The organism is Enterocloster alcoholdehydrogenati, from assembly GCF_013282095.1.
GTDB lineage: Bacteria > Bacillota > Clostridia > Lachnospirales > Lachnospiraceae > Enterocloster > Enterocloster alcoholdehydrogenati.
Genome location: NZ_BLTJ01000015.1, coordinates 57,672 through 103,697, shown reverse-complemented (window position 1 = coordinate 103,697; position 46,026 = coordinate 57,672). Strand labels below are relative to the sequence as shown.

Sequence of the window (46,026 nt, the reverse complement as noted above, 5' to 3'; positions counted from 1 at the left end):
ACTTTTTCACATCATGCTTCCTCACAGCCGTTACCAGCTGCTTTGGTGATGTCAGGCTACTGCTAATGGAATAGCAGGTTCGGTCAATAGCCGAACAATTAAATTATGCGACTTCGTGTCGCACCCACAGATAGGCGTCAAAGGTTCTTTCGGTCACATAGCGGTACACATGGACAAGGGGATTCTGGTTGCCCTGGCGCTCGATACGGCCTTTGCGCTGGGCGAGGTCTCCCGGTCTCCACGGACAGTCCAGATCATGAAGTGCCACCAGACGGTCCTGTACATTGGTGCCTGCGCCCATCTTGGCGGTGCTGCCCATAAGTACACGCACCTGACCGGTACGGACTTTGGAGAACAGCTCCTTTTTACGCACCTCGGTATTGGCTTCATGGATAAAAGCGATCTGGTCGGCAGGCATCCCCTGGGCAATGAGTTTCTGACGAATATCGTCATATACCGTAAAGACCGGTTCCTGCTCCGGCAGGGGTACAGCGCTTTCCAATGCATGAAGCAGTGGATTATCCAGCGTTTTCGCCGCCTTACTTGCAGGGGCTTTTGCCTGCGGGGTAGAAATGTCGCAGAATACCAGCTGGGTCAGCTTGTCAGCTTCTCCATCCCGCCAGATCTGCATGATGTTTTCCACGCACTGATTGACCTTTGTGCCGGGTTCATCCGGCAGCATCTGGTTGACGATCCTCTGGTCCAGCCCCAGCTTGCGGCCATCCGAGGTAATCTTGAGCATATTGTCCTGAGACGGGTCAACGGTTCCACTGTGTACCAGCGATGCGCGCTCCGAAAGAGCCTTGACCATTTCCTGCTGATGTTCGGTAGGCTGTGCCACAATGTTGTGGTATTCCACTTCCGGGGTAGGCAGATTCAGCTGGTCGGCAGTCTTAATGTCGGCCACTTCTTTGAACAGGTTCATCAGCTCCGGCAAATTAAAGAACTTGCTGAATCTCGTTCTTGCCCGGTAGCCGGTTCCCTCGGGGTCGAGTTTGTCAAGATACTTTTTGTGGATTTTCTAAATTAAACGATTTGTCCGTAAAGAAATCGCCCAAAACCTCGTGCTTGCAGATGTCTTGAAACACCGTATTCAAAGGCTTTTTGGCACTTTCAGACTGCTTTACATTTACGATGAATGTTGTCTTTCCAATGCATTGTGAATAAGAATGTTTCTGTTCTTTCATATAGTCCGTTCCTCTCTTTCATAAAATTTTGATTGATGGGTATTCACATTAGAACACCCATCAACCGCAGATTTTCAATATATCAACAAGTCATTAAGTCGTGAGTATAATGGAAAAGGTTATCTTTCCATACCACGCTTGTTTCTTCGAGCCTTGATACGCTCCTGTCGTTCTTTTTCCCTTGCTTCTTTTTCGGCTCGTTCCTGCGCTTCCTTAAAAGAAAAAAGTTGCTTCACTTTCTCGGTAAAAAGTTTAGCAACTTCGGGGAAATGCTCCAACGCTTGAAGAAAAGGTCTGCACTTTTCTTTCAGTTCGTCGTATTTGGTTTTCATTCTTTCAAGTGCGTTTGCACTGTCAAAATATTTCTGTCGGTAATAGTTTGCACTCTGTTCTAATTCGCTGATTTCCGCACGACTGGTAATGCCCTCTTTAGCAAGGGCAGTAAGCTCAGAATAATCCTCTTTGGAGATTGCCATTTTACCCGTGATTGTTTTCTGCCCCATACGGTCAATCTCGTTATAGGTTTTGGAAACATTACGGGCAGGCTCATACTTTATCTGTTCACGCTGAATACGCTTCTGCAACTTCTCTAATCGTTCCTTGTCCTGCTTGATTTGATATTGTAGGGAAGTAAGATGTTCCGCTGTACTTCCATATTCGCCACGCTGAAAGCCTTTGAAGCCTTGCTCCGTCATATGGTTAAACAATTCATCTTGCAGAATACTGTATGAAGCTCGGAACATCGGTTTTCCGTTCTTTCTGAGAAGCGGATTGCCTTTTTCGTCGGTCAGCGGAATATCCGATTTCCATTTCTTTGAATGGCTGATTTGATGAACAACTTCCTTAACCGTTCCTCGCAGTTTTTCATCTTTGCAACGCTTGCTCCATAGGATTTCTTTCTCCACCACAGGCAAAACCATAGCGTGAAGATGATAGTGGTAAACCTCTTTTCCAAGTTCCTCGGTTGCCGCTACATTGATTTCATCAGCGTGCATAACAGCCGATATGACATTATCAGCACCGAATTTTTCCTCGATAAAATGGAATGCTTCTTCGTAAAACTGCTTTGCATATTCGTAGCCGCCGTTACGCTCGAAGTACATTGTGTTCACATCAATCACAATCTCATTGAACAGCGTTGCGTCTTTCCTCAGCCCTCGAAGCGACACCATACCGTCAGTTTCCATCTGCTTTAATTGTTCCATATAGGTCGGGGCAAAAGGCTTTTTGAAATGCACATTATAGGGTATGCGTTCCTCAATCACATTCATATTTTCATAGGTTTCATTCTTGCGTTCGTTGTGCCTTTCTGCCTTGCTCACATCAGAAGCGGTGTACTTTTTAACCCTTGCACAACTCATATCCGCCTTGTTGTTTTTCGCCATTTTTGCTCTCCTTTCTCGGCAGGGCGAAGCCATTACACAACATTCTTTGAATGTGTGTAACCCACTATGACACTTTCAGACTTCGTCTGCAAAGATGTCGTGGGCAAGGGTGTTCCCCCTTGACCTCCTTTGATACCTCAATCACAAAAACAGACTGTCCCACCGACAGGCATTCTGTTTTTATTCTCTCGGTATATCGCTCATCGGCAAAGACCAATACCAAAGAAAACCTTTCTTCTTGGAGATAACTCCTGCGTTTTTCTTTGCCTTTTTGATGGTCGATTTCTTGAACCCTGCGGCTTCAAGTTTTTCTTCACAATCCGAAGAAAGCATTTCTCCGCCCTGCAACATTTCAATGAGAAATGATTTTGCTTTCATCTCTTTTTCATTCGGTCTGCCTATTTGTGGGGCAAGAGATAAAAACGCTTCTTCGGCTGTCATTTCCATTTCGGAAATGAAGTTCACACCTTTCTCGGCAACCTCAAAAAGAATTGCCGAACCTGTCGGAGCAAGATTTGATTTCACTTGCACCAAATATCTTTCCGCAGGTGCTTCCTTGTTCGGTGTGCGTGTGATTGCAAGAATGCTTCTTGCAGCACCCGCAATGTCAATCGAGCCGTTGGTGCGGTAGAGTGGATTATTATCTTTCATCTTGTTCATATGAGCGATAATGACAATCGCACAACCCGTATCTTTTGCAACCGCTATCAGATGGTTAAACTCCGCTCGTGTTTCGTTGGCATTATTCATAGAGCAATTCTCTCCGATATACGAACTCAACGGGTCAAGAATTAGAAGCTTTGCATTGTACTTTTCAATCGCTTCACGAATGCGGTTATCTCCGAAAGATAAAGTCTTTTCATCTTCCTTGATGAAGATAAGATTTTCTCCGTCTCCGCCGGCAGAATTGAAGCGGGGTACTACGGTATCGTCTGCGTCATCTTCCGTTGTCTGATAGATGATAGTCATAGGCTCATTTTCTTCCGTTTCGGTAAAGGGGATAGGTTCGCCCTTTGAGAGCAGGGCGGCGATGGAAAGCATTAACTTGCTTTTCCCATCGCCCGGATCTCCCTGCAATAGCGTAACTTTGCCAAACGGAATATACGGATACCACAGCCACTTTACTTCTTTCGGCTCGATTTCACTTGCCTTGATGATTTCAAGAGGTACGCTGAAATTCATTTCGTTTTCATTTAGTTTCATTTTTTCTTGTTCTCCTTTTCTCTGAAAATATAAAAACCACAGATTGATACTAAAACCTTGGTTGTGTTGCTTTTCGGGGCTTAAATCAAGGAAAAATCCTTGTTTTAAGCCTTTCAAAAAGAAACACAAGGTCTTTGTACTAACCTGTGGTTATGTATAAAATTGTAGATTTTAGGGTAACAAAAAACACCGTATTTCTACGATGTTTTTGCTTAAATACTTGTTTTTAGTTACAGACAAACCTGAAGTTAACTATTTATCAATTCCTGCAATTCGTTTACAAAACGGCAAATGTGAAATCCGTCACATACTGCGTGATGAACTTGAATTGCCAAAGGAAGTATAATTTTGTTATCTTCTTTATAATATTTCCCCATAGTAAAAATAGGAATCAAATAATCATATCCTTTCTGCAAATTCAGATTAAAGCCATCGAAGGTTGACCACGGTATCATAGATACATTAAAAATGTTTTCCGGAGCATTTGGCTTTCCTTCCATTCTATGATTGTTTCCATACCGTTGCGTATCACTTTCATAATCTGCTAAAAATGATTTAAAGTCAGACTTACACTCAGTCCAAAGGCTGGAAAATGTTTCAGTATCATTGTGAAATATTGTATAGCTTGGTATCATCTCATCATATATCCCCAATTCACCATCTTGATTGATTGCCGTCCTAAACTCTGAATGGCGGTTTACAATCATTGCAATATAATAAAGCATTGCAGGATATAGTTTCATTCCCTTTTCCTTTATTTGTGTGATATCCACTTTAACGGTCATGCTGTATGTACAAGGTACACTTGCAAAGTAGTGGTCAAAATACTCTTTTCTGTTCCAACTATTTTTATCAATTTTTTCAAATACCATCTAAGTTCCCTCTCAAATTCAAGTTTATCGCTCTAATGAACAAAGATATTATACCACATTTTTGTGAATTTTTCAACTTGCCCACTTCGACTGCACTCCCGACTTAATAACTTCTTGAACACTTGCCGAAAAAGAAAAACTGCCATCACTTGACAGCAGTTCTCTTTCGGATAGTATTCCGTTATGAATACACAATATCGTTTAATACGATTTCATCTACGCAAGCTCTGATATTGTTCATCAATCCTATCCATCTCATCATATCCACAGCCTTTAATTGCTCGGTAACGCCTTGCTTTCTTGCCATTTCCTTTATGAGATATTCAGCCATATCACAAGCCGAAGTGTCAATCTCGGCAAGGTGTTCATATAACTTTCCACTTGTCATCAGAGTGTAATATAAAACTCGCTTGTGTTCTTTCAAATATCGCTCTCGCATTCTTCCGTACCTTGAAAGCAAAGGTTTTTCTTCTGCGGTTAAGCAGGGGTAGTAATAGTCCCCGATAAGTTCATATCGGATACCCGTTCTTTCGTCTGTGATAAATCTTTGCATTGCAGCTTCTCCTTTTCTTTTTTATGGTGGTAAAATTCCAATGTTTTCTTATTGTGATTTACCCTTTGACATTCTTCGGAGCAGAATTTCTGTTGGCTGTGTGTAGGCCAATAGGAATTGCCGCACACAGCACATACACGCTGTCGGTAATAGTGATTTCCTCGTTCTGCTTCTCGGTCTGTTTTCTTTTTGTCTTGCCTTGCTTGATAGCAGCACTCTTTGGAACAGAACACCTGTCGGTTGCTTGTCGGGATAAACTCTTTGTTGCAATGAGGGCAAACCTTTGTCTTAACGATTTCGCCACCGTTTTCAGCGATTTTCTGTGCCTTTCGCTTTTCTCGGTAGGCTTTTTCACGCTTGCGCTGTCTTGCCAAGCGTTGCTGTTCCTCCTGCTCTTTCTGTGTTTCTATCTCGGCAAGTTCTTCTTCGGTATAGGCAATATCCACTTGACCGACATAGTTAAAATAAATATCGACCTTTTGTGTTCGTGCTTTTCCCACACCCTCTGCTTCATAAACCACTATCTTATCAACAAGTTCATTAAACATTGTATCGGAGATTTCCGTAGGATTTTTACACTTGCGTATCAGCGAAATGAAATGCTTAATATCAACGGAACTTACTTTTTCTTCGGCAAGTTCTGTTTTCATCGTTTCCATTTTCGTTTCCAACTCTGCCTGCTCGTCATCATACTGTTTCATCAGTTGCTTATACTGTCTTTCGGGCAGTAATCCCGACATAAGATTTTCATACAAGCCACGAACAAGGGTAGAGAGTTCGTCATAGCGTTTCTGACAGCGTTGCAGTTCCGATTGATTGTGTTTCGGCTTTTCCTCCTGTTTTTCATTCCAAAGAGATTGCAGTTCCAAAGCAAATGCTTGTTCATCATTCAGAACAAACCTTGAAAAGCGTTTGACAGATGATAATATCAAGGCTTCAACATTATCGGTACTAATCGAATGACTGGTACAACTGTTCACTCTGCTTGCATACCCACCGCAACGGTAAGAATACTGCACAGAACCGTCTTTTTTGCTGTAATGTGTCTGCAAAGTCATTCTTCTTCCGCAATCGGCACAGTACAAATATCCGCTTAAACGGTTGCTGTGCGTTCCCCAAGCCGAGGCACGATTTACTCTGCTTCTGCGTTTTTGAACGCTGTCCCAAAGTTCCTGCGATATGATAGGCTCGTGTGTATTCGGAAATACATACTGTTCTTCTTCGTCTGTGCTTTTTCTCTTGTGAAGTTTGAAATTTGTGCTTACCGACTTTCGCAAAACGGTGTGACCGAGATATTCCTGCCTGCCTAAAATATTTCTTATCGTTGACATTGCCCAAAGATAAGGGTTTGTGAACTTGTTGCCGTTGTACTGTTCGGGGTGGTATTCCTTTGCGTATGCCGCAGGGGTTAAAACTTTTTCTTCGGTCAGTATTTCTGCGATTGCCCTTGTACTTTTGCCATCATTGGCAAGAGTAAAGATACGCTTTACCACTTCCGAAGCCACAGGGTCAACCACAAGCGTTTGTTTGTCGCTCGGCAGTCGGTTATACCCATAAGGGATAGAACCGCTACAACGCTTTCCGTCTTTCATACGGGCATCGAATATAGCCTTGATTTTGTTGCTTGTGTCTTTGGCATACCATTCGTTCATAATATTCAAAAACGGAGCAAAGTCATTATCCGAAGCGTTGTTACTGTCAATACTGTTGTTAATTGCAAGGAAACGGACATTTTTCTGTGGAAACAGAACTTCCGTATAAAAACCTACTTGCAGATAATTTCGCCCCAATCGGCTCATATCCTTAACAATCAAGGTTTCTACATTTCCTGCTTCAACTTCTTTTATCAGAGATTGAAAGCCAGGGCGATTGAAATTTACACCCGAAAATCCGTCATCGGTAAAATGGCGAATGTTCTCAAAACCATTCCTACGGGCATAATCTTCGAGGTATTTCTTTTGATTGGTAATAGAATTACTCTCGCCAGTAAGGTCATCATCTCTTGACAAACGCTCGTAAAGTGCTGTAATTCTTGAAGTCCTTGACATTTTCTTATCCTCCTTTCCGTATGTATTTTTTCAATTTAGGACAGTTAATTTTTTTGTCCTATTAAAGTATAGCCCTCCGGTGCCAGCTCCAATGCTGTGACAGTCTCCCCAAATCGGGAAGCCCAGCAGTCGAAGTGGGTCATGTTCAGTTCTTGCAGGCGTTCATACTGAAGGTAGCGCTGCATGGTGTAAAGCTCGGTCATGGAGTTGCTGACCGGTGTGCCGGTGGCAAAGATCACGCCACGGTTTCCGGTGATCTCATCCATATAGCGGCACTTGGCAAACATATCGGAGGATTTCTGCGCGTCCGATGTGGATAAGCCTGCCACATTTCGCATTTTTGTGTATAGAAACAGGTTTTTATAGTTGTGGGCCTCATCCACGAACAGCCGGTCCACACCCAGTTGCTCAAAAGTTACCACATCGTCTTTTCGCCCCTCGGCTTGCAGCTTTTCCAGTCTGGCTTCCAGAGACTTTCTGGTACGCTCCAGCTGCTTGACGGTAAACCGCTCGCCGCCGCTGGCCTGCACCTCTGCGATGCCCTCGGTGATCTCGTCGATCTGCTCATAGAGAAGCCGTTCCTGACGCTCCCGGCTGATGGGGATACGCTCAAACTGGCTGTGTCCCATGATGATGGCGTCGTAGTTACCGGTGGCAATACGGGCGCAGAACTTTTTGCGGTTATGGGTCTCAAAGTCCTTTTTGGTTGTGACTAAGATGTTGGCAGAAGGATAGAGGCGCAGAAACTCCGATGCCCACTGCTCAGTCAGGTGGTTGGGAACCACAAAGAGAGATTTCTGGCACAAGCCCAGGCGTTTGGCTTCCATCGCAGCGGCCACCATCTCAAAGGTTTTGCCTGCGCCTACTTCGTGTGCCAGCAGGGTATTTCCGCCATACAGCACATGGGCGATGGCACTTTTCTGGTGTTCCCGCAGGGTAATGGCCGGGTTCATGCCGCCAAAAGTGATATGGCTGCCATCATACTCGCGGGGACGGGTAGAGTTCATTTCTTCGTTATACTGGCGCACCAAAGTCTGGCGGCGCTCCGGGTCTCTCCAGATCCAGTCCCTAAATGCTTCCCGGATAGCCTGCTGTTTTTGAGCAGCCAGGGTGGTCTCCTTGGCATTCAGCACGCGGCGCTCTTTTCCATCCGCGTCCTCTATGGTGTCATAGATACGGACATCCCGCAGGTTCAGACTGTCCTCCAAAATCTTATAAGCATTGGCGCGGCTGGTCCCATAGGTGGTATAAGCTGCCACATCGTTGTAGGATACGGAAGATTTCCCCTTGATCTGCCATTCAGCAGTAAATGAGGAATAATTGACCTCAATGCTGCGCTGGAGATAAAACGGGGTGTTGAAGGTCTCGTACATAAACTGCTGGATATATTCCTTGTCGATCCAGGTGGCACCAAGGCGCACCTCGATCTCCGACGCATCCAGGTCTTGGGGCTGGGCGGCGGTAAGAGCTTCCACATTGACTGCAAAAGAAGAGTCCTGCTGTGCCGCCCGCTGCGCCTGACGCAGTTTGCGGCGTACATTGCCGGAAAGGTATTCATCAGCAGTCACAAAATGGGGTGTGCCGTCCTGTTCCAGCTGTCCCGGTACACGGAAGATCACGCCTTGCAGCTCTCCGGCCAGTTCTTCTTTTGTTTTTCCGGTAAGCCGACTCATATAGCTCATATCTACGCAGGCCTTTTCCGAGATGGACACCGCCAGTGCTTCGCTTGCCGTATCCACAGTAGCCACTGCCTGATGGGGCTTGATGGTCCGTTTGGTGAACATATCCGCCTTGCGCTCCAGCTTTCCGTCCTCGTCGATAACTTCCAGCGCACAGAGCAGGTAATAGGAAGAATCATCTGCATAGGCCAGCCGATTTGCACGGTCGTTGATGAGACCGTATCTGGCAGAAAAGCTATCATAGAGCCGGTTCAGTTCCGCCTGTTTTTGGGTAATGGTGCTGTCTGGAACCGCTGCATCCATCTGAAGGTCGATCAGTTCCTGCACACAATCACGCAGTCCCACAAGACCTTTCACGCGGGCTTCGGCGGTGGCGTTGAGGTCAGGGCGCACCATGCGGCTGTTTTCCCGATAGTACACCTGCCCGTCTACAATGGCATAGGAATAGTTCTTCACATTTGGGTCGGCAGGAATGGAGGTGTCAATGGCTTCGCCTTCGCCCAGCTCCGGCAGCTCTGCCTCCTGATAAGTGCCATGAATGTACTTCACAGCATCATGCAGCTGGTCGGAAAGCTCCAGTCCCTCGATAGGGTTCACGGTGTAATCCATACCATGAGCAGTGCTTACCGGCTCCTGTCTGCCCAGCACCATTTCCGGGTGGTCGATAAAATACCGGTTGATGGCAAACCCATCCTGCGTCGTCGCGGACTGCGCCTGCTCGTTTCCGCCTTGCGGCGAAAAGCTCGCTTGCTCCGTCGCTCCTCCTTCTCCCACAAAGTCTTGCGACTTTGCGGGAACCCTGATAATGCCGGTCTGCGTCCACTCTGGTGCAATGTCCAGCGGGCGGTCCCGCTTTTGGAGGAAGATGATGTCCGATACCACCTCGGCACCGGCATTCTTTTTGAACGCGTCATTGGGCAGACGGATAGCTCCCAGCAGCTCGGCACGCTGGGCAAGATAGCGGCGCACGGTGGAATCTTTGGCGTCCATGGTATAGCGGGAGGTCACAAAAGCTACCACACCACCGGGACGCACCTGGTCCAGTGCTTTGGCGAAAAAGTAGTTGTGAATGCTAAAGTTCAGCTTATCGTAGGCTTTATCCCGGACCTGATACTGACCAAAAGGTACATTGCCGATGGCAAGGTCAAAGAAGTCACGCCTGTCGGTGGTCTCAAAGCCGCCTACTGTGATGTCCGCCTTGGGATAGAGCTGCTTTGCGATGCGCCCGGAAACCGGGTCCAGCTCCACGCCGTACAGACGACTGTTTCGCATTTCCTCCGGCAGCATACCGAAGAAATTGCCCACACCCATAGACGGCTCCAGAATATTTCCAGTCTCAAACCCCATACGGCCCACCGCTTCATAGATTGCCTGGATAACCGTAGGGCTGGTGTAATGGGCATTGAGGGTAGAGCTTCTGGCGGCGGCATATTCCTCCGGGGTCAGCAACTCTTTCAGCTGGGCATACTCTAAAGCCCATGCCAGTTTTTCCGGGTCAAAGGCATCTGAAAGACCGCCCCAGCCCACATAACGGGAAAGAATCTCCTGTTGTTCGGGGCTTGCCTGCTGTCCGGCAGCTTCCAGCTCTTTCAGCAAACGAATGGCATTAACATTTGCCTGGAACTTGGTTTTTGGACCGCCTTCGCCCAAATGCTCATCGGTAATGCGGAAGTTCTGTGCATTGCGGCGCAGGTTAGCCTTGTATTCCTCATAGGAGGCTTCCTCGGCAGCTTTGGCATTGGGGAAGGTCTGCCACTGGCCGTTGACCTGAATGGAAACCGGGTGTTCATCCAGCACTTCCTCAAAGGTTTTCTCCGGCTCAGTCACAGGGGCTGGTGGCTCTGGCTCCTCAATATGCAACCGTTCCACCACCACATCATAAGGCAGATTGTTCTTATCGCCCGGATAGACGGCCATGGTCTCGGAATGGAAGGTCGGGGATTCGGTAGCCGGTTGGGGCTGTTCCTGTCCAAAGCCGTCCTGCTGACGGGCATACATCCCGCGCAGCAAAGGCGCAACCTCATCCCAGCGGAAATACAGCACAGCCAGACGCTTTTCCTCTACATCCATGACTTCCAGTTCTATGCCCTGTGCCGTGGTACGGTAATCGGCAATATCGCCGGTCTCCAGATTCAGTGTCTCGATCTCACCGGAATAGGCTCTGCTCAACCAGTAGGCGATCTCGCTGTTGCTCCTGCCGGATTGCAGCAGCGTGGAAATCTGCTTTTTATCCGCTTCATCCATCAGTCCATTAGCTAATACATCCCGTAAGCCCTGATCTGCCTTGTCCGGGGCAATAGGAAGAAACTCGGTATAGTAAGCATTGCGGCGGTCTGCCCGAAGCAGCTGCTCGAACTGTTCTTTGCGCTCTGCCCGATAGATGGGATATACCATGCCGGTGGGCAGAAGCTGCACGGTGTCATCCCGCAGCTCGGTGATCTGATAGGCGTCATCCTCGATATACACGGTATCGCCCACGGCATAAACCGGGGCGGCAGGATCATAGGATGTTCTTTGCGGAGTTGGGCGGCGAACTGCGTCATATTCCTCATCGGAAATAGCAACTTCGGAAGTCTGCTCTGTCTCAGCAGCTGCGATCTGCTCTACATCCGACATCACCTGTTGGATAAACGGATCATTGTCCAGTTTTTCCGGGTCTGCCACCTGGCCGTTGACGATCCCTCTTTCTTCCAGAGCTTCCCGGATGGCGATTGGGTCGATGTCGTCAAAACGGTTCTGTTCTTCTTCGGTATAGAACCGGTCCTCCTGAATGAGCTGGGCAATCCGGCGCTGTACCTTCGGCCAGGGCAGCTGCGTTTCCTCCGGGCTGCCGGCACGGACAACGAACAGGCTGTTGCTGTTACTGCCGCCGTATTCCTGAGCCAGCCATGCGGCGGTATCTTTTTCTCTTGCATGGTCTTTCATATAGCGGACAACAGCGTGTTTACTCTCGATATTGCCGTTCCATGCACAAAGGGCAGTATCAATATCTTCCTGAGAAAGAGGGCGCAGAAGCTCATGGAGCTTTGGATAGGTCTCGTCGATCACTTCCCGGTGCAGACGCTGACGGAACTCCGGCACATCCGAATAGAGTCGGATCAGCTCCATATCCTTAGAACCAAGGACTGCACGGCGCACAGCGGCATTACCCTCGATGACAGCATTTTCACGGTCAGAATGACCGCAGGCATTGCGGTATGCGGTATCCTCGGAAATGGCGGCAGTCACCACAGGCTTATACTGCTCAAACTGCTCCCCAAGGGTAGGCTTTGGAGTTTCTTCCTCCACCTCCGGCTGCTGGGCTTGGATGGCATCTTCTTCTGCCAGTTCCTTTTCAGTCTGGATTTTGTCATACTGCGCCTGTTCCTGTTCGGTAAGATAGCGGCCTTTCTGGACAAGAGAGGTAATGCGTTTGGCAACCTTTTCCCAGTTCAAGTGAACATCCGGGCAGTCCTGCTTTTTATAGTGCAGTCCTTTCCCATCGTGATCTTCGCCGCTGTGTGTTGCGCCGGACAAGGCATGAGAGCGTCCGCCAATGCCATACTCGTCTTTGAGGAATCTCACTTTCTCCTTATCCGTATGGTTTGCCATGAAGAACGCATAGATACGGCCTTTTCCTCCGGCGAAACTGCTTCCGCCGGTCATGGCGGCGTCGATCTCATCCTCGGTAATAAAGTGCTGGACGATTGGCACTTGGGAAAGCTCTGAAGAAAAGGTCCTGCGGGGCAGGTCAAGGTCCTTCAGGTTCTCCCAGATCTCCCTCGGTCTATGATAGTGAAAACGCAACAGGTCACGGTCCTGCTGATAGGCAGTCCAGAAGGCAGCGTATTCTTCCTTGAGGGTCTGGCGGAAAGCCGGGTCACTCAGCTGCTCCGTCAGGCGGCGGGTCTCCTCTGGGAATCCATTGCCTTTGATCTCTGACAGGCAGGACAAATATCCGGCTTTTCTGGCGTCCTCACTGAGATCGTGATACAGATGCCAGAGCTTTTCCGAGAGGAGGGAGCGTTCATAGCCTGCCGCTTCTGCAAGCTCCACATTGGAGGCAAACTGACCACTTTCCAAAAGCTCCCCGATACGCTCTGCGGCGCGCTCCCAAGAAATGATCTGGGCAGACCTGTCATAACGGACAGACTTCCCGTGGGAAAGATGGATACCATCCTCGGCATACCATGCACTCACACTGCCAAGGCCGTTGCCGCCGTGGTACAGCGTTTTCAGTATCTCGGCAATCTCAGCGGTGGTTTTCTGCTTTTCAAATGCTGCAACCACACGCTCCCTCTGACGATCTGTATTGCCGCCCAAACGCAGCACATGGTCAATATCATTTTGGGCAAAAGAAAAAGCAGAGGATGTATGCGCTACATTCTCTGCTTCATCTATGGATTGGATCTGTTCCGCTTCGGAGAGGAACAGGTTTAGAGTCAGCTGTTGATAAGCTCCGCCATCAGAATCTCCTCGGCCTGAGCTTTGCAGGTGTTCATCAGCCCCACCCACTTCATGGGATCGCTGGCTTTCAGTTCCTCGGTGGCTCCCGCTTCCTTCGCCAGCTGGGGCATCATCTGCTCCAGTCTGCTCTGGGCGGTCTCGTCGATCTCCAGAAGGTGCGGGTACAGCTTCTCGCTCAGCAGCATCTGGTTGTAGAGGATGGGACGATGTTCCTTCAGGTAGGTTTTCCTCATCCTGCCGTACTTGCCCAGGGGTTTCTCCGGCTGCTGGCTCAGCTTCAGGTCGGGAATCAGATAGTCTCCGTTCTGGATATAGGTCATGGGATTGTTCATCTTGTTTGCTCCTTTCTTGGTTGGCTTCGCGCTCTGCATTTCGGACGGTGACGCCGATCTGCCGCAGCACCTGCTGGTTGATCTGGCTGACCGCTGTTCCTAACGCCCCGATGGTAGACGGGGTGTTGAAATCAAAGATCGCCATGAAATCTTCGTGGTCGAAGTAGCGTTCCGACTCCAGTCCACAGCGGGACATCAAAGCGTAAGTGATGCTGACGGTGGCGGCTGCCTTGAACTGCACTCCGATGTTATACTCATCATATTCCTCCAAAAAGGAACCGTCAACGATATAGAAGAAGTCCTGCTGATGCTCCGTCCAGTATTCCTCGGCCAGTTTTCCGGCTACCTCCGTAAGCTGTCCGGCAAGATCATCACCGGAAACATCATAGGTGCGCTCCAGCATGGCCTGCACGGAATCCAGATGGCGCTCCTCCAACTGCCACAGCCAGGGAGTGCGGGAATATTCACGGGTTCCGGTGTCGGAAATGTCAAAGACATAACGCAGGCGAGGTCTGTCCCCGGAATCATCCACCAGAGCGATTCCCTTGGAACCGCGCCTTACATAACGGCCCATCTTTTCATTCCACAAATCGTACTCCGCACAGGCGGTGGCGTCCGGTCGCTGGGCATAGATCATCAGCTGCTCATGGAACGGGTACTTGTAAAGGCGGGAAGCAGTAGTGAGAAACCCTGCCCATTCCTGCCAGCTCCCCGTGAGCTGTGTTGCCACCTTGTCCGCCATCTGTGCATATAGTTCAGCTTTGGTTGGCATAGTGTTCTGTCCTCCTTTCAGTTTTGGGGTAAAAAGGCGGGGTGGCAGATCGCCACCCCATCCCTGCGGTTATGTTGTTTACTGGTCAAAATCCGGGTACAGCTCCAGTTCGGCAAACTTCTCATCGGTCATCGCACAGAGCTTCGTAAGGGCGCTGTCGGTCAATTCCCTCAGTTCCGTTTCCTCCGGCGAAAGCTCGCCGCGCATCTCACGCAGACTGTCAATCAGCCCGGTGCGGCTGCCGGTATTGTAAATGCACATCAGGTTCATTTCCTCAAAGGTAAAGTTTCCCATATCAAATCTCCCTTTCCGCACTCTTTTTGGGTGCTGTCTTTTTGTGTTCTGTCTTGGGCTGGCCTTTCAGCTGCTCCATGACGGACTTTTTCTTTTCCCGTTCCTTCCGATGAACGGCATCAGCCAAGTCCATCAGGGAAATGGACTGACCGCTTCGGGCCTGCTGTTCCAGCTCTGCCACGGTCGGCTCTTTTGGGCCATTGTTGATGATACCGTCGATCATACCGTAGTCATCCTCCAGCATCATTTCCGCATTTTTCATCGGATTGTCCGGCAGGAATCCGGGGATCTGGGTAAAACCAACACTGTCACAGTAATGACAGGATACCTTACCGTCCTGTCTGATCGCAACGATGTCGCTGACGCTCATGGAGGGACTGTGAAAGTCCACGGGCTTTTCCAGATTGAATTGCTGATATAGTTTTTCCAGCTGCTCCGGCACAGTGCCAGACTCCCTCAGAGGAGCTGTGTAAATGAGGTCATAATTGCTGCGGTCTATGGAAATGTTATGGGACTTTAACCAGTCCAGATTCATAAAGCGCACATTCTGCGGATCGTCACGACTTACCTGATAGATGGCAAAGCAATCTCTGTTCTGGGAGAGAAATGCCTGTTCGCGTTCCTGCTGATGTTCCTGACGCTCCATGACCTTTTCGTGGAACTGAGGGCTTTTCTCCCATTCCTCATGGTCCACACCGAAAAGACCGCCATGATCCATGATTTCCTGCGGGTCAAACACCATGCTCTCCGTATTGTCCTCATGTAGCACATAGACGGTCAAACCGGCGGCATCCAGTTCCAGCGCCCGTTCTCTGGTAACAGGGAACATCCCATCATAGGAGTAGCCGTATTCCTGCATATCTGGTGTGGAGACCTGCTCATCCGGCATGGGGTATTCATCCAGTGCCTGCTCCTGTGCTTCCGGCAGCTGGGAAGAAGCAGCCATCTGACTGACCTCTGCCTGCATCTGCTGGTAGGCAGCTTCCTGCAAGGTCTCAATCATGGACAACGGTGCGTATTTTACCGAGTCTCTGCCCAAATCGTTGTCATCACAAATCTGGAGAACTGCCTTCATGCGGGAAATCTCCGGCATATTCAGCTGACCACCATCCAGCTCTTTCATGGACGCGGCATCGTAAAGGGTATAGTCCCAGCCGCTGTCACAGGATTGGATATGAAGATAGGTGGCATCGTCAATCAGAAACAAAGCCTCCTGCTGGTTGGCGTCCGCCCCCAGCACTTCCATTTCCGGCATTGCCGCAGCCAGTTCCTTTACCGCTTTTTGCACCAGAGGATTATCACGGTAATAGTCGATTGCCTGGATGGTGTCCAGGTCAATGGTCTGGCCGGTCAAAATCGGAAAAGGTCCTTCATAGTCGCTTCCGTCTTTCAGCTCAAAACCAATGCCCTTGATCCCGTTCATTCGTTCTGCCGGAATCTCCTGATAAATGCGGATTGCTTCCTCCAAAGACAGGTTATCGTGGTATTCTCCGAGGTTTGGAAATTCCATGCACTCTGCTACATAGTAGGTCAGATCGCCGGTCTGCTGTCTATCAGATACCTTAGCGGCATCTTCTTGTTGCTCTATCGGGGCGGGTTCCGGCTCTACCTTTGCATGAGGGTCGATTCCGCGCTCTTTGCAGATTTCCTTATAGTGGCGCTCAATGTCGGAGATCAAAGTGCCGGAGGTTTTGTTGATGGTCTCCAAACTGGCTCTCAGCTCTTTCAGCTCTTTGCCCTGGCTCCAGCTTGCAATATAGCCGAAGCTGTTTTCTCCGGTCTCGATGCCAAAATACTTGCAGACCGCATAGGAGATGCTTTCAGCCTCCACTTCCTCCGTGTGGCGGTTTTTGATTGCCCGTTTTTCTGCGGTTGGATCTTCCTCAACTGCAAGACGCCATTCAAACTGATTTTCGTCCACATAACGCCAATCCATATCAGAAGCAAACTGTTCGGCTTCTTTTTCTGTGGCAAAATCCAACTTGAAATCATGTTTGGTTCCACCTTCACTCTCCTGCACAACCTTCCATGACGGTAGCATTTCATATTTTTTAGGGTCATGGAGCTTGCTGTGGGCAATCTCGTGTACTGTGGCTGAAACCGTCTGAACCTCACTCATGCCCTGACGAATGGCAATTTTCTGATGATCAGCAGAAAAATAGCCGTCCGTATCAGCGGCCATTGCTTCAAAAGTAATCGGCACCGGTGCGCTGCGGCGCAGGGCCTCCATGAATGCCTCATAATTTGGCACATTGCCGGAAAGGGAGGAAGCAAGCTCCGGCAAAGGTTTCCCGTCGGTCTGACTCACATCAAAGACCTTGACAGGGCGAAACATGGGAATCTCGATTTCTTTTTCCTCTGTGACGATCTTTCCGTCTTTATCCAGAATCGGAGCCTTGGTATCTGGGTCCAGCTTCTGCTCCTCGATTTTCTTCTTATACGGTGTGGGAGCGATGATGGTAATGCCATGCTCGCCCTTTTTTACATGACGCTCAAACTGGTCTTTCCACTTATTGTATCCGGCTACCAATGTGGCGTCCGGCTTCTGCATATAGATGAGCATGGTGTTGTTTACCGAATAGCGGTGGAAGCGGGACATGACGGACAGATAGCGCATATACTTTTCACTCTCAAACAGTTCCTTGATGCCCTGCTCGATGCCATCTGTGATTTCCCTTAGCCGTTCTCGGTTGGTGGGTTTGTTCTCAGCCATGATTTTCAATCTCCTTTCCAAGTGTGTGATTTCTGCTGTGTGTTCTGCAATCCATGCCTTTTGTTCTTCTTCACTTTCATAAAGGAAAAGGTCCAGCAGGTATTCTACATAGGCTTTCTTCTGGATTGCTTCCACAAAACGGGGGTGCGGTTCTTCCTCCGGTGTCCTGGGAGAACGGTCGGCTTCCCATTTTTTCAGCAGATGGTAATAATCGGACAGTACGCGGTAACAGCGCTGTCGATCCTCCCGAAACTTCTGTGCCTCGGTTTTTTGCCGGACATATCTCCTGCGGGGCGGGGCCTGACTGTCATAGATCAGGCCAAAGTCCTGTGCCAGTTTCTCCGCCGCTTCTTTTGGGGAGAGGTCAAAGAGCTTTTCGGTAAAGTCGATCACATCCCCATCTTCACCGCAGCCAAAGCAGTGGAATCGCAGGTCTACCTTCATGCTGGGGTTCTTATCATCGTGAAAAGGACAGCAGGCCATGCCATTTCGCCTGACTTTTATCCCATAAAACTCTGCCGCTTCTCTGGTGCTGACCGACTGCTTGACCGCTTCAAATACATTCTCTGCCATGTGCCTTTAACTGCCGGACTTTCGCATAGGAGGCTGGTATCCGGCAGCTTTCGCACGCTCACTGGCAGCTTTGCGACGCTCGGCGCTGTATGGCTCCCTGACTGATACACACCGCTTGGGAACGGTAAAGTTATGGGCGTCCTTTCGGGTGATTTGGTCGGGGTGCTTTTTTGCCAGCAGTTCCAGCTTCTCCATCAGACGGGGATCGTGGGTGTAGACCTCAGCCATTGGTTCTGCCTGGTTATAGAGGAGAATGGTTTCCCGTTCCGCTAAAGAGAGCTTCATCGGCTGCCTCCTTTCCGCTGGTCAAATTCCAGCTTGAAGTTAGCGTACTGTCCATCATCCTCCAAAACCACAGCGGCATCGTAGGTCTTTCCAGTTTTCTCCGAATATAGGCCCGTCACACGGACACGGCCATCTTTCAGCAGTGCAGACACCACAGCCTTGGTGGGCTGTTTTTTCTTGGCAGCCCACCATTTGTTGTTTTTCCAGATTGCAAATTTGCAATCTTTGTTCTGACAGAAGAAGCCTTTTTGCAATTCTGCAACTTCACCGCCGCAGCGGGGGCATTTGCCCACCACCTCACGGGGCGGAGTGAACAGGTACTCGGTTCCCTTGATGACCTGATAAGTCCCCACCAGATCTTTCAGCATGGTGCTGATCCCGTCCAGAAACTCCTCCGGGGCAAGCTGCCCGCGCTCGATCTCTCCCAGGCGGTACTCCCACTCGGCAGTCAGAAGCGGCGATTGCAGCTGTTCCGGCAAGACTGTGATCAGGGAGACTGCATCGTGGGAAGGGAGAAGCTGCACCGTTTTCCTGTTCTTTTTTCGTTCCAGAAAACCGGCAGATACCAGCTTTTCCAAAATACCGGCACGGGTTGCCGGTGTCCCCAGGCCCTTTCGCTCGGCATCCTCCGGCATATCCTCTTTTCCGGCAGTCTCCATCGCGGACAATAGGGTGTCCTCCGTAAAGTGCTGAGGAGGACTGCTTTTGCCTTCTTTGATGATTGCAGCAGCAACCGAAAGGGTCTGTCCTTCGGTCAGCTCCGGCAGGGCTTTCTCTGCGCCCTCTTTTTTCGGCTCTGCATCCTTCATTTTGGCACGGTAAGCGTCCTCCAGTGCTTTCCATCCGGGGTGCTTCACCGTTTTTCCTTTGGCGGTAAACTCCCCACCGGCACACGCTGCAATCACAACGGTTTCCGAATAGATATGGGGCTGGGCTACGGCGCACAGCAGACGCAGGGCCACCAGCTCCAGCACCGCTTTTTCTCCCGCAGGAAGGGCAGAAAGGTCTGCATCCTTGAGATTTCTGGTAGGGATTACTGCGTGGTGGTCGGTTACTTTCTTATCGTTGATGACCTGGGCCACATCGCAGGAAATGGCGATTCCTTTACGAAAAGGCATAGCATTGGCAACCAGATTCACCAGCACCGGCAGGCTGTCTGCCATATCGCCGGTCAGATAGCGGCTGTCAGTACGGGGATAGGTGCAGAGCTTCTTTTCATACAGGCTTTGCAGATAGTCCAGGGTCTGCTGGGCTGTAAATCCAAGCAGGCGGTTGGCATCTCTTTGCAGAGTAGTCAGGTCATAGAGGGCAGGCGGCTTTTCGGACTTTTCCTTGCACTCCACCTTTTTGATTGTGACAGCTGCACCCTGACAGGCTTCTTTCAGCTGCTCAGCAGCAGCCTTATCCGCCATGCGCTCCCCGGATACGGTAAGACCGGGCAGCTCCAGCGCCACGGTATAAAAGGGAACTGGCTTAAAGGTGTCGATCTCAGCTTCTCGCTGGACAATGAGCGCCAGCGTTGGGGACATCACGCGCCCGATGTTGAGGGTGCGGTGATACAGCACGGAAAACAGCCTTGTGGCATTGATCCCCACCAGCCAGTCGGCCTTAGCGCGGCAAAGAGCAGCATCCCGAAGCCCGTCATAGTCCGCACCGGGGCGCAGGTTTGCAAAGCCTTCCCTTATGGCGGAGTCCTCCATCGAAGAAATCCAGAGGCGTTTCATGGGCTTTTGGCAGCCTGCCAGCTCGTAGACGCTGCGGAAGATCAGCTCGCCCTCGCGTCCGGCATCACAGGCATTTACCACTTCCGTCACATCCGGAGCGTTCATCAGCTTTTTGAGAATATCAAACTGCTTCTTTTTATCTTTGCCCACCACCATCTGCCAATGCTCCGGCAGGATAGGCAGGTCATCATATCGCCACTTGGCGTACTTGGGGTCATAGCTGTCTGCATCCGCAAGCCCGGCCAGATGGCCCACGCACCAGCTGACACGCCAACCGCTGCCCTCCAGATACCCGTCCTTACGGGCGGTTGCACCAATCACCGCCGACAGACTTTGTGCAACCGATGGTTTTTCAGCAATCACCAGCTTCATAATCTTCAACCTCCCATTCATTCTGCCAATTATCAGACAGTTTTTTTGCAATGCTGTGTTCTGAGGCAAGTGTAATGTCATAGCCAAAGCGATAATCATATCGGTACAACCTGCCAATCAAATCATTGATTATGATATTGCAGGCCATAATCACACGCTCTTTATCCACCTGCATCAGTTGATAGCGTTGATAATTGTTGTAATATTCTCGATGTCTGTGGGTTCTGCTGACCGTATCTTCCATCAGACAATCTATGGCATCTTTTTCACCATCTTCTTTGCTGCCCTGTGTATAAGACAACAGTTCCTTAACCATGGGAAAACTTTGTTCATCTACCGTTGCTTCTTCGCTCAAAAAACCGATATAAGCTTTTAGTAACAGGCTAACTGCTGTTTTTTCAGCTTCAGATAAAGCGTTCATGGTCTCCGCTGCATCAGGCAACAGTTCCTTTTCCACAAATTCATCTATCTCACCAGAATAAAGCATTCGGATTGAGTCCACACATAAAGAGCGTTTTTGGGGTGCGGTCTCAATTTCAAAATCATAAAGATCCAAGTCATCGTTCTTCTTTGACTTTTTTTGAACTTTGCTTATAGCAGTGAAAAGAATGTCTCCTCCAAAGTAAATTCCGAAGGCGACCAGATCAAAAATAATCAGAAAGTGTAATAACCAGTTCCAGGTGTTCATTGTGAGGTCCTCCTTTCTTTGACCATGTGCTGATTTTGGGTGTGGATTTACAGTAAGAGAGTGAGTAGAGCAGCAGAGGACAGGAATTTCTCCCTGTCCTCTGTCCCTTATCCCGCAATGATTTGAAATACGCTACGCTCAAATGGTTCAATCTGCTCTATCGCGTTCCTCATTAGGGTCAGAACCCTCAAAACCATCCTCAAGGACTTCCTCATCTTCGGTTTCCCATTCCTCGGAATCTTCCTCGCCATAATCATAATCGTCCAGGCTGTCATTGCCCTTGGTCTTAGGCTTATTCTTAACGAGCTTCAAGTAGGCAAATACGCCACCGCCGCCAAATAGAGCAAGCAGAAGGATCAGGACAGCCGGGTTCAGTCCGGCAGGCTTCTCTTTTTCCGGCTCCGGTGTTTCTGCCGGAGGTTCCGGTGCTTTTCCCGTACATTTGCTCATATCAGTTACACAGACCGGGCAGGCCGTATTAACTGCTCCTACTTCACATTTCTTCGTGCAGCTGCACACAGCTGGCGGCTCCTCTTTGGCATTTCCATCTTCCATCAGTGCCATCAGGTCCGCTTCATCCACTTGGTTCAGAAAGTGAACAGCAGTCTTTTTATCCTCGTTGGCCCTGTCAATCAGGATATAAAAATAGTTGCCTGCCTTGGTGGTAACGGTAATGAGCTGCTTGTTGCCACCAAAATCATCCACCAGAGCGGCGTTGCCATCCGGGGTCAGCGGAGGTGCTTTTTCGGGTTCTTCCACCACCACATTACTGTCATTGGTGGTATCCTCTGCCGGGGGCGGCGCTGCGCCCTGGGCAAAAGCGGGAATAGTAAAGCCCGATGCCAGAACCAGCGTCAGGCAAAGGGCAGAAAGTGTTCGGAGCAATCCTTTATTCCTCATAGCTGTTTTCCTCCTGTTCGTTGTTGTCATCCACCATACTGCCGGGAATTGTGCCGCCGGACAGCATGGCGCTCAGCTGAGCCGGGGTCATACGCAGTGCGCGCACCATCTGGACGATCTCCAGATTTTCAGCCTCGGTTTTCTGTGCCTCCAGCGCCTTGAGCTTTTCCTGATACTCTGCGATCTTCTCGCGGACCTTTGTAATCTCCTGGTCAATGCGTTCAATTTTGTTCTTTGCCATCGTCTATCACTCCTTCTAAAAAATCTCTGTTACCAGTTCATCAGGCCGTAGCCCTTGATACTCCGATAATTCAGGTCATAACTTTTGATCTTGCAGGCATCGCCGGAATTTCCCTCCACGGTATAAACACGGCTGCCATCGGTGCCGACAACAATTCCCACATGGTCTGCGGAACCATCCAGATCCCAATCGAAGAAAATGGCATCACCGGGGGCGATGTTTTCATATCCTCGTGCGCCCCACTGTCCATGAGACTGGAACCACGGAACACCCTGAGACTGACAACCAGCAAAGCGTGGTTCCGTTCGACCGGATTGACCATAGCACCATGATACAAAGCAGGCACACCATTCCACACGGGAGTCAAAGCCGTACCAGCTCCAATAAGGTTGTCCTCCCACATTGCCCACCTGACTTTTCGCCAGTTCCACCAGCTGCGGATTGCCGGGGCGGGTGCCATTGATAAATTCAACACCAGTCAAATCTTCAGAAACACCTGTATCGGGAGAACCGCCACCAAACAACAGCGGCTTATTGCCCATAGTCTGTCGGTAGACCTGGTACATCTCCATCTGCTCCGGAGTCAGTAGTTCTGGCGCAAGAGAGGCAATGGAACGGCTTGTTAAAGTTACATGGAGAATACGATATTCATATTCATGCTCATCCCCATCTTCGTCAGTGTAAGTGCGAATCTGAATTTCTTCTCTCAGCGTAAGCTGATACTGTGCATCAAACACACGATCCAGCTCTGCCTGTGCGCTGTGGCGTGTATAGCCTTGCAAGACAGCAGAGAGAACTGCCGCCAGCTCATGGGGGTCATGGCCAATCATATCCAGGTTATAGCGATACTCGTCATACCCTGGGTGGCTGCTTTCGATGTTGTCGATTTTCTCCTGCAACCGAGCTTCTCTGTCTGCATAATCTGCCTCCACCGCCAGCATTTCCGGGTCATCCGATGGATAGGTAGTGCCGGAAATTACAGAACCAATACTCTGTGCCATCATAGAGCAGGAGGACATGGTATTCATCAGCATACAGGCGATGAGGAACAAAACCCCTGCCATCAGGAAACCCTTCTTGTGGCGCATGACGACTGCCCCTGCCTGCTGTGCCTTTTCTTTTACCGTCCTTGCGACTTTTCCTGTTTTGGACGCAGCCTGGGCGGTATTTCCGGCAGTCTGACCAGTGCGCTTGGCGGCAGCATACTGCTTTTTGATGGCCTGCTTTTGCTGCCACCGGGAAAGAGGATTGCTGGCAAACTGAGGATTTTCCCGTAGGGACTTCTGGTACAGGGCATTTACATTTGCCTTTTCCAGCTTCTGCTCGGCCTGGGCTGCTTTGCGGTACGGCTTCAGCTTGTGGCTGCGATAGCCCTCCCGCACCAGATAAGCGCTGGTCTCCACCGCCTCCTCGGACTTGTGGGCGCTTTCCACACCCACATTGTCCTGTTCTGTTTCCCGGATCTCTTTGTGAAACTTGCCCGCGACCAGATGGACGGGAGCTTCCTTAACCCCTTGAGAAAGTTTGGAAGGTGGTTTTTTCTTGTCCTCAAAGGTCAGCTTCGAGGTCTTTTTCCCGGTGTCCGGGTCAATGACCGTCTGTCTGACTTTTTTCTTTGGAATATTGGCCTGCGCCTTATCTGCCCTGGCCGTAGCTTTCTCCGTTTTGCGGATCGGCTTTTCCAGTGCAGGGTCAGCCCGTTCCTCATCAGTAAAGCGCAGGCGCGGCTCTTTATTCAAACCAATCACCCATTAGGATAGCATCCATCATGTGGTGCAGCTCCACATAGAGGGCCAAACCTTCCGGATCATATAGCGGATGCACAGTGAGATACGCATGGACTTGCGCCAGAATCTCAGAGAGCATTGTGATAGGTCTGCACCCTACAATGGTTGCTGCACCAGGGGCACACATCATATTCGCCCAAATCGAAAAGAGACGGGCAAGACCAATTTCGCCATCCTCATTCAAGGTTTTGAGTTCTTTGTCAGCGGTACGACACTCAACAACAGCGGAGGCCATTACCGGAAGCAACATGAATTCGTGAGCCTCCAATGCCTCACGGAAAAAAATCATGGTATCAAGTTCGCAAATATTCTGTTTCATAGTTATTCATCCTCCTTTTTCAGTTCCTGGGGTTTGGTGGTCATAATGCGGTAAAGCTCAGTATTCTTCGGGAAGTGGTCAACGAAGGGCAGGATGGTGGAGCCATAGAACAGCAGGCCCTCGCCCTCACCGGAGTGGGTCACATAGCTAAGCTGGTGCGTGGAAATGCCCAGCTGCTTGGCGAGAATCTGACGGTCTCCGCCTGCCTGGTTGAGCATATACACGAAGTCGGAGTTTTCAAAGATGTTCTCCACCTCGCGGCTGCTCAAAAGGTCTTTGACATTCTGGGTGATACCTGTCGGAATACCGCCCCATTTGCGGAATCGCTTCCAGATTTCCACCGTATAAGCGGCGGTCTGCTCCTCCTTCAAAAGCAGGTGCATCTCGTCGATGTAATAACGGGTGGACTTGTGGGCAGCGCGGTTAATGGTAACGCGGTTCCACACCTGATCCTGGACCACCAACATACCGATTTTCTTGAGTTGCTTGCCCAGCTCCTTAATGTCATAGCAGACAATGCGGTTATTGATGTCCACATTGCTCTGGTGATTGAACACATTGAGGGAGCCGGTTACATAGATTTCAAGGGCCGTGGCGATATACTGTGCTTCCTTTTCCTCCTGTTCTCGGAGCAGGTTATATAGGTCCTCCAGTATGGGCATATTCTCCGGGCGCGGGTCATTGAGGTAGGTCTGATAGACCAGACGCACACAACGGTCGATGATGGTTTTCTGCACCGGCTGCAATCCGTCCTTACCGCCCACGATCAGCTCACACAAGCTGAGGATAAAGTCAGACTTGAGGGACAGCGGGCTTTCATCATCCGAATAGTCCAGGTTCAGATCCATCGGATTGATGTAGTTGGTTGAGGTAGGCGAGATCTTGATGACCTGCCCATGCAGACGCTCCACCAGAGGTGCGTACTCCGCTTCCGGGTCACAGATGATGACATCATCATTGGTAAGCAAAAAGCAGTTGGCAATCTCACGCTTGGCGCTGAAGGACTTACCGGAACCCGGCGTACCCAAAATCAAGCCGTTTGGGTTTTTCAGCAGCTTTCTATCCACCATGATGAGGTTGTTGGACAGAGCGTTGATGCCGTAGTACAGGGCTTCTTTGCCGTTCTGAAACAGTTCCTGTGTGGTGAACGGTACAAAGATGGCCGTAGAACTGGTGGTCAGCCCTCGCTGGATCTCGATCTGATTGAGTCCCAGAGGCAGACAGCTCATCAGCCCTTCTTCCTGCTGAAAGTCCAGTCTGGTCAGCTGGCAGTTATACTTCTGGGCAATAGAGCCTGCCTGAAAAATGTTGTTGCCAAGCTGACGGGGATTGTCCGCTGTGTTCAGCACCAAAAAGGAGACCAGGAACATTCTCTCATTTCGGCTCTGCAAATCCTGCAACAGCTTTTTCGCCTCACTGCCGTAGGTGGCAAGGTCAGAGGGAATGATGTCCATGTCGTATCCGGCACGGACTGCTTTTTTCTGTTCCTCGATCTTACTGCGGTCCAGGTCGGTAATCTTGCGCTTTACCGTCTTAATGGCTTTCACCTGATCCACCGACTGAATGTGCATACTCACAATGAGCGAGCTTTCCATATCCAGAAAATCAGCCAGCAGACGGTCATTCAGCTCTGGGGCTAAAATCTGCAAAAAAGAAACAGCCCCGTATTTCTTGCCCATACGGAACTGCTTGCCGGTGCGGAACTCAAAGGAGCTTGGTGCAATAAAATCTTTTGTGGACAGACCGGAAGGAGCCAGCCAGTCCCATTCAAACTGAAATGGGAGCTGTTCATCCATGTGGAATACCGCATGAAGCTGGGAAAGCCTTTCCTTACCGTCCAGTGTCCTGGCAGCTGCGCCAAGACGCTTGAAGTTGTTGAGTATATCGGTCTCAATACGCTCCAGACGGGGCTTGGCGGCTTTGATGCTGTCAGCGTCAATACCAAAGGTCAGGTATTTGGTCTTGATGAGACCGTTGTTGCCTCTGGCCAGCTGATTTTGCAGCATCGTGGTGTATTCCTCACGGATACTGTCAAAGGCATCCCCCTGGGGCGGGATGGAAATGGAGTTTGCAAAGGTCTCCTCCGATGCAGCAAGGTTCAAAAAAGACAGCTGGAAGTGAATCGAGCTGTCGAAATAATTGAGGAAATCACACCAGCCCTCAAAGATCGCGGTCTTATCTTCATTTTGGGAGAGCTGATAGTTGATGTCCTGAAACTGAATGGTCTTTGTGTAGTGGCTGTCCGATACGCGGCAGATACCGTCCGGCCACATTCGTTCATAGGGGATACTGTCCTGTGCCGATTTTCCTTTTTTGTCCGTGCGGTTGGCGCGGGCAATGGCCGCTTCGATCTGCTTCTTATCGGCGCGGGACAGCTTTTTCTTTGTCTTTACCGGATGCACGGTCTTTTCTTCCGGTTTTCCCAGCAGACGGCGCAGCCAGCTTTTCATTGCGGTGAACAATGTCATACACCTCCTTATCGAGCATTTCCTGCCGCTTTAATACGGCATAAAAGTTATTTGTCTGGTAGGGACGCTGCTTGGGACGGATCACAGCTACTTTGAGGATGTTGCCGACGATCTTTTCCAGGGGCTGTCCATGCTTTTCATACATTGCCAGCAGGAAGAAGGGCATCATGACCAGCATCATACACATGGCAGCCATGCTGTTTCCCGCAGGCTCACGGAGCCACAAGAACAGCGGTACGCCTACAAGCGCCCCGGCGGTAAAGCAGACCAGCTGCCTTCGTGTCAGATTGAACATGACCTTGGTTTTGACTTTGGTTAAATCTTTGGGTACGGGTACATAAGCCATATTATCCACCTCCTTTATGGGAATGAAATAGAGCTGTCCACTTCATTTCCCCACACATCCCAACCAGGTGTGGATTGACGAGCAAACAGTTCTATGCGCGGGAGATCACCCATCAATGAGACAATGCGTTCTCTGGCTTCCTGCGGTTTTTTTGAATGTTCTTCAATGTGAGAGACAATGACCTGATGAACAGCTGCGTTTATACGCTTGGGATGTCCTTTCGTTGCGAGGATACAAAGTTCCACATTGGAGCGCGTCCAATATCCCATTCCCCAGAACAAGCTATCTGCCTTTCGATTTTGCTTTACCCAAACAAAGCCGACGGTTTTATAGGTAAATCCCCATGCCTTCAGAACTGAGAGACCTTCCAGTAAACATGGAATCGTGACCCATAAAAACAAGGCACAGTCTTTATCCGCCAAGTTGCCTACTGGCAGCGCACAAATATCCTCGATACTCATGGTCGGATAGTGACTTTCTGCACTGCGTCCCAATCCTTTCTTGGAATATACTTTGTAGTTCCATGGCGGGTCTGCGTAAATGATTTGATATTTTTTCATACAGAACCCTCCTTTAGTGCGCCTGAAAGACTGATTTTGCGAGACTGCCGGTTTTGAACAGCGTAAAGCACAGCAGTACGGTGTAGCCCACGCAGCTCCAGATCGCCATGATAATGTCATCTTCCAGAGCGATGTTCTGCACCAGCACAGCATAAATTGCCACGCAGACGATGATGAGAAACGCCTGAAAGCCCAGCGCCAGCAGGGAGCGGAGGTAGTTCTGTCCCATCCCGCCCCATTCCTTGCCCATCATGGCAGCCATCGGAAGCGGCGCAACGGATGTAACAAGGTAGATCTCAATCATACGGCCATAAATGACGATAAAGATACAGATATACAGCGCCCACATGGTAATGCCAATAAAGAGGGACTGGAACCAAAGCCCGAATAGCGGTCCCAGATCCATTTCCATAAGTCTCGGCTCCATATCTGCCAAAACAGAAGAAATGTCAATGGACGCATCCGAATTGATAACCCCTGCCGCCTGCGCCACTACGCTCTGCGCCATATCAAAGACGCCCATCACGATATTCCATGTATTTGTGACAATGAGGATGGCAGCGGCTGATTTGAACACCCACTTGAAAATCATCCAGGTGTCCACATCATGCAGGTTGTTCTTGTCTGCGATCATCTGGATCAGGTCTACGGTCATCACGATAGCCAGGATCACGCCTGCAATCGGCACCATGATGGAGTTGGACAGATTCTCAATCATGCTGAAAATACTGCCATTCCATCCCTGTGGGGTCTGGCCTACCTGTACGGATATATCCGCGACCTGCTGGTTTACACTGTCAAACATCCCCGAAAGGTTGCTCATAATGCCGCCCACCAGCATTTCTTTCAGCCAATTTGTCAGGGCTTCAAGTAAGAAATCCATACGGTGTCAACCTCCTTTCCGCCGCCCCCGCAAAACTGCGGGAGAGGCAAGGATTTCATACGGAGACGCTTAGACAGAGAAAAGCCCGGAGAGCAGAGGTACAAGGACCATGCCTACCACGGCTACACCAGCACCGGCCATGAGCTGCTTCATGCCCTGGCTCTTTGCTCCGGGGTTATCATTTCCGTATCCCTCCATGAGGTTGATACCGCCCCAGATACCAAGACCGGCTCCCAGAGCCACAACAAGGGTCTGCAATACGTCTACTGCGCTGTTGAAAAATTCCATAAATTCAATCCTCCTAATTTTTTTCGTTATCGCTGTCAGGTTCTATTTCCAGTTCGTACATATCAAAGACTTCCTCCGGCTTTACCACCGCAGGGCGCCGTTTTATGTACCGTTCCACATCAAACTCATTCTTCTTGTCGGCGTCGGCAAGGTACTTGTAATTTTTGTGGGCTGTAATATCGAACTTGTCCGATAAAAACGGCCGGGTGCCCCGCACCTGTAAAATACACTTGCCTCCGTCCATGACCGCGATCTCGTCCTGGCTCATCAACTCCTTTCCTAATTTCTGATAATTGAGGCCGTGGGAAACCTGCGTCCCCCGGTTCTCTGAGGTGTTGAAACTGTCAATAGTCTCTTTCCCCAGGATTTCCGAGAGCTCTTTGAGCGTGGATTTCTCCTTGCCTCCCAAAAACAAGGTCGTGTCGCAGTTGCCGACAATGGTATCTGCGGCGTCCTTGTAGATGGTCTTTAGCTGGGATTGCGATTGTAAAATAATAGAAGCCGAGATTTCCCGGCTCCTGATGGTGGCAATCAGTTTATCAAAGTTTGGTATCTGTCCAATGTTGGCGAACTCGTCCAGAATACACCGCACATGGACCGGCAGCCTGCCCCCGTATTCATCATCCGCCTTATCACAGAGCAGATTGAAAAGCTGGCTCTGCAGCATGGCGATCACGAAGTTAAAAGTAGTGTCCGTATCGCTCATAATGAGGAACAGGGCTGTTTTTCTATCTCCCAGGGTGTCAAGCTCCAGGTCGTCATACTCCATCAGGTCCCGCAGTTCCTTAATATCGAATGGGGCAAGCCGGGCGCCGCAGCTAATCAGGATGGACTTTGCTGTTTTGCCGGCAGCCAGCTTGTATTTCTTGTACTGTTTGACTGCGAAATGGTCCGGCTCCTTTTCCTCCAGACGGGAGAACATGAGATCAACGGGGCTCTGATATGCCTCGTCGTCCTCCCTGGCCTCGCTTGCGTTTATCATTTCCAAAAGGGTGATGAAGTTCTTTTCTTCCTCCGGGGCCTCGTACCAGATATAGCCGATCAGAGCACAGTACAGGAGGCGTTCCGCCTTGACCCAGAAATCCTCGGAAGATTTCTCACCGTCGCCTTTGGTGTTGGCTATGATGGTGTTGGTAAGTTTCAAAATATCCTTTTCACTCCGCAGATAGGCGAATGGGTTATAGTGCATGGACTTTTTAAAGTTGATGGTGTTCAGCACCTTGACCTTGTAGCCTGCCCGCACCAAGAGAGAGCCTGTTTCCAGAATGAGGGTTCCTTTCGGGTCCGTGACCACATACGAGGAATGGAGCTGCATGAGGTTGGGCTTGACAAAGAACCTGGTCTTGCCGCTGCCCGAACCGCCGATCACCAGGATATTTTTATTCCTAGCATACTTCGGGTTCTTTGGGCGGTTCGACATCATCAGCCGTTCCGTCTGAGTCAGCAGTACATTGTTTTCAAACACCGGGTCTATGTAGGGCTTTATATCCTCCGGCGTTCCCCAGCGGGCAGAACCGTACTCCATACCTTTGCGGTACTTCTTTGCGTTTTTCCCTTTGGTGTAGATAATCAGCCGGATTACCACCGCACCGATCAGCCCTGCAAGCAAGTCTGCCGGATGGAAACTGGGAGCTATGCTTTCCATAGCCTGGGAAAATCCGTCGCCCAGGTTTAAGAGCTTGCCGAAAAGGTCAGCTCCGGGAGAGAGCCGCACCGCCTGGGCTGCCTTATCGAACAGCCACACAAAGAGCAGATAGGGGAGGTTTAAGATCAGCAGCTTTTTCACATTTACCTGTTTCATAGCTCCATCCCCCTGTCCTTGTGTTTGGTGCGGTCCAGGACCTTATCCTTTTTCTGCACCAGCTCTTTCATGCTGGATAAGAGTTTTCGGATGGAGGGCTTTTTCTCCTGGGAGAGCTGCTTTGCGGAAAACTCCTTAAAAGCCGCCGTCATAACGTCAGCGTCCCGGCCTTTGAAGAATACCAGGTACCGGGGCGGCTGCGTGCTGCTGTCTTTTTTCAGGGCAAAATCAATGCCGTACTTCTTAGCGGTGGCAGAAAATGCCCGGATGTTGTCGTTGGTGATCTCCAGGTTGGAAACTCCGGTGTTGTGTTTCATCAGCTCCTTTAGGGTCTGTTTTCCTTTGGGGAGCTGGTGGCTTTTGTTTTTCTGTGCCTCCAGGAACTTCCGCATGGCCTTAGCCAGGACGGAGGCGGTCATTCTGGAAGTGGTGATGGCAAGTGTCATTGTTTTCTGTGTTACTTCTTCCTGCATGGGTTACCTCCTTTCCCCGCCGCCGTACAGGTCATGGTTCACCAGGGAAGTGTAATAGCTGCTGATGGTGGATGGTGCATTATACAAAGCTGCCAGCAGGTACTTCTTGATGTTGCGGACATAGGTGGTATTCTCCTGCATACTGGAAAGCACATATTCAATATGCGAACTGTCCAGTTTCATAAAGCGGGATTTTACCACCTCCGCCGGATGATCGTCTCCGGCAATGCGGATGGTCTTTCTTGCGGAACAGACCGTGTCCACAATCAGCTCCACCAGTTCGTCAAGCCGCGCTTTGTCAATCTGGTTGTTTTGAACCAGATGGCGGTACTCGATATTATCCAGGATGATCTCCTGATAAATCTCTCTGGCAGACCTCATATCCATTCCCATCCCATTCGCCGCCTGCGGCTCATCCTCATACGGATTTGATTGGATAGGATTTGATACCTCCATATTTGATAAATCAGTTTTTAATCCCTGGTTACTTGATTTCTTAGTATTTAATTGTGCGGGATTTCCCTGTTCAGGTTCTTCCAAGATTGGATTGCCCAAAACTGGATTTTCCTGTTTTGGTTTTTCATGTCCCGGTTGGGGCGGTTTAGGCTGTTCTAAAATGGTGTACTGAATATCCGTAAGCTGCCCTTTGGCGTTTCGGATACGCTCCCGTATCACATAGCCGTGTTCCTCCAGCTCATTTACCGTTGAGCAAATGCTGTCCACACCGTCCTTGCATATCTTTGCAAGCCCTTTGGTGGTATAGTCCCAGTCCTCCGGGAGGGAGAGCATGAGGGAGAGAAGCCCCTTTGCTTTGAGAGAGAGTTTCGTGTTCCGCAGATGGTGGTTTGCCATCACGGTATAATCACGGGTTTTCTCTATGCGGAAAACTGCCATAATCGGACACCTCCTTTCCGTTTTCTAAAAAGGTCGTTTTCCTTGTGAAATTTCCTCTGTGCCGTTTCCGTCAGGGTAAGGGGATAAATCACCCTGCCTCTTATCAGAGGGAGGCATACAGAGAGGAAAAGGGATGATTTTCGCCCCAAAAGAGGGTACTTTTCAGAGGTCACGGTCTTTTGCGTCATAGCGGAGATTTCCGGCTATCACTTTGGCGTGGTTTCTGATCTTGATAAATCCCTTGTCCTGGTTTTCCCTTGCTTTCTGGTATCCCTGCTCGGTGAGGAACAGTCGCATACGCTCATCTTTGTATCCCATAGGGGACTCATGGGAGAGAACATCAAAGACGATCATGTGGCGGGTGTCAGGGTCAAAACGCTCCAAAGCCATAATGTCATGGCCGGCCAGTTTCTCCGCCCCGGACTTCTGCCTTGCCTCCGCAAGCATTTCCCCGATAGTCCGGGCTTTCCCCGGCAAACGGTAATTTTTCTGAACATCATTTACCAGAGCCATGCACTCCTTGTCAGAGAGTAGACGAAGCTTTGCCAAGAGGCTTTCTGCGGTTTGCCGGATTTCCGGGTTTGGAGCATATCGCTTATTCATGGCGATCTCGTTCAGAATGGCTGCCTGGCAGGTGCTTTCTACCTGGTAAACCATTCTCTTTTCATTTTCAGTTAAATTCATGGGATGGGCTCCTTTCTGAAAAATGGATATAAAAAAACGCCATAGATTTTTCTATGACGTTTAAAGTATAAGTTTTATGGGGTTGGTATAGAAATTTTGGTTGTCGGTGTAATCTGAGTTATAATAGGAGTATATAAATCCGTGTCTGTTTCAGGTGTTGATAAGGAGACTATCAGGGAATATCTTACTTTTTTATCATATCGTTTAAGATAATCTCGTTCTCGCCACCATCCAATAACAGGGAATACAGCAATATGATTACAATCACATAAATCAACAGCATTTAGTTCACAAAAATCAGAGTGAACGGAACCAACATCTCGATTATCTGAGCCTAAATACCATCTATCGCTTCCGCTACTTCCGTCGCCTTTATCCTTTTTGTCATCACCACGCATTTTTACATTTATACGTTTTTTAAAATCATCTAAAGTCTCGTCAGAATTGATTACATCAAATCTAAGGCCACATGACGGATAACGATATTTATCTTTCCACCCAACTTCTCCTGGACCTGGTTCGATAAAGTACGATAAAGTTATTTTCAATGTTACAGGTATTTCTCCTAAAGATTGGAGAACTTCTTTTGGCCAAGGCAATGTGTGTAAGTGCATTTCTTTCATGCTTTTTTTATCATAGGGTTGCAATTCACCTTGAATAACCATATTTACACTATTATTCATGCACTGTATTGCCTTTTGAAGATTCGGAATACCATAACCACAAGTTCTTAAAAGCCTACGCCTTCCTTTGGTTTTTGTATCTTCGGTACAGAATTGCTTTTTCATTTCAGGAGTCCAGCTAGCTGAATGAATCATAAGAGCACGAACTGTTTCGGGCCATATATTAGGATATTCATTCAAAATTTGTGCACAAAACCATGCAGCTTGTGCTGTAGCAGAACTTGTTCCCCAAATGGTAGAAAATTGCTTTATAAGTGGTCGATAATTTGTTGTTAGTAATGACAAATCAGGACATTCTGTGTAATCTGTGCCATTCGAACAAATATTTCCTCCTTCGAATAATACATCAGGTTTTATAGGCCATTTGCTACTCCATGTTTCAGAGGTTGAGCTATAAGGAGATAAGGCACCTAATGAGGCAAGAGGAGTATATCCAGAAAAATCAGGATTACTGATTGTAACATCATTAGTATAAGTACCAATAGTTATAGCATTCCAAGATTGGCCTGGACTTTCAACGCAATGTAATGTATTTGCGTCGGGATAAGGACTCCTTACAAATTCGTCAGGATAAACATTACCTGCACTAATTAAAAACAAACGTTTTTCATTTTCTTCATCAGCACCAGATGTAATATTATCTAAGGCGGCAGACCAAGATGTAGGGCTACCATCAAAAGTATTATGATCTGGAGCAGTTACGGCCATGCAAATAACACGTTTAGACTTTGGATTGGAGATTTCCGCCAAGGAAACAGCTTGTTCTGTTATTGCACCATATAATTCTGGTAAGTTTCCACCAGTAGGAGGTAGTATTTTCACTGATTCAATTTCATGAGATACTGAAATTGGTTTTCTTGATTCCAATGCCTTCTTTAAATCATAGAATAAGGCAATGCCGGCCATTTCGGTGCCATGACCTTGATGATCACCGTTTCCCCAAGTGGTATTTACTGATTGAATATGATTGATGTTTGTAGCTGGTGCTAATAAAGAATGACCAGATGTTATGCCTGTATCTAATAAACAGACCGAAACATCATCATTTTCATATGTAGTCCGAGAGAGCAACTCATCAACCCATTCAGTCTGTTCAGAATTTGACAGTTCGTCAAAAAAAGTAGTTGCCTCCGGAGCACAGCGTATTTCAGTAATAAATGGGCACATACTAATTAAATTTTTTAAAGTATGAGCATTGGCGCGAATTAATTTTACAATTCTTTCTGGGAAAATAATACGTTTTTCATCAATCGGAATATTGTTTTCTTGACAGATTAAAGTAATATTTTCCTCCGTGACTCTCCAAGATTCAGGGTTAGTAGTTTGATAATCATACCTTAACCACAGCTCACACCATATAGGGTCATCTGTAGGAATAGTATCGGGGTTACCAACCCAAAATGACTCCAACATTGCTAATTTAACATTTTCAATGCTGCTAACCAAATCGTTGTTTTTAGGCTTTCCTGATTTTGTTTGTTCAGAAGCATAAGCCTCGACTTTCTGAATAAAATAGTTCTCTTTTCCGGCAGGAATATAAACGGTTGCTTTAACAGTATTTGTTTCGGTATCTTCATGGACATTTAAAAGTCGAATACCTTGAGTTCGATTTTCCAGGCTTTTTACAGCCAGGTCATGTTGTGAAGCCCCCGAAAATTCAAGATAAACTCCTTCTTTATATCGAATAGCAGCTACCTGTCGTTGCGTAAGTGATTCAGCGTAGCATTCTCTTAACTTGCGCTGGATGAAATTAGCATGTGATGTGGTAGTTCTATGAGGATAATTACTACCTATAGGGCGTGATACAGAGGAATAAGACAGCGGCTCGGCTGTCTGAAATAAAAAAATATTCTTTTTGTCTACAGCCATTCGTCTTATGCCTCCTTATATGAATAGATATTTTTTCTTTCATGCAAAAGAGCAGAGAGCCCTTTTGAAGTCAGGGGTTGGTCTCCTAAAATTGAGGACTTTATTGCATCATCACATACTTTTACGATTTCTGCATGATTAAGTCCATTAGCAGCTTGAATAAGTTCTTTAGTTATCCTGAAATGTTTATCATAATTAACTAGTTTGTATTTGAACAAACGCTGTATCTCATCTGTGGTCGGTAAGGAATAATGAAGAACATCATCAAACCGCCTAAATAATGCTTGATCAAGTAATCGTTGGTTGTTAGTTGCAGCAATTATTATACTTTCAGAAGAGTCTTGCTCTATAAATTGAAGAAACGAGTTAAGAATTCTTCTCATTTCTCCCACTTCATTATCAAGACTTCTGTCTGCACCAATGGCATCAAATTCATCGAAGAAATAAACACCGGTAATTGATTGAATACTATCAAATATTTGGCGTAACTTTGCGCTGGTTTCTCCCATGAATTTTGTAACAAGTTTATCCATTTGTACTGTATACAAAGGAAGAGACAATTCGGAAGCAATAATAGACGCTGTTAATGTTTTACCAGTTCCAGGCTGGCCTTCGATCAGAATTTTTCTTCTATTGACCAAGCCGTATGAATATAGTTTGTTTCTGTTGCGATATTCATTAAGAATACGCTGTATTTTTTCACTAATATCATCAGAAACAATAAGTTCGCTTAAATCGTAGTTTGGAGTGGATAGCAAAAGCATAGGATTCTGAGATGTAAGTTGTACTATACTCGCTCGTTTATTTCCAAGTTTATCAATTTGCAATTTTAACTCTCGTGCGAAGTTATCATGTCCAAGTTTGGCTTCATGAGCAGCTATTTGCAATACAACAGTTTTAAATTTTTCATCATTACGGTCAACATATGCCTTTACAAGGCTCTTTATCTGATCAGCTGTTGCCATACACAAATCACCTCCCATAAATATAATAACTCATAATACATCATACTCTTTTTGGGCACGATAGTCAATTATCCAGCAATAAATAGAATATGATTTAAGTCGATTTATATTGAGTAAAAACGCCATAGGAAGTTGAAGCCTATGGCGTTGAGGGACTGTATTCTGTTATGTATCTAAGTTGTCTAACCATTCGTCAAAGGACTTTTTGGAAATTCTGATGGCACTACCTATGCGGACAATTTTGAAGTGCCCCTCTTTTGTGAGGTTGTAAGCTACTGTCCTGCTGATATTCAGCATTTTGGCAATGTCCTCGACGGTGTAAGTTCTGTTTTCACAATTTGACATAAGACCTCCTATGGGGTAAACTACCAGTAGTTAGGGGTTCCTGATGATATAGGGAATTTGGATTGAGTAACTACGTTCTTGCTAAGAGTTTGCTAATTGGACACTTTATAATCGGGCGAAAAACGTTGTATGAAACGTTTTGAAATATCAGATACAACGCCCGAAAAAGCCCATAAAATCAAGGGTTTTCTTGAATAGGAAGTCATGTAGTCGGCAACCGCATAAGCTGGTAAGCCATACTCCTAAGCGGAAGGCCAGCGGTTCGAATCCGCTCAGGAACACTGTCCAGAACGTCGGAACCTTTGATTGTAAAGGCTTCTGGCGTTTTTGTGTTTCCTGCGGTCAGGGTGCGGATACGTCAGCAGCAGTATCTATTACTTTCAGGAATACCCTTTCCGTACAGTCCTCCCGGCCATATACAAACCAATCTCTCAGAATCAAAGGTGACATACAAACTATGAACATACAAATTTTTGGAACCAAAAAGAATTTTGACAGTAAAAAGGCAGAACGGTATTTTAAAGAGCGAAATATCAGCTATCAGTTTATAGACATGAAAGAAAAAGGGTTAAGCAAAGGAGAATTTCTTTCGGTATGTCAGGCGGTCGGCGGTTATGAAAAACTGGTTGATCCTGACTGCAGGGATAAGGATCTTCTTGCGCTGATCCAATACATTTGCGAGGAAGACAGGGTCGGCAAGATCCTGGAAAACCAGAAAATAATAAAAACTCCCATTGTGCGCAATGGAAAGCAGGCATCCATTGGTTACCAGCCGGATGTATGGAAGAGCTGGAAATAAGATGGATCAGAATGAACTGCAGTGGGATAAGCTGCTGAAAATAAAGACAACCGGACGGGATGATTCTCATTCAGACCAGTACCATTTTCCATATGAGCCAACGCCCTACTGCGTATTGGAACGGCTGGCTAACAGCGGATGGTTTGGAAAGAAAAATGTACTTCTGGATTATGGAACCGGAAAAGGGCGTGTGTGCTTTTTCCTGTCCTATCAGACAAGATGCCGCTCCATTGGAATCGAATATGAAGAACGGATCTTTACCGGGGCAGAAGAAAATAAATGCCATGCGGTATCCGGCTTCAGAACCTCATTTGCAATGAGCGATGCGGAGCACTATACCGTTTTTCCGGAAACTGACCGCTGCTATTTTTTTAATCCATTTTCTGTGGAAATTCTGCAGAAAGTTCTGGCGCGGATTTATTATTCCTATTACGAATATCCGAGAGAGCTTCTGCTGTTCTTCTACTATCCGTCTGACGAGTATGTACGTTTCTTAATGACGCAAAAACAGCTGGTGTTTTTTGACGAAATTGACTGCAGAGATTTATTTGACGGAAAGAACCCCAGGGAAAGAATCCTGGTATTTGAAGTAATATAGCAGCAGGATACCGGCAGAGGAAGTGATGTAAGCTTGAAAATACGCGAAGAATTTACCTGCCCCTTAGAACTCGTGCACGACATGATCAAAGGGAAATGGAAACCCATTATTTTATGGCGGTTACGGTTGGGAGCGGCCTCTCTTGCCAAACTCGAAAGGGACATTGACGGTATTACGCAGAAAATGCTCTTAGAGCAGCTGAAAGAACTGACCGACTACGGGTTTGTAAAGAAGAAAACCTTTGAGGGATACCCCCTTCATGTAGAATATTCTCTGACTGAGGAACGGGGCTGCGAATTACTGGAAGCCTTAAAGATCATGCAGCATATTGGGATTGAATATCTTAAAAAACAGGGTATGGAAGATGTGCTGATCGAAAAGGGCGTCATTCCTGAATGATACAAACAAAAAAGTGGGTAATTTACTTTCTGCCTCTATGCAGCTATGATGGGATCAAAACAAGCTGCATGGAGGTAATTTTTATGTTTGTTACAAGTACAGGAATTGTAAATGGAATCATTCAAAATAAATTTGGCGGCCGAGGCACACAGTTCAATCAAAACGGTGTTCCAACCTGTTCTTTACCGTTTAAGATTGAAAATCCCCCGACCGGTACCCGCTCATTTGCCCTTATATTGGAAGATAAGGATGCATATCCAGTTACAGGAGGATTTGTATGGGTTCATTGGCTGGCGGCAAATATTACACGCTGTGAACTGAAAGAAAATGAAAGTCAGACCGCTCATGATTTTATTCAGGGCTGCAACAGCTGGATGAGTATACAGGGAAACCGGCAGAGCAAAGAATTATCCTGTTTTTACGGAGGAATGACGCCGCCGGACCAGAACCATACATATGAATTGCACGTCTTTGCCTTAGATACTCTGTTAGATGTAAAAACAGGATTTTTTCTGAATGAGCTTTACCGGGAAATGGATGGGCATATTTTATCCGAATATACGCTCAAAGGGATCTACCATAAATTGTAAATCACCTCAAATGGTTTACCCCATTGAGATGATAACATTTTACAGTCTCTTCATCTCCCTCTTCCCATAGGTTTTCACCAGCAGCGGAACCTCTGCGATCAGCATTCCAAACCAGCCGGCCATATAGGAGAACGGCAGGGCCTCGATCCCCATTCCAAGGAAAAATACCAGTATAAAGGCTGCAAGAACACGGACACCCATATTGATAAAGCTGCTGATGAGAGTGATTTTTAAGTCTCCGATCCCTCTGAAATACCCCTGTATTCCATTTGTAACTGCCGGCAGCAGGTACATGGCTGCAATGAGGTGAAGGTAGCTGACTCCATGAGTGATAACATCCTCATCCTTTACAAACAAAAGCATCAGCGGTCTTGCAAGCAGGAAGCAGATGGCAAAGACAGCTGCACCGTAGAGCAGCTCCAAAGCAATTCCGCAGCGCAATCCTTCCCGCATCCGCTCATTCTTTCCCGCGCCCTTGTTCTGAGCCATAAGAGCCGTCATGGCATGAGCGATATTCTGCTCCGGCGTATAGGCAAAATCATCAATACGGTTGACTACAGCGAACGCCGCCGCCACAGAAACGCCCATCGTATTTACAATGGCCTGGATCCCCAGCTTTCCCAGCTGAACCGTGGCCTGCTGCATAGCTGAGGCCCAGCCATAGGCTATCGTACGCTTTAAAAGGCTGCTGTCAAAGACAAGCCACTTCCTTCCCAATCGCAGCACCGGCACCTTTTTCTGTATGTAAATAACACAAAGCAGACAGCACAGCGCCTCGCTGATCACCGTTGACACGGCACAGCCGTTACTGCCGGCATCCAGAACCACCACGAAAAACAAATCGCCAAAGACATTTAACACCGCGCTGATAATGAGGAAATACAGCGGCGTATGGCTGTCCCCCAAAGCTCTCAGGGTGCTGGAAAAGAAGTTATACAAAAAGGTAAACATCATACCCCAGAAAATAATCTGCAGGTATTCCTTCGTCATTTCCATAATTGAAGGATCCACCTGCATCAGCATCAGAATCGGATCTGCAAAGATCACGCACAGGACGGTAAGAACAATGGAAAAGACCATTCCCGATATCATAGTGGTGCTGATCTGGCGGCGAAGTGTATGGTAATCTTTTGCTCCATACTGCATCCCCATCAGGATGCTGGCCCCCATACAGAGGCCATTGAGAAAAAGAATCATCAGTGTTGTGATGGGATTGCAGATTCCCACTGCTGCCAGCGCTTCCTTTCCCACAAAATGGCCCACGATGATGCTGTCTGCCGCGTTGTAGGTCAGCTGGAACAGATTTCCCAGCACAAGCGGCACCGTAAACTGCACCAGCATGGGCATTATTTTTCCGGTGGTCATGTCTTTTGTCATACTGCCTGTCTCCCTTGTCTTTCACGTCTCTTTTACAAAATGTAAACACTTACAATGTTAATCTTTTTTGTGGGAAAGTCAAGGGAAAAGTGTCTGTCACAGTGTCGATTCGCTCCCCCTTCCTCTTTTTTTCGTCTCTTTTCTTTCATTACACTGCCGAATTCCATTTATGACTGTCTAATATAGATAAAACCCATTCCATTTTTTTCACCTTTTTGTATAATAACTCATGTACCAGACAACCGGGTTTTAAAGTAAACCCGCTACTGTACATGGGAGACATATGCATATGCTCAGCACAAAAGAAGAACTTTATCAATATTTAGAAAAAATCAGCCGGAACTTCACTCTGAAAAATTTAAAATATTTTACGGCCAACCATATCAGTGAGTCTTTAAATATTTCACGGAATCTGGCAAGCCAGTATCTCAACGAACTGGTAAAGGAAGAACGGGCCATAAAAGTAAATTCACGCCCAGTCTACTTCTTCCATAGAAAAAATGTGGAACGGGAAACCCAGACAGGCCTGGACACCTGTGTATTCTCCGGTCTGGATGAGTTTCAGCGCAAATGCCGCTCTGTTGACGAACGAATGGATTTTCAGAAAGCCATCGGATTCGGTTTAAGCCTAAGCCCCTGCATCGAACAGTGCAAGGCCGCTGTCAAATATCCGCCCAATGGGCTTCCGGCCCTCTTCTATGGAGCAGCCGGAACCGGAAAGTCCTTTCTGGCACGTTTAATGTTTGAATATGGGGTTAATACTTGCACACTGGTGAACACATCCTCCGCCCCACCACCCTATGTAGCTGTAGACTGCACTGAATATGCCCAAAACGAAGAGCGATTTGCTCTCTCCTTCTGCGGCGCAGAAGACGGTAAGGGCTGGCTTTCCAGAGCAAATGGAGGCGTTCTCTTTTTTGATGAGATCGACCGGCTGCCCTTTTCCAGCCAGGAACTGATCTGTTCCTTCCTGACATCGGGGCAGTACAAAAGTTCCGCAGACGATGACCGGGTGTTTGAATCCAACGCAAGGCTCATTTTTTCTACGGCAAAACCACCGGCAGAGGTACTTTTTAAACCCCTGTCACGGATGATCCCCATTGTAATTCCGATACCTGCACTCCAGGAGCGGACAGCAGATGAGCGGGAGGAAATGCTGGTATCTTTCTTAAAATCCCAGGGAAGACGAATGGGAGTGGATGTGAGTATCAGCCAGAATGCATTTCATTGTATCCTGGAATTCCCATTTGAAAATAATATTGACGGCCTGATCAACTGCATTACCAGCAGCTGTGCCGGCGCTTATCTGGAGAAACAAGAGGACTGTATTTCCATTCAAAGCTACCATCTTCCCGAATATATGCTTTCATCTCTAAAGCTGGAAATCACCGATCAGAATCGGCGCATGATACATATGAACAGTTACAGCAGGGATACGTCTTTAGCTCAGGCTGTCCAGTTTTACCAGATGATATTGGAAGCCTTTGAAGAGTACAGGCAGGAACGCCTATCCTTTGAACAGATGATCCAGGAGGGCATGAAACAGCTTTATGACTTCAACGATTATCTGCTCTATGAGCAAAAACTTGTTAATATCAAGTTAGTTACCTGGGAACAGTTAATCAACCAGGTATTTGAATCAGTAAGCGAGATGTACGGTATCAGTCTTTCCAAGAAGTACAGCCATCTCCTTGCCCGATGCCTTTATATCCAGCTTCAGGGGAATAATCTCATTGATCAATGGCTGAAGCAGAACCAGCGCGAGATTGAGGATATGTATCAGGATATAAGCAGTTCTTTTCCAAAAGAAGCGGACATTACTTCCCGGATTATAAGTTTGATTAAAGCAAACCTGGATATCGAGGTCAATACATTAAACCAGCTTCTTTTGCTCCTGGATATAAAAAATCAGCGTCAGATGATTCATAACATTTCAGCCGCAGGCATTATTTTAAGCCACGGCTACGCAACTGCCTCCAGTATAGCCGATGCAGCCAATCAAATTATCGGCCGAAAGGTCTTTGACGCTATTGATATGCCTCTGGATACGCAGATGGAGGATGCAGCTAAGCTGTTAGAAAAACACATTGAACATTATATAACCGGACAGGATATTATTCTTTTAGTGGATATGGGATCTTTAGAACAGATCCATGAAAAGATAAAAGGACTGCCTAATATAAACATTGGCATTATCAATAATATCTCCACAGCTCTGGCCGTGGATATTGGTATGGGGATTTGCAGCGGAAAACATTTGGAGGAAATTCTAAAACAAGCCAGCGAGAGCACCATCTGTACCTATCGGATCATCAATAACGCTCTGAAGGAAGATGCTGTAATCTTTAGCGGAGAAAACGGAATCAATACCACAGAAAAATTAAAGGAACTGATCATAAAAACCTCCGGGCCCTCCATCCCCTTAAAATTTATTGCCTACGATTATTACCGACTGGTAAAAAACGGAAGTCGGGATGAGATTTTCCGCCAATATCACGTAAAGTGCATCATTGGCCTGTTTAATCCGGAAATTGAAGGGATACCCTTTATTTCTCTGGAAGACATCATTTCCATGGATGCAGCAGAAAAGCTGAATGCTCTATTCTCGAATTACCTAAATGAAGAGCAGATGGAAAGCTTTAATCAGAATCTTTTAAAGAATTTTTCTCTTCAAAATGTGGTGGAATCCATCACCATTTTAAATCCATCCAAGCTTTTAGACGAGGTGGAGCAGGCCGTAAGCTACCTGCAAAAAATAACCGAACGCCGAATTGCCGACAGGAGCATAATTGGGCTGTATGTTCATCTGTGCTGCCTAGTAGAGCGTCTGGTCACAAAGACCCCAATTGAACATTACCAAAATCTTGGGGATTTTGAGCAGCTTCACTCTGGTTTTATTCAACAGGTAACAAACAGTTTTCAGGATATATCCCGACATTATCAGGTAACACTTCCGGTCAGTGAGATCGCTTATATTTATGACTACATCAACCTAAACACAAAAAATAAGCTTTCCGGGCAGGCATACAGTCCGGTCATCCATAAGGATGAATAAGGAGAAAATCTATGGGTATCGTACTTGCAAGAATCGACAATCGTCTGCTGCATGGCATCGTAGCTACACAGTGGGCCGGACGCTCTGGAGCACAGCGGATCATGATCATTGACGACGGAGTTGCAGGAAATGAACTTACAAAAGCCAGCATGAAACTTGCCAGACCGACAGGAATGGCCATATCCATTATTTCAGAAGAAACAGCTCTTATAAATTTTAAATCCGGAAAATACAACGACCACACGGTGTTTGTACTTGCAAAAAAACCTTCCACACTTCTAAAACTGTCTGAGGCTGGCGTAAAAATTCCGGAGCTGGTTATTGGCGGCACGGTAAAACCCACCGAAGGCGATAATGCCATAAAGCTGTCTCAGAGAGCCTACGCATGGCCGGATGACATCGACAACTATAAAAAGCTGAAAGCAGCAGGTACTCATATGTACATTCAGTATGTACCGGCAGATGCTGAAATTTCTGTAGAACCGTTTTTAAAATAACAAAAATCTAAAGGGGGAATTACAACATGGAATTATCTGCTCTGCAAATTGTGTTACTTATTCTTGTAGCAGCTGAGATCAACTTAGATCGACGCGGACTCTCACTGACTCACGCAAGGCCTGTCATCGTAGGTTTCCTGTGCGGCCTGATCTTGGGCGACATGAACAGCGGCCTTTATATTGGCGGTACATTTACCCTGATGTCCTTAGGCGTTGCCGCGCTGGGAGGTTCCTCTGTTCCCGATTACGGCGTTGCCACTATCATTGCCTGTGCTTTTGCAAAGACCACAGGCCAGGGGCCAGAAATCGGCATGACCATAGGACTTCCTGTTGGTATGCTGGGTGTACAAATGGACGTACTCTTTAAAATATGCAATTCCTTCATTGCACAAAAAGCCCAGAAATACGCTAACGCAAAACAGTTCTCAAAGATGTATCGCATTACGATGCTGTGTCCTGTCATGGTAGCCGTATTTATGTCCCTTCCTACTGCTCTTGCTCTGACCGCCGGTGCGCCTCTGGTACAGGCCATTCTGGACGTACTTCCCTCCTGGGTGACCGGTGGCCTGTCTGTAGCGGGAAAGCTTCTTCCCGGCCTTGGTATTGCCATGCTGCTGCACTTTATGCCGGCAAAGAAATATTTCAACTATATTCTCATTGGCTTTGTACTCAGCGCCTACATGGGCGTACCCATTCTTGGAACTGCCCTTTTGGGTGTAGCTTTAGCCTATAAGTTCTATATGGATGAGGAAGCAAAGGAAAATACTGCATTTGCAGGAGGTTTGGAAGATGAATAATGAAATTGAAATGAACGCAATGGAAAAAGAACCTGTTTTAACAAAAAAAGACTGTGTAAAGGGAGCAATTCGCTGGTCCTTAATGGCGGTCAATACATTTAACTATGACACGCAGCTGGCTCCTGCAGTTGTATTTGGAATCGGGCCTCTGCTGCGCAAAATCTATAAGGATGATGACGATTATGTGGAAGCTCTGAACAATCATTTTAAATACTTTAACACTCACCCATGGCTGGCAAATATTGTTCTGGGTGCTACACTGGCTCTGGAAGACAAAGAGGGTATCTCTTCTCTGGACGCAGTACAGAACATCAAAGTCAGCCTTATGGGCCCCTTGGCAGGTATAGGCGATACATTGATCTGGACCCTGCTCCCCACTATCCTCGGCTCCATTGCCGGTTACATGGCCTTAGATGGAAACCCCATCGGTGTTATTCTCTGGCTTATCATCAATCTGCTTCTTCTTGTATTCCGTACTCAGCTAATGTGGATAGGCTACCGCGAAGGCACCAAGCTGATCACTAAGGTAGGCAGCCGCATCTCCCGTATTACAGATGCCGCGTCTGTCCTGGGGCTGACCGTAGTAGGCGCCCTCTCCGCTACCGTTGTTACCGCAACAACCCCTCTGGCTTTCCAGATGGGGGAAATCAATATGGCCGTCGCAGATCTGCTGGACAAGATTCTTCCCTGTATGATTTCTGTGGTCACCATTGGTATCATGTATAAGCTTCTGGGAATGAAAGGCATGAAGATCACTCGGCTGATTCTTTTAGTCATTATCTTCTCTATGGTCTGCTCTGCTTTGGGGATTCTGGCATAAAGGCCATTTCCTTACCTGAAAGTATGACACAAAGATAAATCGTAACTGCATGAAAGGAAATTTATTATGGTTGAAGTAAGCGCAGCAAAACGCAATATTACGCCTCTCTTTCCCATGTATATGCGGGGGTATGCCATGCGAACCAAAAAATCCATCGGAGTATTGGATGAACTTTACTGCCGGACTCTGGTCTTAAAAATCGACGGTATACCGTTTATCTGGGTCACCCTGGATCTGTGCCGTCTGGAAGAACCCATTTCCGCCTATATGCGGCAGGTATTGGCCGCCAAATATTCTGTGCCAATGGAAAACATCACTATTTCTACGATCCATACCCATTCCGGCCCTGACATCAGCTTTGAAGATGAGGGGGAAGACAGGAATCGACGCAAAGCCAATTACAGGGACTATATGATCCGTCAGGTTTTTGCCTCCGTAGATCAATGTTTTGACCAGAGTTTT

General features: G+C 47.7%; 39 protein-coding genes and 2 pseudogenes (1 of these 41 cut by a window edge). 10 read left to right on the top strand and 31 right to left on the bottom strand.

Going from position 1 to position 46,026, the window contains the following annotated elements:
• Positions 1 to 103 precede the first annotated feature (103 nt).
• The 9 genes and pseudogenes from HW447_RS15510 to HW447_RS15470 all read right to left on the bottom strand — a co-directional run.
• Positions 104 to 997 (bottom strand): annotated as a pseudogene (locus tag HW447_RS15510) (helicase-related protein); the annotation flags it as partial.
• A gap of 1 nt (position 998) precedes the next feature.
• The gene (locus tag HW447_RS15505) at positions 999 to 1,187 is read right to left on the bottom strand and encodes a hypothetical protein (protein ID WP_004611678.1); all 189 of its coding nucleotides are present in this window, start codon (positions 1,185 to 1,187) and stop codon (positions 999 to 1,001) included.
• Positions 1,188 to 1,306: 119 nt separating this feature from the next.
• Positions 1,307 to 2,572 carry a plasmid recombination protein gene (locus HW447_RS15500; protein WP_004611677.1) on the bottom strand — a complete coding sequence of 422 codons (1,266 nt, stop codon included), beginning with the start codon at positions 2,570 to 2,572 and terminating at the stop codon, positions 1,307 to 1,309.
• Positions 2,573 to 2,752: 180 nt separating this feature from the next.
• Complete coding sequence (locus HW447_RS15495) at positions 2,753 to 3,775, bottom strand: AAA family ATPase (RefSeq protein WP_024724736.1); 1,023 nt, start codon at positions 3,773 to 3,775, stop codon at positions 2,753 to 2,755.
• 248 nt (positions 3,776 to 4,023) lie between these two features.
• Positions 4,024 to 4,647 (bottom strand): type A-11 chloramphenicol O-acetyltransferase CatP, encoded by a 624-nt coding sequence (locus tag HW447_RS15490; RefSeq protein WP_002570989.1) that lies wholly within the window; start codon positions 4,645 to 4,647, stop codon positions 4,024 to 4,026.
• 181 nt (positions 4,648 to 4,828) lie between these two features.
• On the bottom strand, positions 4,829 to 5,107 hold the full coding sequence (locus tag HW447_RS15485) for a TnpV protein (RefSeq protein WP_231112726.1): 279 nt from the start codon (positions 5,105 to 5,107) through the stop codon (positions 4,829 to 4,831).
• A 17-nt stretch (positions 5,108 to 5,124) separates the two neighbouring features.
• Positions 5,125 to 7,248 (bottom strand): recombinase family protein, encoded by a 2,124-nt coding sequence (locus HW447_RS15480; RefSeq protein WP_004611674.1) that lies wholly within the window; start codon positions 7,246 to 7,248, stop codon positions 5,125 to 5,127.
• 71 nt (positions 7,249 to 7,319) lie between these two features.
• A pseudogene (locus tag HW447_RS15475) lies at positions 7,320 to 10,778 on the bottom strand (SNF2-related protein); the annotation flags it as partial.
• 2,570 nt (positions 10,779 to 13,348) lie between these two features.
• Positions 13,349 to 13,693: a TnpV protein gene (locus HW447_RS15470; RefSeq protein ID WP_014078560.1), complete on the bottom strand. Its 345-nt coding sequence runs from the start codon at positions 13,691 to 13,693 to the stop codon at positions 13,349 to 13,351.
• Positions 13,694 to 13,859: 166 nt separating this feature from the next.
• Between HW447_RS15470 and HW447_RS15465 the strand changes: the two genes are divergently transcribed.
• Complete coding sequence (locus HW447_RS15465) at positions 13,860 to 14,459, top strand: hypothetical protein (protein WP_176256025.1); 600 nt, start codon at positions 13,860 to 13,862, stop codon at positions 14,457 to 14,459.
• A gap of 96 nt (positions 14,460 to 14,555) precedes the next feature.
• On the opposite strand, the gene HW447_RS15460 is transcribed toward HW447_RS15465, so the two are convergent.
• The 21 genes from HW447_RS15460 to HW447_RS15360 form a co-directional block, all read right to left on the bottom strand.
• Positions 14,556 to 14,771 (bottom strand): transposon-transfer assisting family protein, encoded by a 216-nt coding sequence (locus tag HW447_RS15460; protein WP_003526257.1) that lies wholly within the window; start codon positions 14,769 to 14,771, stop codon positions 14,556 to 14,558.
• Between the two features lies 1 nt (position 14,772).
• Complete coding sequence (locus tag HW447_RS15455; RefSeq protein WP_176256024.1) at positions 14,773 to 18,057, bottom strand: YodL domain-containing protein; 3,285 nt, start codon at positions 18,055 to 18,057, stop codon at positions 14,773 to 14,775.
• 6 nt (positions 18,058 to 18,063) lie between these two features.
• Positions 18,064 to 18,342: an immunoglobulin gene (locus tag HW447_RS15450; RefSeq protein WP_176256023.1), complete on the bottom strand. Its 279-nt coding sequence runs from the start codon at positions 18,340 to 18,342 to the stop codon at positions 18,064 to 18,066.
• The gene (locus HW447_RS15445; RefSeq protein WP_176256022.1) at positions 18,339 to 20,438 is read right to left on the bottom strand and encodes a type IA DNA topoisomerase; all 2,100 of its coding nucleotides are present in this window, start codon (positions 20,436 to 20,438) and stop codon (positions 18,339 to 18,341) included. Before HW447_RS15445 ends, HW447_RS15450 begins: the two co-directional genes overlap by 4 nt.
• Positions 20,419 to 21,126, bottom strand: a complete 708-nt coding sequence (locus HW447_RS15440) for a hypothetical protein (protein WP_050005933.1) — start codon at positions 21,124 to 21,126, stop codon at positions 20,419 to 20,421. Before HW447_RS15440 ends, HW447_RS15445 begins: the two co-directional genes overlap by 20 nt.
• A gap of 147 nt (positions 21,127 to 21,273) precedes the next feature.
• Positions 21,274 to 22,026, bottom strand: a complete 753-nt coding sequence (locus tag HW447_RS15435) for a DUF4366 domain-containing protein (protein WP_176256021.1) — start codon at positions 22,024 to 22,026, stop codon at positions 21,274 to 21,276.
• Positions 22,016 to 22,267: a DUF4315 family protein gene (locus HW447_RS15430; RefSeq protein WP_008982919.1), complete on the bottom strand. Its 252-nt coding sequence runs from the start codon at positions 22,265 to 22,267 to the stop codon at positions 22,016 to 22,018. The genes HW447_RS15435 and HW447_RS15430 overlap by 11 nt, the downstream gene beginning before the upstream one ends.
• A gap of 29 nt (positions 22,268 to 22,296) precedes the next feature.
• Positions 22,297 to 24,006, bottom strand: a complete 1,710-nt coding sequence (locus HW447_RS15425) for a CHAP domain-containing protein (protein WP_176256020.1) — start codon at positions 24,004 to 24,006, stop codon at positions 22,297 to 22,299.
• Positions 23,999 to 24,373, bottom strand: a complete 375-nt coding sequence (locus tag HW447_RS15420) for a DUF3851 family protein (RefSeq protein WP_002569211.1) — start codon at positions 24,371 to 24,373, stop codon at positions 23,999 to 24,001. The genes HW447_RS15425 and HW447_RS15420 overlap by 8 nt, the downstream gene beginning before the upstream one ends.
• A gap of 2 nt (positions 24,374 to 24,375) precedes the next feature.
• Positions 24,376 to 26,775 carry a VirB4-like conjugal transfer ATPase, CD1110 family gene (locus HW447_RS15415; RefSeq protein WP_176256028.1) on the bottom strand — a complete coding sequence of 800 codons (2,400 nt, stop codon included), beginning with the start codon at positions 26,773 to 26,775 and terminating at the stop codon, positions 24,376 to 24,378.
• Positions 26,732 to 27,187: a PrgI family protein gene (locus HW447_RS15410; RefSeq protein WP_002589059.1), complete on the bottom strand. Its 456-nt coding sequence runs from the start codon at positions 27,185 to 27,187 to the stop codon at positions 26,732 to 26,734. The genes HW447_RS15415 and HW447_RS15410 overlap by 44 nt, the downstream gene beginning before the upstream one ends.
• 14 nt (positions 27,188 to 27,201) lie before the next feature.
• A complete protein-coding gene (locus HW447_RS15405; RefSeq protein WP_002589060.1) occupies positions 27,202 to 27,747 on the bottom strand; it encodes an MT-A70 family methyltransferase in 546 nt (181 codons plus the stop codon).
• A 13-nt stretch (positions 27,748 to 27,760) separates the two neighbouring features.
• Positions 27,761 to 28,630, bottom strand: a complete 870-nt coding sequence (locus tag HW447_RS15400) for a VirB6/TrbL-like conjugal transfer protein, CD1112 family (RefSeq protein ID WP_176256019.1) — start codon at positions 28,628 to 28,630, stop codon at positions 27,761 to 27,763.
• 69 nt (positions 28,631 to 28,699) lie between these two features.
• A complete protein-coding gene (locus tag HW447_RS15395; protein ID WP_176256018.1) occupies positions 28,700 to 28,918 on the bottom strand; it encodes a Maff2 family mobile element protein in 219 nt (72 codons plus the stop codon).
• 13 nt (positions 28,919 to 28,931) lie between these two features.
• Positions 28,932 to 30,719 (bottom strand): VirD4-like conjugal transfer protein, CD1115 family, encoded by a 1,788-nt coding sequence (locus HW447_RS15390; RefSeq protein ID WP_176256017.1) that lies wholly within the window; start codon positions 30,717 to 30,719, stop codon positions 28,932 to 28,934.
• Positions 30,716 to 31,192 carry a PcfB family protein gene (locus tag HW447_RS15385; protein WP_176256016.1) on the bottom strand — a complete coding sequence of 159 codons (477 nt, stop codon included), beginning with the start codon at positions 31,190 to 31,192 and terminating at the stop codon, positions 30,716 to 30,718. The genes HW447_RS15390 and HW447_RS15385 overlap by 4 nt, the downstream gene beginning before the upstream one ends.
• 3 nt (positions 31,193 to 31,195) lie before the next feature.
• Complete coding sequence (locus HW447_RS15380; protein ID WP_176256015.1) at positions 31,196 to 32,086, bottom strand: DUF6017 domain-containing protein; 891 nt, start codon at positions 32,084 to 32,086, stop codon at positions 31,196 to 31,198.
• 162 nt (positions 32,087 to 32,248) lie between these two features.
• Positions 32,249 to 32,770 carry a DUF5720 family protein gene (locus HW447_RS18445; RefSeq protein ID WP_176256014.1) on the bottom strand — a complete coding sequence of 174 codons (522 nt, stop codon included), beginning with the start codon at positions 32,768 to 32,770 and terminating at the stop codon, positions 32,249 to 32,251.
• A 74-nt stretch (positions 32,771 to 32,844) separates the two neighbouring features.
• Positions 32,845 to 35,322: a S8 family peptidase gene (locus HW447_RS15370; protein WP_176256013.1), complete on the bottom strand. Its 2,478-nt coding sequence runs from the start codon at positions 35,320 to 35,322 to the stop codon at positions 32,845 to 32,847.
• A gap of 5 nt (positions 35,323 to 35,327) precedes the next feature.
• Positions 35,328 to 36,287 carry an AAA family ATPase gene (locus tag HW447_RS15365; RefSeq protein WP_176256012.1) on the bottom strand — a complete coding sequence of 320 codons (960 nt, stop codon included), beginning with the start codon at positions 36,285 to 36,287 and terminating at the stop codon, positions 35,328 to 35,330.
• A 165-nt stretch (positions 36,288 to 36,452) separates the two neighbouring features.
• The gene (locus HW447_RS15360) at positions 36,453 to 36,632 is read right to left on the bottom strand and encodes a helix-turn-helix domain-containing protein (RefSeq protein WP_176256011.1); all 180 of its coding nucleotides are present in this window, start codon (positions 36,630 to 36,632) and stop codon (positions 36,453 to 36,455) included.
• A gap of 457 nt (positions 36,633 to 37,089) precedes the next feature.
• On the opposite strand from HW447_RS15360, the gene HW447_RS15355 reads away from it, so the two are divergent.
• From HW447_RS15355 to HW447_RS15340, 4 genes are all read left to right on the top strand, one after another.
• The gene (locus HW447_RS15355; protein ID WP_176256010.1) at positions 37,090 to 37,431 is read left to right on the top strand and encodes an arsenate reductase family protein; all 342 of its coding nucleotides are present in this window, start codon (positions 37,090 to 37,092) and stop codon (positions 37,429 to 37,431) included.
• Between the two features lies 1 nt (position 37,432).
• Positions 37,433 to 38,029, top strand: coding sequence for an SAM-dependent methyltransferase (locus HW447_RS15350; RefSeq protein WP_176256009.1), 597 nt, complete (start codon positions 37,433 to 37,435; stop codon positions 38,027 to 38,029).
• A gap of 33 nt (positions 38,030 to 38,062) precedes the next feature.
• A complete protein-coding gene (locus tag HW447_RS15345) occupies positions 38,063 to 38,428 on the top strand; it encodes a winged helix-turn-helix transcriptional regulator (protein ID WP_176256008.1) in 366 nt (121 codons plus the stop codon).
• An 83-nt stretch (positions 38,429 to 38,511) separates the two neighbouring features.
• On the top strand, positions 38,512 to 39,018 hold the full coding sequence (locus HW447_RS15340) for a YbhB/YbcL family Raf kinase inhibitor-like protein (protein WP_176256007.1): 507 nt from the start codon (positions 38,512 to 38,514) through the stop codon (positions 39,016 to 39,018).
• A 39-nt stretch (positions 39,019 to 39,057) separates the two neighbouring features.
• On the opposite strand, the gene HW447_RS15335 is transcribed toward HW447_RS15340, so the two are convergent.
• Complete coding sequence (locus tag HW447_RS15335) at positions 39,058 to 40,395, bottom strand: MATE family efflux transporter (protein ID WP_176256006.1); 1,338 nt, start codon at positions 40,393 to 40,395, stop codon at positions 39,058 to 39,060.
• A 289-nt stretch (positions 40,396 to 40,684) separates the two neighbouring features.
• Here HW447_RS15335 and HW447_RS15330 point away from each other — a divergent pair, with 289 nt between their 5' ends.
• The 5 genes from HW447_RS15330 to HW447_RS15310 form a co-directional block, all read left to right on the top strand.
• The gene (locus tag HW447_RS15330) at positions 40,685 to 43,450 is read left to right on the top strand and encodes a PRD domain-containing protein (protein ID WP_176256005.1); all 2,766 of its coding nucleotides are present in this window, start codon (positions 40,685 to 40,687) and stop codon (positions 43,448 to 43,450) included.
• Positions 43,451 to 43,461: 11 nt separating this feature from the next.
• Entirely contained in the window at positions 43,462 to 43,947 is a 486-nt protein-coding gene (locus HW447_RS15325) for a PTS sugar transporter subunit IIB (protein WP_176256004.1), read from the top strand.
• Between the two features lie 26 nt (positions 43,948 to 43,973).
• The gene (locus tag HW447_RS15320) at positions 43,974 to 44,744 is read left to right on the top strand and encodes a PTS mannose/fructose/sorbose/N-acetylgalactosamine transporter subunit IIC (protein ID WP_176256003.1); all 771 of its coding nucleotides are present in this window, start codon (positions 43,974 to 43,976) and stop codon (positions 44,742 to 44,744) included.
• A complete protein-coding gene (locus tag HW447_RS15315; protein ID WP_243176318.1) occupies positions 44,737 to 45,564 on the top strand; it encodes a PTS system mannose/fructose/sorbose family transporter subunit IID in 828 nt (275 codons plus the stop codon). Before HW447_RS15320 ends, HW447_RS15315 begins: the two co-directional genes overlap by 8 nt.
• A 66-nt stretch (positions 45,565 to 45,630) precedes the next feature.
• Positions 45,631 to 46,026 carry the 5' portion of a neutral/alkaline non-lysosomal ceramidase N-terminal domain-containing protein gene (locus HW447_RS15310; protein ID WP_176256002.1) on the top strand. Its footprint extends 828 nt past the window's final position, so the window shows 396 of its 1,224 coding nt (coding positions 1-396); its start codon is at positions 45,631 to 45,633; the stop codon falls past the right edge of the window.

Coding starts and splice junctions, on each gene's coding strand:
- HW447_RS15505 (WP_004611678.1), bottom strand. CDS start 1,187: ATGAAAGAACAGAAACATTCTTATTCACAATGCATTGGAAAGACAACA.
- HW447_RS15500 (WP_004611677.1), bottom strand. CDS start 2,572: ATGGCGAAAAACAACAAGGCGGATATGAGTTGTGCAAGGGTTAAAAAG.
- HW447_RS15495 (WP_024724736.1), bottom strand. CDS start 3,775: ATGAAACTAAATGAAAACGAAATGAATTTCAGCGTACCTCTTGAAATC.
- HW447_RS15490 (WP_002570989.1), bottom strand. CDS start 4,647: ATGGTATTTGAAAAAATTGATAAAAATAGTTGGAACAGAAAAGAGTAT.
- HW447_RS15480 (WP_004611674.1), bottom strand. CDS start 7,248: ATGTCAAGGACTTCAAGAATTACAGCACTTTACGAGCGTTTGTCAAGA.
- HW447_RS15470 (WP_014078560.1), bottom strand. CDS start 13,693: ATGACCTATATCCAGAACGGAGACTATCTGATTCCCGACCTGAAGCTG.
- HW447_RS15460 (WP_003526257.1), bottom strand. CDS start 14,771: ATGGGAAACTTTACCTTTGAGGAAATGAACCTGATGTGCATTTACAAT.
- HW447_RS15455 (WP_176256024.1), bottom strand. CDS start 18,057: ATGGCAGAGAATGTATTTGAAGCGGTCAAGCAGTCGGTCAGCACCAGA.
- HW447_RS15450 (WP_176256023.1), bottom strand. CDS start 18,342: ATGAAGCTCTCTTTAGCGGAACGGGAAACCATTCTCCTCTATAACCAG.
- HW447_RS15445 (WP_176256022.1), bottom strand. CDS start 20,438: ATGAAGCTGGTGATTGCTGAAAAACCATCGGTTGCACAAAGTCTGTCG.
- HW447_RS15440 (WP_050005933.1), bottom strand. CDS start 21,126: ATGAACACCTGGAACTGGTTATTACACTTTCTGATTATTTTTGATCTG.
- HW447_RS15435 (WP_176256021.1), bottom strand. CDS start 22,026: ATGAGGAATAAAGGATTGCTCCGAACACTTTCTGCCCTTTGCCTGACG.
- HW447_RS15430 (WP_008982919.1), bottom strand. CDS start 22,267: ATGGCAAAGAACAAAATTGAACGCATTGACCAGGAGATTACAAAGGTC.
- HW447_RS15420 (WP_002569211.1), bottom strand. CDS start 24,373: ATGAAACAGAATATTTGCGAACTTGATACCATGATTTTTTTCCGTGAG.
- HW447_RS15410 (WP_002589059.1), bottom strand. CDS start 27,187: ATGGCTTATGTACCCGTACCCAAAGATTTAACCAAAGTCAAAACCAAG.
- HW447_RS15405 (WP_002589060.1), bottom strand. CDS start 27,747: ATGAAAAAATATCAAATCATTTACGCAGACCCGCCATGGAACTACAAA.
- HW447_RS15400 (WP_176256019.1), bottom strand. CDS start 28,630: ATGGATTTCTTACTTGAAGCCCTGACAAATTGGCTGAAAGAAATGCTG.
- HW447_RS15395 (WP_176256018.1), bottom strand. CDS start 28,918: ATGGAATTTTTCAACAGCGCAGTAGACGTATTGCAGACCCTTGTTGTG.
- HW447_RS15390 (WP_176256017.1), bottom strand. CDS start 30,719: ATGAAACAGGTAAATGTGAAAAAGCTGCTGATCTTAAACCTCCCCTAT.
- HW447_RS15385 (WP_176256016.1), bottom strand. CDS start 31,192: ATGCAGGAAGAAGTAACACAGAAAACAATGACACTTGCCATCACCACT.
- HW447_RS15380 (WP_176256015.1), bottom strand. CDS start 32,086: ATGGCAGTTTTCCGCATAGAGAAAACCCGTGATTATACCGTGATGGCA.
- HW447_RS18445 (WP_176256014.1), bottom strand. CDS start 32,770: ATGAATTTAACTGAAAATGAAAAGAGAATGGTTTACCAGGTAGAAAGC.
- HW447_RS15370 (WP_176256013.1), bottom strand. CDS start 35,322: ATGGCTGTAGACAAAAAGAATATTTTTTTATTTCAGACAGCCGAGCCG.
- HW447_RS15365 (WP_176256012.1), bottom strand. CDS start 36,287: ATGGCAACAGCTGATCAGATAAAGAGCCTTGTAAAGGCATATGTTGAC.
- HW447_RS15360 (WP_176256011.1), bottom strand. CDS start 36,632: ATGTCAAATTGTGAAAACAGAACTTACACCGTCGAGGACATTGCCAAA.
- HW447_RS15355 (WP_176256010.1), top strand. CDS start 37,090: ATGAACATACAAATTTTTGGAACCAAAAAGAATTTTGACAGTAAAAAG.
- HW447_RS15350 (WP_176256009.1), top strand. CDS start 37,433: ATGGATCAGAATGAACTGCAGTGGGATAAGCTGCTGAAAATAAAGACA.
- HW447_RS15340 (WP_176256007.1), top strand. CDS start 38,512: ATGTTTGTTACAAGTACAGGAATTGTAAATGGAATCATTCAAAATAAA.
- HW447_RS15335 (WP_176256006.1), bottom strand. CDS start 40,395: ATGACAAAAGACATGACCACCGGAAAAATAATGCCCATGCTGGTGCAG.
- HW447_RS15330 (WP_176256005.1), top strand. CDS start 40,685: ATGCTCAGCACAAAAGAAGAACTTTATCAATATTTAGAAAAAATCAGC.
- HW447_RS15325 (WP_176256004.1), top strand. CDS start 43,462: ATGGGTATCGTACTTGCAAGAATCGACAATCGTCTGCTGCATGGCATC.
- HW447_RS15320 (WP_176256003.1), top strand. CDS start 43,974: ATGGAATTATCTGCTCTGCAAATTGTGTTACTTATTCTTGTAGCAGCT.
- HW447_RS15315 (WP_243176318.1), top strand. CDS start 44,737: ATGAATAATGAAATTGAAATGAACGCAATGGAAAAAGAACCTGTTTTA.